This is a genomic window from Paenibacillus sp. 10L310 (assembly GCF_056395745.1).
The window spans coordinates 57,672-100,908 of record NZ_JBFTKC010000019.1; the positions used below are offsets into that span (position 1 = coordinate 57,672).

A 43,237-nucleotide genomic window follows, 5' to 3' on the forward strand; every position below is an offset into this window, starting at 1 on the left:
TGAGTTGTAGCCCATAGGGTAAACTTCATCAAAGCCAAATAACAATGACGATGGTTCAGTACCAAGCTGACCTACATGATACCCGTCTTTTAGCAATTGTTCTCTTAATGTAAGTTGTACAGTGAACTTCCCTTGTTTAGAACTTGTTCCAAAAATCCCTAAAACCGGTTTGCTTATTTCGAACAATTTCCCAAATCGGTTTAATGGAATCATATCTTTATTTATTTGCGGGAAAGTAATAGAAGTTTCGATTTGTTTTGAAAAGTTCAAATGCCTTGATATATCATCAAATGCATATATATTTTTTTTCTTTTCAATACAATGATGTATTAATTCCTTAGAAATATCGTAGCCTAATCTATTTGAAATAGAATCTGTATGGCCTAAGATTAGGGTATCAAAACTGTCCCAATTAATAGATTCTATATTCTTTACAATGTAATCTTTATTGCAACTAGCTTTCAACAAAGCTGAAGTCTTTCGACCTATATTCCCTAAATATTTTGAACAATAAACATCAACTAGTTCAAAGGAAAGTAATTTCGAAAAACAAACAATACTGTGAATCTCTTTATTGAACGGAAAGGTTACAGCAGTTTTTATTTCGGGCATAGTTTGTTTAAAATCTTTAATGTAACTGTTTTCAACTCCATGGTTGACAATTAATTTGGCATGTTCCTTAAGAGTTTCTAGCACTTGGAGCCTATTTTCCGCTCCTGTTTCTATTATTTTTGCAATAAAGCCGGTGACATAAGCCGCTGCGAAACTAGCACCTTGTAAAATTAATTGCGAGGGATCTTTCCAAGCAACTTTCTGATTACAACCTTTGGCTCGAATGTTAACTTCTGAAGATTCAATATATTCATAGTCATAGTCTGCTGTAACATTTGCACTAGTGTCCACACCTATAACATTTTCAAAAGCCGCAGGGTATGAGATTGATCCACTGTTATCAAATGCTGCAACTATAATCGTGCCACTTCGATCTATTTCATCAATTATTTTTTTTAACTCAGGTACGATCTCCGATGAAACAATTCCAAGACTTAAATGTAAAATATCCAGTTGGAAACTTTCTTTTATTTTATAGAGTGTTAACAGCAACTTTTTATAGTCACAGACTAATTCTTGATCAAAAATTTTGAAGAAAAAATACGAAGAGTTCGGAGCAAATCTAGTAATTATTGACGTAACTGCAGTACCATGACCAATTTGATCTTCAATAAAATTATCAAATGAAACCTCCCCCTTCTCTATTACAATTCTTAAACCTTCGCATTCTTTAGTACATCTTACTTTTGGGTGGGATAAAATCACACCACTATCAATTATACCTATTTTTACATTTTCACCTTTAATATGAGAAAAGCCCCTCAATATATTCACCCTTTCCGCATATTCATTGTAGTAAAAAATCAACATGGTTCGGAACAATTCCAAACCATGTCGAAATCTTAACAATGGTTAGTACATGTTGAATTTGAACAACCTGGGTTTGCACATGTGTTGCTACACTCTACGTTATAAGCTTGGACAATCGAATAATATTGATGTTTTATCACTGGTTTTACTAGTTTTCTCTTCAAAATTCTCACCTCCTTTTGTCATGTTGTAAGAAATGTGCTAGTCTGATTAAATATTTTCTTTTTGTGAGCTAATAATATCTGCCAAGTGTTCAATTGAAGAAAATAAATCAATGGTTAAATATTCATCAGGAATTTCGATATTAAATTCTTGTTCGATTTCAAGAATAACCGTAATAAAAAAGAATGAATCTATAATGGATTCACGTAAATCAAACTCTTCATTATGTTCTATATCTATGCCTACTCGGAATAAACAATCTTCTAATTTCTCCTGCAAATTCTCCATCTTATACCTACCTTTTTTTTATTATCTAAATCTTTATAGGCGTCAGGATTCAATATATTCATAGCTGTATTCGCTCTCAGAAATTATTTTCATATAATCTTTTATACTTCTCTTTACATCTGGGCATGGAGTTATATTATTTTTCAAACGTTCTAATGGACAACTAGCGCCCTGACACGATGGTCTAAAGTAACATTTCTGACATGATAAATCTGATGATTCGTGTCCTGAAACCCATAAAGCATACTTGTCATAATCTAACTGCATAACACCATTCTCTGTTAAAACACCGACTTGATTTTCATCTAAATCAAAAGCAACTGTACATTTGTAGATAATACCATCAGATCCAATCACATAACTGTTTCTCTTTGACGCATAACAAACGCTACCACCAGGCTTCATCATATCGCGATACATATTAAATTTTATGCCCAATTTACTAGCATCTTTCAGGGACTGAATATAATCTTTAGAGCTACAAAAGGTTTCTTCAATTTCTCTAACTGAATCCCCCCCCCAGTCACCCGCTGCTTGCCAAAAGGAGCTAAATCTATAATCATCTTCAAAATTATCTTTTAGAAAATTAATAAATTCATCTATATTATCCAATATATTTTTAGTAATATTGCTACGAATCATAATATGAAATGTCTTTGAATTAATATTTTCTTTGATGTTCAATAAATTTTCTAAAATCCTCTTAAAAGAGCCTTTACCATCAACTTGTACTCTTTGTTTGTCATGTGTACACTCAATGCCATCCAGTGTTATTTGATATTTTCTGACTCTGCATTCTAACATTTTCTTAAAAACATCTAGTGTAAGATTATACCCGTTTGTTGTCATACTTGAAGAATAAGGAACTCTTTTTTCTTTACATATTTCAATCATTTTTTTCGACAAACGTTCAATAATGGGAACGGCCGTTAATGGTTCGCCTCCAAACCAGCTGACATGAAGTGAACTATATCTATGTATATTTCTTTCAAGAAATTTAATTATTCCTTGTTGAACAGATTCTGTCATGAAGTTCTTTGCAAAAGATTCATAGCAATATTTACATCTAAAATTACAATCTTCATTTGGCATTAAAATTAATTCTAGCCCCGAGTTAATAGATAGTGTATTTTGATGTAACAATTCAGCTTTTCTAAACTCATCAACGTTAGAATTAATAATATATCCTCGAGTTACTAGCTCTGTGAATAACCCACCCAGTTTTGAATATTCGTCGGGCCTTTTTAGAATATTCCTAACTTCACCGTTCATCGAAAACCCAAATTTGGTGAATGATCCGGCAAATGTATTTACCAAAAGTAAATTTCCGATTCCGTCTTCTGATATGATGTTGTATCTGGAGGCTTTGAATCCCTCTTTCTTTTTGATTTCTTTAGTAAATTTGTTTTCATCTCCTGTGACTTTCATATCTGTGTCCCCTATCTTAAAATAGTTTTTTTCCAGATTTCTACCCCAGTTAAGTGCGTAATCAAAAACCCTTAGAACTTTCTAAATCAATGTAAGAATGAATTGAGAACTTAAATATGTACGTCAAATCTCTTGAAAAGGTATAATATATGACTATTTCAAATATATAAACACCTAAAAGAGATACGTCTTATAAAAACTATTCTAGCGAATAATTAATGAAAGACGACTAAAAAACGTTCTCCTTACTTGTTGAAACATTAACATACAAATCAGTTCTAAAAAACCTGACAATCTATAGATAATTACAATCAAGTTACTTGCTAATTGAACCTTTGTTACTGAAATCTCTCTAATTCAGCCAAAAGTAAATTGAAAATCCTTAAAAAATATGGATGAGTAAAAAAGATAATTTGACTCGAATAAACAACATACAGAGCACAATGAAAACTAAATAAACTGTCTTCGGTATAGTTCCGAAAACAGTCTATTGGTCTGAAATCTTTTTCTATATTTGTTAAACGACGAAAAATCCAAGCTATTGAATCTAAGTTACAGTTGCCCGTAACACATAAGGAAAGCATTGAATCGCTACTCAGCATGTCTATTCGCAAAATAAACCTGCAGTTTTAATTGAATTTCAAAGTATTATAAGCTGATTACTTCCTCATTTCTAATGATGACTCTTGATGCTTCACATTTGAAAAAATTACTATAAATCCGTAAGTTGCCCATTTTGAGAAATACCCGGGAAGATTAATGAGCTTTCGATGAGATTTTTAATTTTTTTCTGCTGTTCTTCAATAACTATTACCTCTTTTGAAAGTTCATTGAAAAAAGAATAATGGCTTTTTACTCCCAACATTATTAAATATGAAGCTCCTTCAGAACGGCTGTTTACATGCCCACTTGTTATTAAATCATCGATAATATTCATAACATCATCTGAAATACGAGCTGAAACGACATTTTTTCTGATTTCTTTATTTTGATAATTTTTTTGAGCAAGTAGACGCTGAGATGCATCTTCAGTAAGTAATTTTTTTTGTATAAGACCTTCAAGAATAGCTTCATCAATCGGAACTCCCATTTGTATTGCACGTTCAAGCTTTTCTTCTGTAGCTTTTTGAATATCCATTTTCTTCACTCCTTTATGGCTATATTACAGTATTACACGTAATTTTTAAACTGATTTCAGTATTTAATAATACATTTCCCCGATACTTTGGAAAATATTTTAATTTAAAACACTTCAATATCTCATCATTTTTAAGCACCATATTCTTACACACGATCAATAAATACAGGGATTATTCTCAGCCAGCTCAACATTTCTCATTTCATTTCGTCTCTCCCCCCTAAAAAGCGAGCGAAGGTTGCTTAACATTTATTTACAAAACACATTACATCACTTCGCTTTATATTCTCTAAAAAGACCAGAAGGTGAAAACATTTGAAGCCTATTGAATTTTTGTATATTTAGTTCAGCAAATAGTTAACGACTTTTACAGTTACTCATGACTTTTGTATTTATCGTTTCAACCCTATGGGTGTTCTCGGAGAGCCAGTATTCTCATTCTTGCTGGCGTGGGTACTGCTGGATGAAGCAATGAGTACACTTCAAATGTTGGCAGGTGTCGTGATCCTGTTCAGGATGCGGATTTTCATTCGATATGGCAAAACCAAACCACAGTCGATTCCTGCTGATGCGCCCATCGCTGCCACAGTTCCAGTTGAACCCAAGACGGTGTAAAGAACTCATTACATAAGAAGGCGGTGTTTGTTTTATGAAAAATATTGTATCCATGCGCTGGCTGATCGCCAGAATGTACGAGCCGGACGTTGTCATCTCAGACTGTCGCTTCCTGCTTGGTCAGCCTGATGCCGGGCGTGAATCTTACGAAGCCGGACATTATTCCAGGTGCAGTCTTCCTTGATCTCGAAAAAAACCTACCCGTTCCCGTCACCAACATGGCGGGCGTCACCCGCTTCCTGATCCGGCTGTTCTCGCAAGTCGCCTATCCAAAGCTGGCATCATCGCCTATGACGATCAAGGCGGTATGAATGCCTCACGATTGTGGTGGTTGCTTCGCTACATCGGTCATGAGCAGGTGTATGTCATGGACGAAGGCTTCTCCGCTTGGCAAAATGCCAAGTTTCCGGTAACAACGGATGTTCCCGTGCATATCCCGTCTTCCTTTGAGGTGAACGTACAGCCGCAGATGCTGGCAAGTGTGTAAGATGTGCAACAAGCTTCGGCAACTGGCAGCGCTGTGTTGATCGATTCTCGCGATGCTCGCCATTATGCGGGTCTGGAGGAACCGATTGATGCCAAGGCCGGACATATTCCGGGTGCGGTGAATTATTTTTGGAAAGACGTGCTTGGTGCAGATGGTCGCTGGTCTGGTGTTGAAGCATTAGAGGAGCGGTTCGTGAAACTCGGAAAGATGATGCAATTATCGTCTACTGCGGCTCCGGTGTCTCCGCCTGCCCGAACGTGATTGCGCTGGAGGAAGCGGGATATTCGAATGTGAAGCTGTATTCCGGGAGCTGGAGCGACTGGATTAGATATGAGGAGAATCCGGTTGCTACCGGTAATGCGGAAGCTGACAAAGACATATAGCAGTGTATCGATGTTGAATACATCGCCAGGTGGCTTATCTGCCCCGGCGATGTATTTTTCTATGTTTTGATTCATGATAACAAAAAAACCGTGATGGATATCTGTCCACCACGGTTGAATAATGAAATCTATTATTGCTTTTTACTTAACGATACATTAGCTGTTAACGTCTTGTCGATCGTCGTCCAGTTGACATAAGCACCTAGTATTTCATTAATAACAGAGACCGGAACTACGGTTTCGCCATTTAAAAGCTTTGGTACGTTACTATTGAACACTAGTTTATCGTTAATTGAATACACATCTGAACCAATTTGAGCACTTATATTTTTCGTACCTAATTTGATTTGAGTTGTACGCGTCTTATGATCCCATACTACTGTACCGCCCAATAGCTCCGAAATTGTTCGAATCGGTATGTAGAACTCATCGTTATGAACAACCGGTTTGATTGTCGTACCACCTCCGTTCATGGCAACGTCAACATATTCAAGGAAATCGGTCTTTCGAATGAGTCCATGAACGCCTTTCGTTCGGTCCACGACCTGAGATACTTCGTAATCCGTTGCGGCCGATAGGTACGCATAAGCTACACTTCTATCCATATCAAGCTTATCAGATAAGAATTGAATCGATTCACGTACTGATTCTTTCATTGCTTCATCCAAATCAGGGTCCAGTCCAATTGGAATCCAATAATCCTCTGTTTCAGCAAAGGGTTGCGTAAATTCTCCACTATGTGGTAGTGATGGATCACCTTTCTTTAACACCGTTAACCGAACCGTCCCCCTTAAGGAAGCTTCCAATGCAGTTAACGCTACTTCCCCATCTCCTTGAGCAAAGTGTGGATCTCCAGTATAGAATAGTCCGCCTTTAACTTGAATCGGATAATAAATAGTTGCACCAACACCCAACTCATTAATATCCATATTCCCTCCTGTTTCAATAGGTGGGATAGAACTCACAACTTCACTGGTATTTGGTGCAACCCCCATAACACCTAGAAACGGGTTAATTAGGAAACGTACATTTTTGCCAGCTTTTGTTGGTAATACTCCATACCAATTGCCGTTGATTTCTTCAATAGGCGTAAATATAGATACATTATTATATAATTCCGGTTTTGTTGCGCTAGCTCCCTCTTGTGGGCCTGTATTTTCTGGAAATTCGTTAGGAAGGGCACCTTTACCATGGCGGTTAGAAATGACACCATATGGAACTCGAGTTTGCAACGAAAGGACTTCTACTTTAAGAACATCTCCTGGCTCTGCTCCCTCAACCGCTACTGGCCCAGTGATAATATGAGGTCCGTCTTTTACATAATCATGCTTAATCTCAGAAGCCGCAATTACCTTCGCATCATCCAACACTCCATCGGGTGAGATACCGAATTTGCCGAAGTACTCCACTGGATTTCTCCCTTGATCCTCTATCATTCCCTCATGCGATACCGTATCAAATGTTACAGCACTTCCTGATGGTACAGTAAGAATCGGAGAGCTGTCTCGATTAGGCAGTGATCCCCAGCGAATGTTCTCAATCGCAGACGTTACATAATAATCACCTTCTACCTTATCAAGGGTTGTTGGTTGCAGTGGCATACTAAAACCCACTGAAGGTAGAGCAAATGTAAACATACTTATAATCCCTACTGAAACCCCAAATTTCCTAATCGTTCGGTTAATAAACATTACGCTCCCCCTCTGTACTATGTAATATTTTCTAACATGAATAAACACTAACATATAAATACATTTACAACAATATCTTTTTTGTCAACAAACTTGACACAATAGAGATAAATATCAAAAATAAACTTATAAACACAAATAATACGTCAACATACTTGTCATACGAAAGACATGTAAAACTAAAATACTTCTAGTAACTTGAGGATTCTCCTTCAGAGATTTGAACAAACGAAATTAAGTTACATGGAAATTATGTATGTCTTTAATGTATCCGATACCGCCGCTGGAATACTACTACACTCCGGTTCAGGCATAATCACCTGTCTGCACGTGATTGCGCTGGAAGAAGCGGGATGCTCAAACGTGAAGTTGTATTCCGGAAGCTGTATTGACTGAATTAGTTATGAGGAAAATCCGGTGGCTACCGGGGGAAGAGTAGGTACGGAGCACCGGTCTACAGTATCTCAAAGACAAATACACCGCCATGCAGGCTGATGCCTGGGGCGGTGTATTTTCTAGTGTCTGAGCGTCACTCGGGAATATGGGAGAGATAGAGGTATGTTTCATGGGAAGACTGATCCAACCAAATCCTTTCTCGCTCAATGAAACAGGATCTGTAAAAGAAAATGAGGAGAAGCATTCATGAGTCCATGTATCAAGATAATCACCCATATTTTACGATAGCGGGCCCATAAATAACCAAGAAACAGACCTGTAACCCCATGATTTGCAATTACTGTTGCCACATCAATATCCCAATGACCATTTCCTTGAATGGCAACATGCCAAATGGACCATAGTATTGAAACTAGTAGTATGGCGGGCCATCTTCCAAGCAACGTCTCCAATCGGGTTTGCAGCCATACCCGATAAAAAACTTCCTCCAATACGCTATTGATCATAAAACCAATCAACACCAAGAAAAGTAATTCTGTCATATCGGTTGCTACGATTTCTCCTTCTGGTTGTGCAATTGGAGAATAAAACTTTAGATAACCCCAGACCAAAATAACGATTAGTGGTACGATGACGTGTCTGCGAGTGCGAGGTTTTACCGAGATAATGTCTTGATGCCCGCCAGCCATTTTGCGATAAATCAGAAATAAAATCAACGGAGTGAACATTAATGTCGTTAACTTGAACGCCAAATAATATAGCTGGAAATGTAATCCTTGCTGGTCTATCGTTATCAGAGAAACCGTAAATAAAACGCCTGACAGCAATAATACAATCGATTGAACGACCAAGTGATGTTTCTCCATTTGTTGGAAAATTGAGGAATCATGACTTTGATAAGGAATCATATGGATTAGAAAAATACCAAGGAATGCCGGTAACATACTATGCCATATTGGAATCACTTCCTCATGATCAGCCGTGTACCTTATATTCAAATTTCCGGTCCACACTAACCACAATACAGCAGCAAATATAATGATCATACATAATAAGCCGATTGCCTTTCCCCATGCTGGAAGCATTACTTTGAATTGCTGATTCATTCCAATTGCACTCCTTTGAGTGGCATGTTGCGTTTGCCCCATTCTTTTTTAATTCAGTTGAGTTAAATAAATTCTAGCACATCCCTTCTTCATCGTCTATTTATTTCAGTTGAGTTAAATAATATGATATTCTGTGTGTATGCCAAAAATCGTGGACCATGAGAAGATGAAGAATATTATCGCTGAAGCTACTTGGAAAATCATTAGTGAGAAAGGCATTCATCATGCAACGTCAAGAACGATTGCGAAGGAGGCCGGATTATCACAAGGCGCTTTAAGACATTACTTTTCAAAACAAGAGAGTCTATTAGCGTTTGCAATTGAGTTAGTTAAGGAAAAGGTACTTACTCGAATAAAAAATCTGAATGCAAGAGAACTGGCGCCTCAAGAAAGAATTGTTGAATACTTGCTCGAACTAGTCCCGACGGATGAACAAACATTATTGGAAATGGAGGTTTGGTTTGCATTTGTAAGCTATGGAAAAACACAAAAAGGGTTCGACGCCAATTATGAGGACCTGCAAAACGCAATCAAGAACTGCATCATGTACTTGAAAAATGAAGGTCTTCTGCGTACAACCGATGAAGAGAAGGAACAAGAAAAACTGTATGCCTTTATGAATGGGATGGCTCTCAATTTGTATCTAGAGCCGGATAAGATAAATAGAACACGAAGCAAAGAAATGATACAAGACTATATCAATTGGATTATACGTTAAAGGAAAACTTGATGCATAGATCAGGGAGCTAAGTCAGCTGACCCGCGCCAAGCAAAATACACAAGAAAGTCCGGTGGCTACTGGGGAAAAATAAAGACTAAGAGCCCACGTTTTGCGTGGGCTTCTTTGTGCTTCCATTATATCCATGTAGCATTTTAGATGCTTACATTTCCGACCTCTGTAACGTTCAGATTCAGCCTATGTTTTCGGCATACTTCGTAAAAATCTTTTGAAACAATGGGTTTGAAGATATTTATATAATCCAGCATAAAAAATTCATGCTCGCCAATTCGCTCTTCATGAAGGCAGATTTGAGATACAACTCTGACGATCTTACGTGGAGGTTGTTGTACAGATGCAGCAATGACCGCTTTGCGCCCATATTCCGAACGTTCATAATCAAAAACATCCAAACGATCAAGCTGATGTGCAGTCCAATAGGTTTTTTCAACCGCACGACCGTCGTGGTAACACACCGTTGTCGGAATAAACTGTGTATTTGTTTTCGTTTCCTCCAACAGCGTTTTAAAACGATCTGATACGTGTCTCGTTCCTGTGATCGTCTCAAAATAATCTACGTTCAGGTTGCGCACCGTAGGCACTAACTCAACCTCTGCCATTGTCCCCTCGGGCAACGGATTCTCTATCGCCAAATAATTCATATCTAATTGGGGAGTGAAAGTTGTTCCGCCACTAATAAACCCTCTACGTGGATATTGAGATTCCAGAAAATAATAGTTCAAAGAATGATGTCCCCTTCCGAATGAAGTGCATTTTAATCAATTATACGGGTCAAATAGCGATAAATAAAACACCATGACAAGTTAGATTCATCTTTTGTTGGTGTACTTTTTCATTTTTATAGACCACATAGAGGCCCACATCGAACGATCCGGACCTTCGTTAGGGTTATATTGTTTTAATGAATCTAGCACACGCTATTTGCTCTCATTAGCACAGGTTTAAATTCTAACGAATCCCAGAGACGTTATTTCGTCAGTTCGGTCCATTTTCAAGGTGTTGACACCGTTTTATGACGGAATAGCGTTACTGAGGTTTGTTAAACCTTGTAGTCTTTCATAATCCACCATTTAAGATGTGCTAGATTCGTTAACGCTTGAAACGAGGGGGAATCGGTAGGAGTGAAGTCCCTCCTTCATTTGCATAGTTATATGGCGAGTATCCATTATTTTAATAGATGCCTTGTTCCATAATAAAAGATGTTCATTGAAATGTAAGATGGCTTTCCAGCTCCTTAAAATCATTGGTCATATATTAGTCAATAGAGAGTCAACTTGCATGCAAAATAGGGGCCGGATCACCCACTAACGTGAGTACCCGACCCCTTTCTTTAATATACATATGAATATACAGACCTTAATCAACACTTTAACAGATCGAAAAGAAACAGTCTATATTTTTGGGAAAATATTCTATATATTTAGGTTGCTGGCCGGCAAAATACAGTTGAAACGGAGCTTAAGTCGATGATGTCCAACAACCATCTTACTCATGAAGAATTACAGGATTATGTGCACAATGTATTTGGTGCCAGTTACCTCATAACGCAGATCGCAAGAATACATGGAGGCGCACAAAAAGTCATTTACAAAATTGACTGCACGAATGGTTTCACTTGTATGCTGTACGTTTGGGATATTTCCAGCAACTATTTTCAGGAAGAGATCTTGAATGAACCCACTTTCCACAGTTCCTATGGCAGCGAACTTTTCTCTTTGAATACTCGCTTTCTCGCTCAACATGGAATTCGAACACCAATCTTGTATGATCTAAATAACGATAGAGACCGGCACTCTTATGATTTTGCTCTTGTTGAGTATGTGGATGGACAGAAAGCCGAAGCGTATTTCCAGCATAAAAATGACAAAGATCGGGATGAGTTGTTTCAACGGATCAGGGATATGTTGTCTAATATGCATAACATCCAAAGAAACGTTTATGGAAACGCCAACGATAACAGTAAAAAGGCTGGGCCTTGCTACCAAGTTCAACGGTTGGATGCCGAAACAGCCTTATCCTATGCATCCAAACACATGACAGATATAAGGAAAAATGACGAAAGGTTGCTTGAGAAACTTTGCGAATTGGAAGCAGCAATTCAACCCAGAGATCTCTATAGTTTCATTCATGGAGAGTTAGGTCCAGATCATATATGGATAGATCATGCTATGCAACCATGCCTTATTGATATTGAGGGCGCAGGATTCTTCGATCTCGAACATGAGCATAGCTTTCTGGAGTTTCGATTTGGAGACTTCTATCATTACTTAAAAAATAACGATCTTGACCCGGAGCGGATGACATTTTATCGATTTTGCCATCACTTGTCCTTGATATCAGGAGGACTGAAACTGCTTCACAGACAATTCCCCGATCAACAATTCGCTAGGGGGCTCGCGGAGTATCATGCCAGATGTGCAGTTCAGATGCTTTCATGAATATGGATATAAGCCTGGAAGGAGATTGGCGCATGGAATTTATTTACGAAGATGAAAAACTTGCAGTGAGCGTTATTCAAGCCATTCACACTGGGGATATTCCAACGTTAGAGCAACTGCTGGCAGAGAATCCGGGATTGGCAAACATAAGAGTATTAGAAAGAAAGCCTGACAACGTAGATGCAGACTCCAGTATCTCTCGAACGCTGCTGCACGTGGTGACGGATTGGCCGGGGCACTTCCCTAATGGAGCGGATGCCGTGCTAGTATTGACCAAGTTTGGTGCGGAAGTGAACGCTCCTTTTGTTGGTCCAAACATCGAGACACCTTTACATTGGGCTGCAAGCTCCAATGATGTTCAAGTGCTTGATGCCCTTCTTGATGCTGGCGCAGACATTGAAACGCCTGGCGCGGTGATCGCCGGTGGCACGCCGCTGGATGATGCTATTGCTTTTGCACAATGGGATGCAGCACGGCGCTTGGTTGAGCGCGGCGCGATCTTTGCCCTTTGGCATGCCGCCGCCCTTGGAGATATTCACGCCATACAAGAACATTTTAAAGGAGCCAAACTCCCGGAACGTTATCCTTGGGGAACAAGCACCTCCCCTTCTCCTCCCGATGCAGTAACCGTTGCCTTCTGGTGTGCTTGCCATGGAGGTCAAAGAGAAACAGCCGAATGCCTGCTTGACCAAGGCGCCGAACTGAACTGGATTGCCAGCTGGGATGGAATGACTCCACTAGACACAGCAAAACGCAATTTTTCATCCGAACTGATCCCGTGGCTTGAAAGTCAAGGTGCCAAATCCGCTAGCGAGATTCACAGGTAGATGAAGCTAGCAAGGAATTGCCAATCGCCAGCAGCTGCGAATACAGTTATGAGGAGAATCCGGTGGCTACTGGGGAAGTGTAGAAGACTCCAACAAATAAACACAACGAAAAGGACATCGCCACTTGAGCGATGTCCTTTTCATTGTGTGGTGATTCTAAAACCGTGAGAGGCGACAAGGGTCTAATTCATTTCTTGATTTGCCATCAATAATTTCACTTGCAGCCAGATTCGCAATCAGCGGCGCCAGCGTAATTGCAGAATGCATTAGCGTCAGATAAAGTCCATTCATGTGATCATGGAAGCCCACAATCGGATAACCGTCTTCAGGCATCGGTCTCCATCCAACCTTTATGCTCTCCAGTTCCAGTTGATTACCGTGCTTGAGACTGCGACGCAATGTGTCGTAAGCTCGCTTACCGACCGCCTGTGGTCCATTTGCCTCCGACTCGTCGATATAGTCTTCCGCAGCCAGTAGCGTATAATCTGTCAGTTGACGCGCTTCAAATTGCGCATTGGAGATTAATGTGTGTATCCGTTTATTAGCAGTTTTCATCCGAATCAGAATCGAAGGTGACGAAGTTACCGGCTCCACCGCACCTTCTTCGCTGACAAACATGGCTTCATCCGGATATTCCTTCAGATTGGGCTCCAATGCCTCAAGCTGCTCCCGGTTTAATTTTTGAAAGTGTTGCTCCCTTAGAGGCGGAGTGTCCCAAGTTAGCGCACCATGCCAATGAATTTTCAGTTCGGACAACTCTTGCTGAAGTGTGTGATATTCTTCCACAGCTGCATCGTACAAATGCCAGTATTCAGGAGCCACTCTATGCGTCGTATGTATCCAGGCAAATGATTTTTCCGTGACTTCACGCGCCGCGGCTGAGTGGCGTTCAATAACAGTTACATCTTGATTTCGTTTGGCTAGATGATAGGCCATACACGCCCCAACAATCCCTGCACCAATAATCACAATTTTTTGTTTATTCAAAACTAACTCTCCCTTGTCACCCTATCACCCCAAGGAATCGATTTTCCGAGGTTCGGATGGGTGTGCTCCTTTTTCGTCTTCTTCGCTGTACAGCTTCTCCATATGCTGCATATGGCCGGCTCCCCAGTCGCTCATTGTCTGGAGCACAGGTTTCATGAGCTGTCCGTACTCCGTAATCGAGTATTCGACCTTAGGGGGAATTTGAGCATATACTTCGCGATGTACAATATCGTGATACTCCAGTTCTTTTAACTGCTGGGTCAGCATTTTTTTCGAAATATCTGGAATGGCTTTTTGTAATTCGCTGAACCGCATTGTACCGTTGCTCAGCAGTCGTAGAAGAATCAAAGATTTCCATTTACCCGTAAGAATATCCAAGGCCGTTCCGAATTTGCAATATACCGTCATTCTTATTCCTCACTTTCTGACCATATCCGGGTATACTTTTGGTTACCTGGTTAGGTTTAAGTGCCTACTTCCAGATTGGGCCTTCTCACTTTAGTATAGAGGCAGATATTAAAATCGAGCAAGTGAGGGGATAAGAAAAGATGAATGTAACGTTATGGATCGTACAAATCATATTGGCGCTAGGTTTCATATATTCAGGATGGATGAAAACCATTCGTATCGAGTCGTCAAAAAAGACCTGGGCCTGGGTCAATGATGTGCCAAAAAGTCTAGTTATTTTGATCGGAATCGCGGAGCTACTCGGAGCGCTGGGCCTTGTTTTGCCTTGGGCGCTGAACATAGCTCCGGTGCTTACGCCGATCGCCGCAATCGCTTTGGCTGTTGTTACACTGCTTGGAATGCTGTTTCATATTCGGCGTAAAGAGTACCGGGAGCTCGGCGTAAATATCTTTTTTATAGTTCTTGCGTTGACCGTAGCCTTTGGAAGACTATAAAGGAAACGGGGAACGTTCTGGAAAGTGACAAAAAGCCACTAATATTATTATATAATAACCTCACCACATAAAAGGCTGGCTTCAACAGCTCATGGAAGGAAGACAACTCTCTATTGAAAGCAACCTTGAATGTACAAGAACACATACTCATCTGGAATTGTGCATCGCTCAAAATCATGGATGTACGACATATTGTCATACAGGCCGACGAGTGCGTACATCCTTACCTGTTCCCTGCCAGCGCCTTTTTGTACGTAACGAATGGTAATGCAACCTTGATCTTAGACGGAAATGAGCATGCTACCAAACCATTTTATATGCTTCATGGGGGCAAAAACACCCGTCTGGACATCATCCTAACGGACGAATCCTTTCATTATTATCTGATTTTCTATAAAGCCTCCTTACCGCTGCCTGGCAAGCAGCATACACTTCAACAACCGGATCAACCATTGCCATTCCATCTCCAGTACGGTTTTATTCCATATCATCCTGCCATCCTCTACGAAATCACTGAGCGAATGCTGGGCGAGTGGAATAAACCGGGACGCTTGGAGCGACTCCATACCAAAACACTATTCTATCAATTTGTATATGAATTGCTCAGACAAATGGATCAACAGCAGGTAAGCATTGTTAGGCCTAACCTTGCTTCTCTGCTTATTCGCTATATGCAGGAGCACTACGCCAAGCCGCTGACGCGGGAAACCCTCGCTCATACATTCCATTACAGCGTCCCTTATCTGTCCAAGTACTTCCGACGTGAAACTGGCGCAAGTCTAATCGATTACTTAATCGGTATTAGGATGAACAAAGCAGTAACGCTGTTGCAAAAGACCGAGTTATCTCTGCAAGAAGTCGCTGCAAGCGTCGGATATGCTGATGTATCCTATTTTATAAGAATGTTCAAAAAACATACGGGAGTCACACCAAAGCAATTCAAGGATGAGTCCGGACAAGTGACAAAAGGTTCTTATCGTCCTATCCTTAGGCTTCGATCATCCATTGCTCCGCGTAAACTCCGTCGTTATATTGATATCAGAGATGATAATCATTATCAACATAGCGAAAAAGGAGATTTACGGATGTATAGAAGCAAACTACCTGTAGGAATTACCCTACTGTTGTGCCTAACTCTATTGGTTAGCGCATGTTCCAGGCCAGCAAACACGAATGGAAGCACTGGCAGTACGCAAAGTCCAACTGTAGGTGCAGAGAGTAATATCAGTAACACCACAAACGGAAGCTCGGAGATGGTAACCTATTCTGCGGTTAACGGTGAAGTACAAATCCCCAAAAAACCTCAAAGGGTAGTAATGGTTGCAGGAGCCTTTACCGGTCATTTGCTAGCTCTTGGCCTTAAGCCTGTTGGAACTGGTGATGAGTCCTTTAACAGTTATACAGAAGGAAAGCTCGATGACGTTGTCAACATCGGTAACGATGTACCCTACGAGAAAATCATGGAGTTGCAACCGGATTTAATTGTCGTTTGGAATGACCCTGAAACGATCGAAAAGCTGTCCAAAATTGCGCCGACCGTCGCTGTTGAATATGGAATACCTCTACGGGAGCAATTGATGGATTTTGGCAAGATGACTGGTAGAGAAGAGCAAGCGAAGGCCTGGATCGCAGAGTGGGATGCTAAGATCGCTGAATATAAACCACTCGTGGAGCAAGCGGTAGGTGATCGCACGGTTTCGATTTTTGATACGGGAAGTGCCAAAGAATTTTATGCCTACGGGAGCTTTGGTAGAGGTGGAGATATTATTTATGGAGAGTTTGGCCTGAAGGCACCACCGATCATTCAGAAGGAAGCCATCTATAGCGGCAAAGGTTGGGCCAAGTTATCACTTGAATTGTTACCACAATATGCAGGAGATTATATCTTTGTAAGTGGATGGACAGGTGATGAGAGTGGAGATTCCGTTTTTGAAGGTCCTATCTGGGATAACCTCCCTGCTGTCCAGAATAATCACGTTTATCGCGAGGAAAGCCGTGGCTTCGTGTTTAGTGACCCAATTTCGTTGGAAGCCCAACTTAAATTTGTCGTAGACAGCCTAACCAAAACAGAGTGAAATTGAGTAGGCCACGGTATGTACGAGGCGAGGAGCAATCCTCGTCTTTTTATGTTTTTGTATAGTCCTTATCTTTCATTTGAAGAGAGTTTGAAAACAAAAGCACACACATAAACAGGGACCTCTCACCATGTTGGCAAGAGTCCCTGTCTTTAAACTTGTTATATAGCCCATTTTCCGTTAAGTGATGGTAAGGCCGCCACTTGCATATCCCGCTACCGTTGTAGCCACATCAATTCCGGCTGTTACTGATGCTGAGAACACCATAAGCAGGCGGTCACCGGCAGATACCGGAATACTCAGTCCTGTAGTCACCCCGCTGGATATTGTGCCCAGTGCCAAAATGCCGGTCAGTGGAGGAGCTAAGGTTACCAATGCACCCGGTACAGCTGTAAAGGAGTTATTAGGTGTAGTGGATCGGAATAATTGTGCAGTTAAGGTTACTGTAGATCCAACCAAACTAAGTCCGGCTGTTGTGCTGAAATAAGCGGCCAGTGAAGTAATCGTTCCTGCACGCGATGCTGAGAAAGCAAAGTTAAGCAATGTGCCTGCAGCGCCTGTGAGATCAATAATTCCTCCGTTAACACTTACTCCGGTAGAACTGTTACCAAAACCAACTAAACTGGAAGTATTCAAAAGTCCACCCAAAACTGTAGTCAACACAACAGGAAGTCCTGATGCATAAGGAATAATTGTTCCAGAACCACTCGCACCCGTAGCCCCGGTTGTACCTGTTGCTCCGGTTACACCTGTTGTACCTGTTGTTCCTGTTGCTCCTGTTACACCCGTTGTACCTGCTGTGCCTGTCGCTCCTGTTACTCCGGTTGTACCTGCTGTGCCTGTCGCTCCTGTTACACCCGTTGTACCTGCTGTGCCTGTCGCTCCGGTTACACCCGTTGTACCTGATGCGCCTGTCGCTCCTGTTACACCCGTTGTACCTGCTGTGCCTGTCGCTCCTGTTACTCCGGTTGTACCTGCTGTGCCTGTCGCTCCTGTTACTCCGGTTGTACCTGCTGTGCCTGTCGCTCCCGTTACTCCGGTTGTACCTGCCGTGCCTGTTGCTCCGGTTACTCCCGTTGTACCTGCTGTGCCTGTTGCTCCGGTTACTCCCGTTGTACCTGCTGTGCCTGTTGCTCCGGTTACTCCCGTTGTACCTGCTGTGCCTGTTGCTCCGGTTACTCCCGTTGTACCTGCTGTGCCTTGTGCTCCTGTTGCACCTGTCACTCCAGCTGTCCCTGGTGTGCCTGTCGCCCCCGTAGCCCCAGTTGCGCCTGTAGCTCCGTTGATGCTTGGGGTTTCACCCAGCAATTCGGAAGAAACCAAACGATGGGCTGTTACCAATGCGCCTGTGTTGCTCTTACCCCATACGGATACTTGAACAGGATCATTAACCGTCGCTGTTGTTGTAAAAGTAAACTCGAAGGCATCCAGATTGGCAAAATAGTTGTTGGTTACTATTTGATTAGGTGCGATGTCAAAAGACTCACTGACATACAGAACCCTCATTCCACCACTCATGTAATACCCTTGTATTTGTATGGTTGAGGTACTCACATCACTACGGTTATCAATTTTAACTGTAACTGTCTGAGTCGGCCTTACACCGCTAACAGCATTATTTTCTATTGGCCCTGTTGATAAAAAGCTCATCGCTACATCTCCTCTTTTAGGGATTTCTGATCTCCTAGATGTCATTAACTGTATTTTCGTGCTCCACCACCCGGTGTGCATCTACCAATTGCCCAGAGGCTTGTTTGCCCCACAATGAAATCCCTACTTCCTCCACACCTTCCACGTCTGTTCCAAAAACAAACTCAAAAGCAGCTAAATCTGCAAAATAAGTTCTGGTCACTGCTTCATTAGGAGCAATACTGATTACTTCACTCACATACAGCGTTCTTGTTGTGCTTAGCACATACCCCTGAATGGATACTGTTACAGAGTCCACCTCAGCCCGACTTACCAATCTAATCGTTACCTGTTGGGTCGGTCTAACCCCGGAAACCGGATTGTTTTCAATCGGCCCAGTCGACAAAATAGCCATTTTTCCCATCCCACCTTTATGAACCTCTGACTCTAGCAGTATTTGGCATAAGCTCACTAGATAGTAATATTCAAACACTCAATCAACGGTGTGGACAAAACACAGGGGGCACCCCACCATTATCACTTAACAACCTTCTACGCTCAGGGCTTTAGCTATACAAAAACTGGAATATGTACAACAAAGAGAAGAAATTATGCAATGTAAAAGTTGGTCAGCAAGTAAGAGTAGATTTTGTTATATAACCAGGATCGATTCCAGAAAAAAACGAAAATAACCGTTCCTCTGGTAGATTCCAGGGAAACGGTCACAGCTTAAGACGTCTTTTTCTCGTATCTAATTGTTGGCCGGGTAAAGCTATGCTTGAAAGTGTAGTTTTATAGAATATGAGATCGTATTTTACCATCAAGCCCAATGTTAAACACACAGAATAATCATTTTCTTCATCCTCTACTAAAAAATAGAAAAAGATTGTATTATCTTAAAATTGTGATATGATATCGTCAAGTTAATAAACATTTAAATGAAAATATGAAAGATAATTACATTTAAATGTGGCCAAACCTCTTTCTTCGCCAAATTTCAGTGTTCTAGCCCATTTTATTGAAAGCGATTACAAAAAGAAACCTGACAGATTATAGTTTTTCTAATCGCACCCACAGATGCAGGCTTACTTCGGGTTATAGCCACTCCCCTTGCTGCCGTGACCACGTACCCGGTGCACAGGTTGTCTGGCTTAAACCATACATGACAACATGAAGACTTATCCTAACAGCCAACCTAACCATTATTTCAAGAAGGGGGTGACATGAGGAAAATCTTTTCGTTTTTTCGGCATTTCATCATCTCAGCTATCCTGAATTTCAGCTCACCAACTAATCCAATCTCATGGAGGCGAAACGTATGATTCGTAAACCGCTAGTTTTGTTGTTGTCGTGTCTGCTAATCTTTGTCACCCTGCCCGTTGAATCGAGCCATGCAGCCAATGCAGCCGTTGCCAAACTTCCTGGAAACTCTAATCCCCTCATCGATCATAAACTGGGAGCCGATCCTTATGTGCTCGTCCATAACAATCGGGTCTATGTCTACATGACAGGTGATGCATATCTGTACAACAGTGACGGCTCTGTCCGAGAGAACCAGTACAGCACGATCGGGAAAATTAACGTCATCTCCTCAGCTGACATGGTGAACTGGACAGACCATGGTTCCATCCCGGTAGCAGGTGCGAATAATGCCAATAATGGACAAGGAATTGCCAAATGGGCTACTCAGTCCTGGGCTCCTGCCATGGCGAAGAAAACCATTGCTGGCAAAGAAAAGTTTTTCCTGTACTTTGCCAACTCGGGTGGAGGTATTGGCGTACTCACGGCTGATTCCCCCATTGGACCGTGGTCCGATCCAATTGGTCGTGCCCTCCTGACTCACGGTACACCGGGTATGTCCGGCGTAACATGGCTCTTTGATCCGGCTGTACTTGTCGATGATGATGGCTCTGCTTACTTGTATGCTGGAGGCGGCATCCCGAACGATACCAATGCTGCTTCCATTGCCAATCCCAAAACAGCTCGGGTCATTCGTCTCGGTGCCGACATGACCAGTGTGGTGGGCAGTGCTGTGACTATTGATTCTCCTTATATGTTCGAAGATTCTGGCATCCACAAGTATAACGGCAAATATTATTACTCCTACTGCATCAACTTCGCGGGAACACACCCCACTGCATATCCAAAAGGTGAGATCGGATACATGGTCAGCGACAGCCCGATGGGGCCTTTCACGTATAAAGGACACTTTCTGAAAAATCCCGGCACGTTCTTCGGTGTAGGCGGCAATAACCACCATGCCGTGTTCCAATTCAACAACGAATGGTATGTGGCGTACCATGCGCAAACGGTAAGCAAGGCATTCCTCGGTGATGGTAAAGGGTACCGTTCCACACATATCAACAAACTGACACATAATGCGGATGGAACAATCCAGGAAGTTCAGGGGAATATGACAGGTGTACCTCAGACCACTAACCTCAACCCGTATGTCCGCGTGGAAGCCGAAACCATTGGCTGGCAAGCAGGAATTAACACTGAACCGAGTCAAGCGAGCGGTGGACCTGTAGCCAATCAGAATGTCACTAATATTCATAACGGGGATTGGATCGCGGTCGGCAATGTTGATTTTGGCTCAGCTGGAGCCTCCAAGTTCAAGGCCAATGTCGCTTCTACCGGAAATGGCAACATCGAGGTTCGACTGGACAGTCCGACAGGCCCACTAGTTGGAACACTTAACGTAAGTTCAACTGGCGGTTCGCAAACTTGGCGCGAGATGGAGACCAATGTTACCAATGCTACAGGGGTACATCGTTTGTATCTGGTGTTTACAGGCTCGGGCAATGGAAATCTGTTCAAACTGGACTACTGGCAGTTCACATCCGGTTCGGGCGGCAACCCTAACCCAAATCCTAATCCCAATCCAAACGTTACCCGTTACGAAGCCGAGAATATGACGCTTGGCGGTCAATACGCTGGCGTAGTCAGTTCCCCTTTTAATGGAGTCGCTCTTTACGGGAACAATGATTATGCAGCATACAATCAATATTTTGGATTCCCAACCCACCAGTTCTCTGTCCGCGGCGCTTCCAACAACAATAATACAGCCCGTGTTGATCTGGTCATCGGGGGTGTAACCGCTGGTTCTTTCTACTTCACGGGAACGGAGCCGACCGTTCAAACCCTCACCGGCATCACTCACGGTACAGGCAATCAGGAAATCAAGCTGGTCGTAACAACGGATAATGGCACTTGGGATGCTTACATTGATTATCTGGAGTACTCGCTTTAATTCATAGGACATGATCAATTGGGAGGATAGAATATGTGGAAAAAAATCAGTGCTCTTCTACTCGCTCTTCCTTTGCTTATAACATCATTCCCTTTGACAAGTCCGGCAGCTTCGGCCGCAACGTTCAGCAATCCGGTTATTTACGCGGATGTTCCTGACAGTGACGTCATTCGGGTAGGCAATGCATTTTATATGACAAGCACAACGATGCATATGAATCCGGGAGTCCCGGTCATGAAGTCTTACGACCTGGTCAACTGGAGCATCGTAAACTATGTATACGATACGCTTGGAAACGGGGATATACAGAATCTGAACAATGGACAAAACGAGTATGGGCGTGGTTCCTGGGCGAGCAGTTTGCGGTACAACAACGGTATATATTATGTGGCCTTTGGATCGCTTTCCACGGGCAAGACGTATATTTACCAAACCAGCAATATTGAAACAGGACCATGGACACCTTACACATTGAACAGTTATTACCATGACCCCTCCCTTTTGTTTGACGGGAATCGAACCTTTCTTGTTCATGGCAGTGATAACATCAGTATCGTTGAGCTGACACCTGATGCCAAAGCCGTTAAATCCGGCGGGCTCAATCAGGTCCTGATTCCAAACGCAAGCAGTGTTGCCGGCTCCAACATGATTGTAAAGGCAGAAGGAGCACACATTCAGAAGATCAATGGTATGTACTATGTATTCCTGATTGCCTGGCCTTCGGGTGATGGTCGCATTCAGCTTGCCTATCGTGCAAACACATTGACAGGTCCATACACAGGTAAAGTTGTACTCAGAGACTCGGGAATCGCCCAAGGAGGCATCGTGGATACCGCATCCGGCGCTTGGTACGGCTTGCTGTTTCGTGATAGCGGGGCCATTGGACGCATCCCCTATCTCGTTCCTGTGACGTGGTCTGATAACTGGCCTGTGTTTGGGGTGAACGGCAAGGTTCCCCTTAACATGAATATGCCCGTTGAAGGTCAGCCTGCTGCCAAAATCTACGGGTCCGATGAGTTCAACGCAACCACATCAGGCACACCCTCAGTAACGCAACTGTTAGTGAACGGCGGCTTTGAGGAAAGCAGCATTCAGCCGTGGACCAGCAACAATACGGCGAACATCACCGTAACAAATGCCGAAGCATTCAGCGGTACAAAAAGCCTGCTCGTCAGCGGCAGACAGCAGACAGCAGGCGGAGCCAAACAGATGGTTACAGGCAAGCTGGTACCGGGAGGAACATACTCTTTTTCGGCAAAGATCAAATACACTACTGGTCCTGCAACCAAAACGTTCAATCTTAGCATCCAGAACGGTGCAAGTTATACCGGAATTACCATTATGGGCAGTGCGACGTTAACCCGTGGACAGTGGGGTACCATTCAAGGTACGTATACCGTTCCGTCGAATGCAGACCTGTCCCAAAGCTTCATTTTTGTGGAAACACCGTATAACTCGAATCCGGACCCGACCAATGATTTGATGGCGTTTTATCTAGATGACGTCTCCCTGACGAGCAATTCATCTTCTGGTACATCCAGTCTCGGTACTTTCTGGCAGTGGAATCATAACCCTGATGCTGCCAACTGGTCCCTGCTCCAGCGGCCCGGTTTCATGCGGTTAACCACAGGCAAAATCAGCAAGAACCTGTTAGAAGCCCGCAACACCCTGACACAACGAACCTTTGGTCCAAAAAGCACAGGGATGACCGCTTTGGATACAGCCGGCATGAAGGATGGTGATTATGCTGGACTTGCTGCTTTTCAGGCCAAATATGGTTTTGTCGGCGTAAAAATGACGGGCAGCACCAAATCCATCGTTATGGCTAATGCCAGTTCCGGCACCATGACTGAAGTAGCAACTGTGCCATTAAACCAGAACAGAATCTATCTACGCGTCATCTGTGATTTTACGAACCAAACCGACAAAGCCTACTTTGCTTATAGCCTGAATGGCAGCAACTGGACAACCATTGGCAATACACTTCAAATGTCTTACACCCTGCCACACTTTATGGGATACCGGTTTGCACTATTCAATTATGCAACGAAGTCTACCGGAGGATATGCAGATTTCGATTATTTCCGCGTAGAATAAATGTAGTTTTATTCGGTTATTAATGTTTCGTTTATTGATCAGGACCTGGACTTCACCATGTGTGGAGTCAGGTCCTTTTCAGTACATTTTCTATGAAGAGCTTCACCTTTTAACTTCAAAAATCCCGGAACTGCTTTATATAACGCATGTATTCTTCAGCACTTCGGTTAATCTCTTCATCCGTAGCCTGGAACGAGGCACCATAGACTGCATAATGCGGCAGCGCCTGAACCCCTACATGATTCATGCTTGCTACGAAGGGTGCAACAAGTTCCTCTACGCTGTAACCGATGGAACCATCTTTCGCATAATTCTCCTGCTTATCCCCTATGGACATGGCCAGACCCATCCGCTTTCCCTTCAATCGATTACCTTTCGATCCGTACGCCCATCCATGGGTAAACACGTCATCAAACCATTTCTTTAGCAGCGGTGGGTAACTGTACCAATATAACGGGAACTGCAACATCATATGATCATGCGTCTCCAGCAACTCTTGTTCTCGGCAAACATCAATCTTCCAATCGGGATAGGCCGAATATAATTCGTGAAGAACAATATCATCTGTATGCTGCAACAACTCCTCCTTCCAGCGACGATTGACTCTTGAACTTTCGATATCGGGATGTGCCAGAATAACAAGTGTTTTCATCATAAGTTCCTTTCTTCCCATCCAGGGTGTTGGTTTCTTTAATTGAATATGGACTTACAGAATATGGCGTTACCGCCAACACCATCGTGGATGTCATGTGTGCTTGGGGGAGGGACAATATTGCTTTCAGGCAACAACGGGGCGAAGATATCGTTTTGTTGGAGAACAACGATTCCGTATCTTGATTTCACAGTTGCACATTCCCCATACATTATGTAGGACATATGTCTCTTTTTCCACGAAAACGATTAAAAAACCTTTATATTCCAGACAAAATGATCGATATACAAAATGGGGCACCTGAATATCCCGTGTTGAGCATTGGATTCACATCTCACAAAAGCAACACGGGAAACAAAATGATACATACGGTAGCGAGTAAGAGAAGAAGAGAAGCTCTGTCTGGTGAGATGGCAAGGGCTAACAAAGGAGTAGTCATATGAAGGTACGAACGAGTCAAAGAGGAAAAACACGCAACATCTACATGAACTTACTGTTATCTGTTCTGTTGTTGATTAGCAGCATCCCGCTGTGGCCGGTCTCAAAAGTGAACGCCGCAGATGAGGAACATCATCTGTTATCCCTGAACCGGCCTGTGTACAGTTCCTCATCTCTGGGTGGCAATACGGCAGATCTTGTAGTTGACGGCAACAAAAACAGCCGCTGGGAAAGCATATGGCAGCAAGATCCGCAGTGGATCTATGTTGACTTAGGCACGGTGGCCTCCATCTCGGGCATCTCCATCCAGTGGGAAAATGCGTATGCTTCCGCCTTTGATCTGGAAGTATCCAACGACGAGGTCAACTGGCAGTCTGTTTACTCGACAACAAAGGGGCAAGGCGGCCTGACAGAAATTGAGGTCACAGCAGAGGCACGATATGTGCGCTTGTTCAGTCATCAAAGAGCACAGCCAGCCTATGGCGTCTCTATATACGAATTCAATGTATATGGGACGGGCGGAGCAAATCCACCTCCCAAACCATTAGCAATGAACCTTGCACTAGGACAACCGGTTACAGCGTCTTCGGAAGAAATTGATGAGCCCAGCCGTTCAGCCGAGGATAAAGCCAAAATGGAAAAAGGGAATTACGAAGCACGGAATGTAACGGATGGCCGTCCGGATACACGTTGGTCTTCCATCTACAAGGATCAGGAATGGATTGTTGTAGACCTTGGACTAATCCGGGAAATCGGGAACGTATCCCTACAATGGGAAAACGCTTTTGGACGTGCATACGATATTCAAGTATCAAATGATGCAGACCAGTGGACTACATTATACCGGGAACTGCACAGCGACGGTGGACGGGATGAGATTCCGGTATACGCCGAAGCACGGTATGTGAAATTAGCCGGACTTGGCAGAGGAACAACCAACGGATACTCCCTGTACGCATTCGACGTCTACGAGTATATCGAAGGCGATGCCAAACCTGTGCATACAATTCCGAATATCCCTGAACCGTCCTCGGTAAAGGTGGGTTCCGGCAGTTACGCTGTAAATGACATCACCATGCTGCAGCCGAAAAACCCGAAAAATCGCACGGCTGACATCACAGCGCCCCTCCCTTCCAATGACTGGTGGCAGTCTATTCTTGTATCCGATCTGGGGGATGGCAACAGTCTGGTCACACTTCCGCTTAAAAGTAGATATACCAAACAAGGACTTCAACTTCTGAATCCCGGAGCTGGTTACGTTTCGGCTGATGGCGGTTCTATGGACGCTGACGGTGAACCGGATCTGATCATGAGCACCAGCAATATGAACCCGGCGGAGGTAAATACCAAGGTGGCGGGATATGGGGATTATTCCGCAACGATCATCATGAGCGATGATGACACAGCCAAAATGAATACCACGTTTGTGAAAGGTTCCCCTTTCCTGTACAACACCTTCGATAACCCGGATACCATTATTGTTCGTTCTCCCAACATCACACGTCTCTTCGATGATCAGAACCGTGAAATTGTTCTGAATGATGGAGAATCGCTGACGGCCGATCATATCGGTGTTGAAGTAACCAATCAGGACAGAGCGCCCACGCCTCAGACCTTTACAAGAAACTACGGGATCTTTGCACCTGAAGGAACCGTATTTATGAAACTTGGCAATACGCTCAAAATCAAGCTGGGCCAGAGCGAAGACTATCTGTCACTGGCTACCCTGCCGTCCGCGGCAGAACTGTCTTATTATTACCGGCATGCCTACGCCTTTGTAACCGATACAACAGTGGACTACAATTATAATGAGAGCACTTCACTGGTAACGACTACCTTCAACTCGGTAACCCGGACGAAGCGGGCAGGCTTTTCATCCGAGACAGTGATGGCCTTGTTGCCGCACCAATGGAAACTAGCGACTACTCCGGTAACGGAGCTTGCTTACCCTTCCATTCGCGGCATGATGAAAGTAAGTGAAGGCAATACGTTTACGACACAGGATCGATTCTATGGCATTATTCCGCAATTTGTGGAGCCAGATGATCCAACCTACTCGCGTGCACAATTAATCAGCTATCTGGATCAGCTTGACGCGGATACGGCAGGCAATCTGATGAGCGAGGATCCTTACTGGCAAGGGAAAAAGCTTCATCCGCTTGCGCTGGGTGTGCTCATCAGCGACCAGATAGGAGATACGGTACGACGAGACAACTATCTGTCCCTGCTTCGAACCATTTTGACAGATTGGTATACCTATTCGCCGGACGAACCTTTGCACTCGTATTATTTTTATTATTCGGATGAATGGGGAACCATCTTCCCTTACGGTAGCGGATTCGGTGTTAATACCGGATTGACAGATCATCATTTCACCTACGGTTATTACGTTTTTGCATCGGCTGTACTGGCCACATATGACAAAACATTCTTGCAAGAATACGGCGATATGGTTGAGCTTCTGATTCGGGACTATGCCAATCCTTCACGAACAGATGATCAGTTTCCATGGCTTCGCAATTTTGATCCGTACGCTGGTCACTCCTGGGCAGGTGGTTACGCCGATAATCGCAGCGGGAATAACCAGGAGGCCGCAGGAGAAGCGCTCTTTAGTTGGGTCGGCCAATATATGTGGGGTGAGGTGACAGGCAACAAAGCCTATCGCGACACCGGGATCTGGGGCTTCATGACCGAAGAGAAAGCTGCCGAGCAATACTGGTTTAACTATGACGGGGATAACTGGCTGGAGGATTACCAACACGCTACGGTAGGTCATGTGTACGGCAGCGCCTACCTGTATGGAACGTACTTCTCTAATGAGGCGGAGCATATTTACGGTATTCACTGGCTGCCGCCAGCGGAATGGATGACCTATTATGGACGTGATCCGCAGAATACTAAGGCTCTCTACAATGGTCTCATTAAGGACCTGGGTGGTCAGCAGGAGCGCACATGGCAGCATATTATCTGGCCATTCCAGTCCATTGGAGACCCGCAAGGTGCTCTAGCCAAATGGAATACGAGTGAGATGCAGCAAAATGAAGTCTTTAACGCGTACTGGTTCATGCACAGCATGGCTTCTACGGGAACACGCACGATGGATATATGGGCAGATGATCCGGCAGCAACCGTGTATGAAAAAGACGGCGTCTATACAGCGCAAATCTGGAATCCGTCCGACACTGTCAAAACAGTTCATTTCTACAATGCCCATGGCGCTTTGGGTTCGGCTACCGTGTATGCCAAAGCGCAAGTAAAGGTTAACCCGCTGGAACATTCCGTCGTTAAACAGCCGGATGCCTCTCAGGGTGTAGTCTATCTCGATCGGAGCCAATGGACCATTACGGCATCCTCCAGTTCGGAGCCGGTAGAGCGCATGGTGGACGGTGATCTGACTACACGCTGGTCATCCGGACAGATTCAGAAACCTGGCGATTGGTTGCATATCGATCTGGGTGGCGAACAGTTTATGGATACGGTATTCATGAACTCCGGCAACAACGGCGGTGATTATGCTCACGGGTACGAAATCTACGTATCCAAAGATAACGAGAACTGGAGCGAGCCTATTGCAGAGGGAGCAGGAACATCTCCAAGTCTGTCCGTTGATTTGGGCATGCAAACCGCCCGTTATGTCAAAATTGTATTGACTTCCTCTGCAGACAGCTGGTGGTCGATCTCTGAACTCAAGCTTGCCCGATTTGGCAAACTTGAAGCAACACCAGAGCTCCCACAGCCCGTACCGCCTCCAGATCGCTCTTCATGGATCGTAACCGCCTCCTCTACTCAAGGAGCAGATGTTACAGCCAATATGCTGGACGGAAGTTCAGATACACTATGGACAAACGGTAGGAAACAAACCAAAGGACAATGGATTACCATTGACCTCGGCCAAAAGAGTTTTTTCGATGCCATAGAATTGGACCCGGGCCATGCGAAAGAAGACTATCCGAGACAGTATCGGATTTATGTCTCGGATGACGGTGAACACTGGGGCACATCCATTGCGGGCGGCGAAGGCACGCACGGACGCATGTCCATCACCTTCCCTGAACAGCAGGCACGTTATGTGAAAATGGTACAGATCGGGGATTCCGATCAATGGTGGTCGATCTCCGAGTTGTTTGTTCATCATAATGGAACGGGCAAACAAAAGAGGCTGCTGCCAGATAGCTGGTCCGTAACAACTTCCTCCGGAGACGATGCAGTGGCTATACTCGACGGCTCGGACCAAACACGCTGGACCTCCGGTCAGACTCAAACAGGCGGCGAATGGATTCAGCTTGATCTGGGAGCCTCGCAGCCAGTGAATCGGATTGTGCTGGACAGCGCGCATAGCCGGGAAGACTTTGCTCGCGGTTATGAAATATATACTTCTCTGGATGGAGAGCATTGGGGAGAAGCCTTGGCTTCGGGTGAAGGATCAGATAGGCTACTTTCTATCGCTTTTACACCGCATGAGGCACGTTATATTAAGGTCGTACAAACGGGTACCGATTCTCATTGGTGGTCCGTGGCTGAATTAAAGGTCTATACCGCTGATCAGACACCTTGGATATCCGGGGAACAGGATCATCTGTTACCTGTTGAACTGGATCGAACATCATGGACAGCGACTGCCTCCACCTCTGAAGATGTTGCGGCAATGCTCGATGACGATCTGAATTCACGCTGGACCTCTTCATCTGGTCAACATGCCAATCAATGGGTCCAGATTGATCTGGGAAGCAAGCAGAGCTTCAGCCGCTTGACAATGGACTCAGGCAGCAGCAGCAACGATTATGCTCGCAGCTTCCAGTTTTTCACTTCTGATGATGGCGAACGTTGGGAAGGGGTTACGGAAGCACTGGGAACAGGACCTGTCATCTCACATACGTTCTCCAGACAAACGGCGCGATACATCAAAATTGCCTTGACCGCGGACACTCCCGAGTGGTGGTGGTCCATCGCCGAGTTAAAACTTTACCATTAATGTCATCATGATCTCTCCAACCATCTCTCTCCATCCTTGCGGGGCAGAGGTGGTTTTTCTTGATAAGGATGAAGCATACCTCATGTAAACTTCATGTTCCATATATCACCTTTATAGTAAGATATAGATTAATGTAAATATTATTAATTTCTAATCGATAAGGAGGGCTTTATTTGAAAAATATAATTGTCTTTGGTGCAAGCAAGGGATTGGGCGATGCATTTGTCAGAGGTGTGCCACAATCCGGTGATAAGGTCTGGGTGGTCTCCCGCAGCAAGCCGGAAAGTCTGTCCGTGGAGGATGGCGTCGAGCGAATATGGATTCAGGCTGATCTTTCCGAGCTTCAGGCCGCAGAGCAAGTTGCCAGCCAACTTCAAGGCGAGACGTTGGATGTGCTTATTTATAACGTGGGGATCTGGGAAAAGGAAGGATTTGAAGAGCACTACACGTTTGATAAGGATGAACCCGCAGATATCAGTCAGCTGATCCATGTGAATGTGACTTCTACAATTGTATGTATACAGGCTTTACTGCCTCAGCTCCGCCAGTCTGAAGCAGGCAAGATCATCCTGATTGGTTCAACAGCCGGTTTGAGCAATGCAGGCAGCAGCCAGGTTTCTTTTGTCGCCTCCAAATTTGCCATACGGGGTATTACGGAAGCTCTAAGAGAACATACGAGAAATGACCGCATCGCGGTGACATGCATCAACCCGGGAGAACTGGCGGCAGAAATTCCGTATGAAGACGGGATGGAACGTGCACTGGCCGAGTATGATGGGACCCGCATTCCCCTGCAAGATATGGTCTCCATCGTTCGATGTATCATCAGCTTGTCCAAAGCGGCCTGCGTGAAAGAGATCAACATGCCCGCATTAACGGATACGAACACCTAGATAGCAATGACATCTACACGCCTCAATCGGTCCGTTCACCGGAGTGCGCTCTGTATACACACGCTGGACAGAAGCCCGTTTACATTAATACATGCGATAAGTGCGCAATACCTGCGGAATTCAGGCGTTCTTGCTCAGGGATATTTTCATATAACAAATGGGATTTTCCGGCCTTGTCCAGGTGATCACGCATAGCTGCAATTCGTCCTTTGTTAACATCAATAAAACGAAAATCGATTTGGCGCAAATGCTCCAGCCCGGTCAGTCCAGCAAACGAATCCGCCTTGAGCGCCGTATTAATCTCTTTCAGTTCAATAGACTCCAAAGCACGGGCTGTCCATAGATGTGTCGTATCCCGCAACGATTTCATATAGTCCAGTTCGAGCTGTCTGAGAGAGGTCATAAGGGAAAAGTCGCATAACTGCTCCAGCTTGGGCAAGGACAGATGCAGATATTCCAGCCCGCGCATCTGTTCGAGTCCCTGAATACTCGTCAGTTTGCGAACAGAGCTGAGCTTCAACATCGAGATGGTCGACTGTGTCAATACATCTAGTCCCCCTTTTAACTCACAGTGATCCAGAGATAGATACTGAAGCATAGGCAGTTCCGCTAACACATCAGCACTTTCGATCGTGCAGTTCAGAATGAGCGTATGTAGTTGGAGACATGCCGCAATGGAAGCAAATCCGTTGAATTTGCCACGCAGTTCAAGAAAGGTCAATCGTTTGTAGTGTTTAATAAAATCGAGCACGGTTGCCTTTGCAGGTGAATTCAATCTTAGAAACTGCAGTTGCTCCATCGCACCCAGTATCGTCAAATCCTGAGCCTGCGAAAGATCAAGTTGCAAGGCAGACACATGTTTCAACTGTGCCAGTCGCCCCAAAAATCCGGATGAATATACCCCTTTAGGGTCCATATGTGATATGTGTAGAATCAGATCCGGCCGGGCAAAGAATACTTTGGCATCGAGCTCGGCAAGGTCCTCGTATGTATCCGCGTCAACGCGAAAATGAACCGTTGCTCTGCGACGCAACAGATGCACCGCCTGGTGCATCTTTTCGGCATTCCATGGAACCCCCTGTATTGAAGCATGCCATAACTCACTCACAGATAATACCCCTTTCCATCCATAGTTCCAATTCATTCCATTATAAACAAGATCGCCTGGATGAACCACTACCGATCCCGTTTTTTCATTCCTTTCCTCTTTTTTCATCCCTCCCCTTTCACCCTGCTCATACTCATACCTTTCCTTTCCGTTGCTTTCAGGATTATTCGACAGAAATCTACATAAAACTATAGATTAAGCCGACATATAACTTAGGCGTTTTGAGCTTTTTATTAATCATCTGGGGAGATGGAATATGTCGAACATGTTGAACAAGTGGGGGAAAACGGGAGCACGGACATCCAGTATGGCAAATACGTTGTCCATTGTGCTGCTGATCATTATCGTAGTTGTCTTTGCCGTGCTGGGAACATTTATGTTTGCAAGCACACGAAACATTCTGGTGAAACAGCAGGAATCCATGCTCCAGACCAAGACACAAGCCATTGTTAGTGAATTTGATGCACTATTCAAGGAAAAAGGTGCACTGGTCAAGCAAATGTCCACCAACACATTATTTCAGCAATACATAGAAACAACAGCATCTGCTGCGGATGCGAAAAGTTCAACCTACGCTGCGGAAACACAGGCGACACTCGCCGCTATCGTTAAGGCAGAGCCTTCGTTTGCCGATGCCTGGGTCGCGGGCCTGGATGGAAAAGGCTTTTGGATTCAAAATGATGGTGTCGTATCTGCACCGGACTTTGATATCCAGTCACGTCCATACTACAAGCCGGTTACCGACGCAGACGGACTTTATTTCTCCGATCCGTACATTGATATTGCAGCAGGCGATGTACTCATGGGTATCTTCTATCCGATCAAAGACGAAAACAACAACACGATCGGCTTTGCCGCAGCGGATATTGCATTCAAGGATATCCCGGCGATTATGGAGAGTTATTCCCTTGGAAGCACAGGTTATTCTATGTTGCTATCCAAGAGCGGGGAAATTCTGTACCATCCGGATCAAGAGAAGGTATTGAAGGAGAACATCCTGAACAGTACGGGGGACATGGGAGACATCGGCAAGAAAATGCTTGCCGGTGAAAACGGCGTACAACTTATGAACGACAATGGGGAACGTCGATATATCGGCTACGCTACCAGCAAAGATACGGGATGGTCCGTTGGTCTGACCATATCCGAAGAAGAAGTTCTTGCGGAATTAAAAACATTCACGTGGATTACGCTTGGCGGTTTTGCTGCAGCCACCCTTCTGCTTGTGATTATCTGTTATATTACCCTTCGCCGTCTGTTACGCTCCATACCACAGCTGCTGGCCAAGATTAAACAGATTGAACAAGGTGACCTGACTGTCAAACTGGATATCAAATCTAATAATGAAATTGGACAGATCGCCACAGGCTTGAATTCCATGGTGCAGAAAATTCAGGGCATGCTGCAAATGGTCGGCAGCTCGGCGCAAATCCTGAACCAGTCGTCGAATGATCTGCAGGCCATCTCCTCACGAACGGCTGTGACCATGAATGACACATCAACAGCCATCAACGAGATTGCCAATGCAACGAATTATCAGTCCATCGAAACGGAAAATATCTTACGCAAAACAGGCTCATTATCCAGCCAAATTGATGAAATTGCTACCGATGCGCAGGCTATGGGAACGGTCGTGCAGACATCTGCTGATCAAAGCAGCCAAGGACTTGCGGTCGTGGAACAATTATCGAAATGGTCCGACGAAAACCACCAGTCCACCCAAGCAATGTCCTCTATTATCCAGGAGATTGACCTGAGTCGGAATGAAATATCCAGTTTTGTGGATACAGTCAAACAGATTGCCTCTCAAACGAACCTGCTCGCCCTGAATGCCTCCATCGAGGCTGCACGTGCTGGCGAACATGGAAGAGGATTTGCCGTCGTTGCCGAAGAGGTCCGCAAACTTGCAGAACAGACGGCTCAGGCAACAGAGGAAATCAACAAAAAGGTGAATGTTATTGAAGAGAAAACAACCCTGTCGGTTGAGCATACCATGCGCGGTATGAAGATTGCGGAGGAGAATGCCAAATCCGTAGAAGATACCAAACATGTTTTCTTCAGTATTAACAAAGACCTGAAAGATCTACAGCAACGTATGATGCAGATTACCACTAATACCGCCAATGTACACAAACACAAAGATGAGATATTCCAGGCACTGGAGATTATCTCATCCACCACAGAGGAGAACTCGGCATCGACGGAAGAAGTAAGCGCCAGCACGCAGGATCAGCTGGATAGTATCGAACAGGTAGCGGATCTGTCGAAACAGTTGAACCAGCTATCTGGCAAACTGCAAGACGAACTAAGTCAGTTTAAAGTAAAGTCATGATCCGCAAGCTTTCCCCTGCTCTTCTCTTTTAGTCGCTGTCCATTTATTATTAATGAATATGCGTACGAAGAGGATTGGAGGCTGAATCATCATCATGAACTTTGCCAAACGAATGGATCATTTCAACGAAGGAATTTTCACCCGGTTGCTGGAGATCAAACGCCGCAGACTGGAGAACGGTCAGCCCGTTATTGATCTCAGTGTGGGTACGCCGAATATCCCACCTGCGCAGCATATTATAACTGCACTATGCGAGGCCGCTGCTGATCCGGCTAATTATATATATGCTGTGAATGATCAGAGTGAGCTGCTGCAAGCTACAAGCGATTGGTACAAGCAACGCTATCAGGTCGAGTTAGACCCGGCAACACAGATCTGTTCCTTGCTCGGTTCACAGGAAGGGCTGGCACATATATCCCTCTCCATTGTCGATGAAGGTGATCTGGTGTTAGTCCCTGACCCCTGCTATCCAGTCTTTGCGGATGGACCGTTACTGGCAGGTGCAGAACTGTATTATATGCCGCAAAAAGAAGAAAACGGGTATGTTATTCAGCTTCAGGATATACCGGAAGATATCGCTCATCGAGCAAAATTCATGCTGGTCTCCTATCCCAACAATCCAACAACCGCGATGGCACCAGATCAGTTCTATCTCGACCTGATTGCCTTTGCCAAGAAGTATGATATTATCGTGCTTCACGATAATGCGTACAGCGAGCTCGTATTTGACGGAAAGTCATGTGGAAGCTTCCTCGCATTCCCTGGCGCCATGGACGTCGGTGTGGAATTCAATTCCCTGTCAAAAACGTACGGACTGGCAGGAGCGCGAATCGGCTTCTGTGTGGGCAATACAACCATGGTCTCCATGCTGAAAAAGCTAAAATCCAATATGGATTACGGGATGTTCCTACCGATCCAAAAAGCAGCAATTGCCGCCATTACCGGAGATCAATCCGAGGTTGAACGGGTCAGAGCTATTTATGAACAGCGCAGAGACATCCTATGTGAAGGCTTCAGCAGTCTGGGTTGGCCAATTGCCAAACCTGAAGCAACGATGTTCGTATGGAGTCGGATTCCGGCTCACTACGACAGCTCGGAGCAATTTGCCATGGATCTGGTTACACATGCAGGAGTCATCGCAACGCCAGGCAGTGCCTTTGGTCCTTTAGGCGAAGGTTACGTTCGCTTCGCGCTTGTTCAGGATAATGAAATATTGCAACAAGCGGTACAATCAGTTGATGACAGCGGGATTCTGAAATCCAGCTAACGGGAGCACAATTCGAATGTGCTCAAGCCAAAATCCCCTCAAGGTCCACAGGGAGTAAGAGTTTCACGTTTGATAAACGTGGTCTCTACTTCTTGTAGACGTGAGGGGATTTTGTCATTTGGTGCGGGAGTAGACATTCATTGGATGATTTAAGATTGCGGCTGAATGGTGCCAAGTTACAGCAAAAAGCCTGCTCGGGGAGCAGGCTTCAGGTTTGAACTTTTTATACAGACTTGCGCCAGTTGGAACGATACATCAGATACAGGAAGTACGGTGTTCCGATGATCGCAATGAGTATGCCTGATGGAATCTCTGTCGGTGCCATGACGGTTCTGCCGATTGTATCGGCGAGCACCAGCATGACTGCACCCGCTAATGCGGATAGGAACATCGAACGTCTTAACTTATTCCCCGTCAGTAACCGAACCATATGTGGTGCAATCAGGCCGATAAAACCAACGGTTCCTACACAAGCAACCGCACCTGCTGCAAGTAATACACCCACTGTCATGGCCAATAATCGTGTACGACGTACTCCTAGACCAAGCCCGGATGCACTGTTGTCGTCAAATACCAGCAGTTCGAATCTGCGTGCCAGCCACCAAGCCACCGGTACCAGAATAACTAAAAATAATCCGATAACCCTCACCTGTTCCCAGGTACGAGCATAGGTGCTTCCTGTCAGCCAGATATATCCGCTGCTACCGTATACCGCACCACGGACAATCAGAATCTGAATACCTGCTCCAGCAATGGCAGACATCGCGATCCCCAGCAACACAACCGCCGAAGGGTTCAGTCCTTTCTTCCAGGCGAGGGAGAACACCACCACTGCAGCAATGGCTGCACCGATGATTGCCGCAATTGGCAGCAAGTATATCGGAAGACCCGGCCATAAGATGATGACCATCATCGCTCCAAGCCCTGCACCTGAGGACACACCAACAATTGAAGCATCTGCCAGCGGGTTACGTACCGCCATCTGAATGAGCACACCACTGATTGCCAGTGCAGCTCCTGCACCTGCGGCAACAAGTGTACGCGGAATCCGAAGCTGAATCAGCGCGGAGAACAGTCCATCGGATTGGAACAGACTTGGTAACCAATCGGCCAGCGGAATTCGCATACCGCCAAACATCGTACTGAGCAAGATAAGCACGACCGTTATGACTGAGAATAATACAGCCATCGGGCCAAATGCAAAGCGACGCGCAGCTCCTCCTGTGCTCATTGAAGTAGACATGCCTGATCCGTTCGCAGCCTTCATGCGTGTAAGAACAAGCCAGATGAGCCACGGCGCACCAATGATCGCCATAACAGCACCCGTTGGCAGTTCCATGCTGGAGTTATGCACCATCTTGGCGAGGACATCTGCTCCAACCAGGAGCGCTGCGCCCCATATGAACACACCGGGTAAAAGTAATCGGTTAGAACGTACACCACTCAATCGAACCAGATGTGGTGCGACCAGTCCCACGAAGCCAATCGGTCCGATTACACTTACAATCACAGCAGCCAGCAATACAGCAAGAATTAACCCTACTGCACGAGCCAATGTAACCTTTTGTCCCAAGGAAGAAGCCGTTGATTCATCCAACTCCAGCATATCCCACTGTCTGGACAGGATTAACGCGAGAAGGGTAATACCAACCACCCAAGGCAAAGCATAAAACACACCACTCCAGTCATTCTGGACAAGTGTTCCGGAGCCCCAAAGGAACAACCCTTGTGTCTCCATGGAGAAAAAAATATGTAATGCACTTGTAAATGAACCAAGCACCATCGATACAATCATACCGGACAACGCAAGTCGAACCGGGCTTGATGTTCGTCCGCCGCCCATGAAATAAGCCGCAAATGCTGCCAGCAAACCACCTAATGCTGCGAAAAGAAAAGGCGACTGACTTAATAGACCTGGAAAAGCGATAGCTCCCAGCACCACCACAAAGTATGCTCCTGCATTAATGCCCAGCGTATCTGAAGCAGCCAATGGATTACGAGTAATCGTTTGCAGCAAAGCGCCCGCAACAGCCAGTGCGCCACCCGCAAGGATACCAATCACTGTACGCGGCATGCGCAAGTCCCAGACCATATTGTGCTCTAATGAATCCTGTCTGCCTGTAAGAGCGTCCCAAACGACATGCAAAGGAATGGAAGCTTCTCCATAACACAGACTTACAAAAAAAAGCACGATGAGAGCGGTTAGACCGCCCCCATATATGCTAATTGTGCGCCAATTCATAGCTGGCTTAGATCCTTGAACCGAACTCATTTGGTAATCGCCTCGACTACCCCATCAACCAATACTTTGGAGGAGATCGGTCCACCAAATGTCCATGTTGTGCTATCGAGTTGATATGTGCGTTTTTCCTTCACAAAGTTCAGTCCGTTCCATACCGAGTTATCTTTCATAGCTGTGCCAAAGACGTCATCGTCTGGTTGTGTAATATAAATGAAGTTACTGTCCTTCACATCGGTTAAGGATTCAATGCCTACTGTAGAGAAGCCATAGTTTTCAACTTTGTCCGGCTGCCAATCGTTAACCAGTCCGATTTTGTCCAATGTACCAATCACAACCGAGTTATCGGTAAACATACGCAGGCTGACTGCATTTTGATATGTGAATGCTTGTGTCAGTGCAAAGTTGAAGTTTTCTTTCCCCGCAGCAGCCAGTTTTTCTTTGGCTTCTACATAGTGCTGATCGAGATCACTCAGAACTTCTTTTGCTTTGTCTTCTTTACCGAGAGCTGTTGCAATGTTATTAAAGATCTCTGTCATTTTGTCATAATCATAGCCGTCACCATCATACGGATCATATTCAATCGTTGGAGCAATAGCGTTAAGCTGATCGTAAACCGCCGTGTTATTATCTGCATTAGCAATGATGAGATCTGGCTTCAATGCAGCAATAGCTTCCAGATTTGGTTCACTGCGTGTTCCGATATCCGTTACACTGTCATCCAGTGCTGCTTCGGATGTTACCCACACTTTATAGTTAGCGTTATCTGCGTTACCTACTGGTTGAACACCCAAGGCAACAACATCCTCCGTATATGTCCATTCAAGCGTAACGACACGTTCTGCTGGCTTGTCCAGCTTAAGCTCTCCACGTTTATGCTTCACGGTAACAGGACCTGCTGTCTCTTCAGCCGGAGCACTACCCGAGTCACTACCTTGACTTGTATCTGTTGTAGTTGTGGTTTTACCACAACCCGCCAAAACCAGCACAAAGGCCAGCATAATCAACAGTCCATTTAACCCTTTTTTCATATCTCTTTTCTCCCCTGTTAATATGTATTTATATGATAACAATTATCATTATCACTATTGGATTATGCCGTAGGAATGGATTTTTGTCAATGGAAAGTACCTTATTCCCATTCTTTTATCAAATAAAAAAGGAAAGGGATAGCTCAATGGCCATCCTTCCCTTCTACTGTTTGCATTAACTCAACTGCATCGTAGTGATGCATGTATTATCATTTTCGTATGTAGACAATTGCGTTTCTGCAACCTTTCCATCTCCAACAATACGAATCAGATAGGTTCTGTCTCTAGGCACCCAAAAATCCATAAATCCGTTTGCACCAGACTTAATCACTGCATCTTTCATAAAAGTGTTGCCTTGAGAATCGTGAATGGTAACGCTAAATTCCTTATTGCTCATTTCCCCCTGACAACCGGTCAAGCTATGAATTGCACAGGGATGGGTCTGGTCCACATAGGGTGCAATGGAAAGGAAAAATTCGTTCTCAGGCAAATCATATGTAATGGTTTTTTCATCTTGATCGGTGACGATTAACTGTTTGGCATTAATGGAGGCAGATTCCGGTGTCTCTTTTCCTGTGCTGATATCTTCCACCAATTTTCGGATGTTGGGCGCATTGGCTGTACCCGCCTCTTCCTTGCCCGTATTGTTTGCAAACAGATAGGTTCCGATTACAATTACAACTGCAACACTTGCAATGATCCACATTTGTTTCTTCATTTGGAGTCCATCTCCTCGTCCGTTTTCATCAAGTATACTGGAGAACAAACCATCATGGACTTAAACATCGAGAAATTCACCAGATATTCACATATATGGTTGGCTCATTTGGGGATATGCATATATGATATCTGGTCGATAAGTCTTACAGTTCATTGCGTGAGCGACAATTAATATGCCATAATCCGGTCTGCCATTTCCTCGGCTTGAAGTACCGCAGACAACGGGTCGGAGAGGAAATATCTATTCCAGTCAAGGCTAATAATCTGGCAGTGATCTGTCTCGATGGACTTCTGCCATGGTTTGCCTGAAGCTTGATCAAGTCCGTGTCTTGGACCATTATCCAACACCAATAGGTAGTCCTCCAGGTACCCACCTACCGCACTCCGCGCAATATCCAGATATTCCAGGCCTGGCTCCAATAGTTCCTGGCGAACCTTGCCTGCTGGCCTCAAGTTCAGTAACCCGTAGGCTGCCTTACCTCCACGAGTTCCCGTATTTCCCACAAGGGTAATATGTTCTCCCCAGTTCGGATCAATGACGGTAAATGTCTTCTCTGCGGAGACCTTGCCCGGGATCGTTTGCTGCAAAGTATGTACTCTCCGCCCGTATTCCTTAATCCATGTTTCGGCTTCAATCTGGCGATTCAGAATACGTCCCATCTCTCGAATCTCCTCCGCGACAGAGCCGTAACCAGTCCCTCCATAGACCACCGTAGGTGCAATTCTGGCATAGGAAGCGTAGGCAGCAGGATTCCAGGTGATAATCAAATCGGGCTCCAGTTCAAGCACTTTTTCGAGCGAGATAAAATTATGATTGCCGATATCCTGTACTTGATCATAGATATAAGGCTCCAGCATTTGGTTACTTTCAATGAGTGAATGCGGCGCTCCGAGAGGCGTCACTCCCAATGCCAGCACTTCTCCCAAATTCCAGTCCACGACAACACGGCTAGGCTTGGTCGGTATCGTAATCTCGCCCATGCTTGTGGCAAGCATCCGAGTTCTGGCTCTTGGTACCGCGGGCGCTGGGGGTTTCCTCACTTGGACTCCTTTCAAATCTACAATCTCCTGTTCTGGCCAGGTCTGGTCGGCTTCAAGTATGGGTACCGTTCGTTCGCTCCATCCCGAATAATGACTTTCCAGAACGGCAAGTGGTTGGAATGTTTGCAGGGCTACATCTGGAGCACTGCACTCTCGACGCTTTCTGTAAAACTCAGGAGATACACCATAATGTTTCTTGAAATAACGACTTAGCGTGTAGCCGTTCTCATAGCCTACTCTCTCCGCGATTTCCTGTAAGGTCCCATTCGTGCTCACCAGTAGTTTTAATGCCTGTTCCATCCGAATCTGTGACAGCACACGGCTGGGACTCGTATTTAATTGAAGCTGAAACAATTGATTCAGATACCTTGGACTACAATTCAGCATTTCAGCTACCTGTTCTATCTTGAGTGGTTCCCCGTAGTGACGTTTCATATAATGCACCGCTTGATCTACCCGATCCAGCTTAGCATCGTTAAACCTTTGCTCCTGCATTTGTTTCAGCATCTCGGCGAGCCATTGGTAGAACAACGCCTTGCTTTGAATTCGGCCTGCTGACTGTAGTTCATTCCATTGTCTGTATATCAACTGCATGATTTCAATTAATGGCAATGGACACGCTGGTTCAAAACCAAAACTGAATTGCAGAGACTCCACCCCAGTATATGTTTGGGATCTTTCAGTATTTGGCTTCTCTGACTCTGGTGACGAATAAGACAACATATGTATTTCCATCGGCTTCTTAGCCAGACAATCCAGGCTCGTTCCTTTGGAGGCGTGCAGAATATATGTCCCTTTAATGTGATGCATCGCCTGATCAAGCCAGATCTTCCCCTTGCCATTCGTAATTAGTAAAAAAGCATTCGAGGGAAGCGTCCACGTATTAGGATCTTCACTGATGTTAACGGTCATGATCCGAATATCCAGTAATCGGATTGTTATATGCTCCCATAATGCCCCGTATTCTTCTATGTTCATCGTCATGGACCTTTCTTTGTGTTTCCTCGTTACCACATCCAAAGCTTCGCCTCATCATATATGATAATCATTCTCAGTTCAACCTGTCGATTGAGTTCTGAAATGGTTATGCTTCCGCTTCCGAATCGGTTATTGTGCAATCGCAAGATTGCCTCTAGAGTTATATTAAATGAAAATCATTATCAATTAGAAAGAGGGTTTGTCATGTTGTTTAAGAAAGCTTGGTATCGTATCGCCCTGCCTGTTTTGCTGATCATGGCCATATTCATTAGTGGTTGCACCCGGCAAGAGACGGTGGAACCCGTCGCGACAGAAACAGGTAACACCACACCACAGACAAGAACACTCTCTACGATGATGGGAGACGTTACAGTCCCCCTCAACCCGGAGCGAGTAGTTGTTGATTGGAATATAGGACATGTTCTGGCTGTCGGCGTAACACCCGTTGGTGTGCCAAGCAGCCTGCTGGATTATGGAATGTTCCTGCGTGACAAACTTGTCGATAGCGCCGATTTGGGTAACCATAGTGAGGTTTCACTTGAGAAAATGGTAGAGCTGGAACCGGATCTGATTATCACATGGGACCAGGAGAAATTTCAGACCTATTCCAAAATCGCTCCGACTGTCGTATTCGTACCCGATCAGTATGATTCCATGGAAGCAGAAGTGACAGCCATGGGCGAGATTCTGAACCGCGAAGCAGAAGCTATAACTTGGAACGAATCATTTAAACAACGGATCGTAGCAGCTCAGGCCAAAATTAAAGGTGTCATTCCGGACGGTGCCACCTTCACCGTTGCGATTTTAACTTTTTGAAGAACCCAGCCATTATCGGCAACAGCGCCAATCGTGGTGGAAGAGCAGCCTATGAATTGCTTGGACTAACTCCGGCACCCAAGGTAAAATCAGATCTTCTGGACCAAGGCAAAGAAAACCTGGAAGCTAGCGCGGAGGTCTTTGGAGAGTATGTAGGTGATTACCTGCTGATGATGGTTACAGAAGGCACGAAAGATCACTCCCTGTTGCCTAACGTCTGGGACAATCTGCCTGCCGTGCAGAACGACCATATCTACAAACTGGATATTCATAAATATTTCACTGCTGATCCCTATACCTCCATTCTACAAGCCGAAGAGATCGCAGATCGACTCGCAAGTGGACAGACTGAGCTGAATTAGCGCGAGTTTTCAATTCTAGTGAGACCCGAAACCGAACCTGAACGTGTTCAGCGTAGGCAAGCGCACTGAATCCTGAATGTATGAGAACGTACCCTTCAAGTGAGAGCAGGCACTGACGAATCTGAGGCGTCTTATTCAACGATTTGAAGCGCGTGCAGAAATCTAAGGAACTTGAGTGGAGCTAGAATAAAAAGTGGACACCCGTTAACGGACGGAAGGATAATAAGACTAACGGAGGTGTCCACATGGGAGAACAGCGGCAACGATATAACGAAGAATTCAAGAAACAAACGGTCAAATTCATTCAAGAGCAGACGAAGACACT

The 43,237-nt window shown here is 44.7% G+C and carries 33 protein-coding genes and 1 pseudogene (1 of these 34 running past the window's edge); 16 read left to right on the forward strand and 18 right to left on the reverse strand.

Annotation, left to right across the window (positions count from 1 at the left end; genetic code table 11):
- The 4 genes from AC1DE7_RS26720 to AC1DE7_RS26735 form a co-directional block, all read right to left on the reverse strand.
- A protein-coding gene (locus tag AC1DE7_RS26720) for a S8 family serine peptidase (RefSeq protein ID WP_477535544.1) crosses the window boundary here: on the reverse strand, window positions 1-1,386 show its 5' portion. 465 nt of this gene lie to the left of the window's left edge; 1,386 of the gene's 1,851 nt are visible here — the first part of the coding sequence; the start codon lies at window positions 1,384-1,386; its stop codon lies off the left edge, out of view.
- Window positions 1,387-1,632: 246 nt separating this feature from the next.
- The gene (locus AC1DE7_RS26725) at window positions 1,633-1,872 is read right to left on the reverse strand and encodes an acyl carrier protein (protein WP_477535545.1); all 240 of its coding nucleotides are present in this window, start codon (window positions 1,870-1,872) and stop codon (window positions 1,633-1,635) included.
- 42 nt (window positions 1,873-1,914) lie between these two features.
- Window positions 1,915-3,300, reverse strand: coding sequence for a radical SAM protein (locus tag AC1DE7_RS26730; protein WP_477535546.1), 1,386 nt, complete (start codon window positions 3,298-3,300; stop codon window positions 1,915-1,917).
- A 712-nt stretch (window positions 3,301-4,012) separates the two neighbouring features.
- The gene (locus AC1DE7_RS26735) at window positions 4,013-4,438 is read right to left on the reverse strand and encodes a hypothetical protein (protein ID WP_477535547.1); all 426 of its coding nucleotides are present in this window, start codon (window positions 4,436-4,438) and stop codon (window positions 4,013-4,015) included.
- Between the two features lie 408 nt (window positions 4,439-4,846).
- Between AC1DE7_RS26735 and AC1DE7_RS26740 the strand changes: the two genes are divergently transcribed.
- Together AC1DE7_RS26740 and AC1DE7_RS26745 are read left to right on the forward strand one after the other, a co-directional pair.
- Window positions 4,847-5,053, forward strand: a complete 207-nt coding sequence (locus AC1DE7_RS26740) for a hypothetical protein (protein ID WP_477535548.1) — start codon at window positions 4,847-4,849, stop codon at window positions 5,051-5,053.
- Window positions 5,054-5,087: 34 nt separating this feature from the next.
- A pseudogene (locus AC1DE7_RS26745) lies at window positions 5,088-5,923 on the forward strand (sulfurtransferase).
- A gap of 131 nt (window positions 5,924-6,054) precedes the next feature.
- On the opposite strand, the gene AC1DE7_RS26750 reads toward AC1DE7_RS26745, so the two are convergent.
- Window positions 6,055-7,614 carry an acetamidase/formamidase family protein gene (locus AC1DE7_RS26750; RefSeq protein WP_477535549.1) on the reverse strand — a complete coding sequence of 520 codons (1,560 nt, stop codon included), beginning with the start codon at window positions 7,612-7,614 and terminating at the stop codon, window positions 6,055-6,057.
- A gap of 599 nt (window positions 7,615-8,213) precedes the next feature.
- Window positions 8,214-9,116, reverse strand: coding sequence for a lysostaphin resistance A-like protein (locus AC1DE7_RS26755; protein WP_477535550.1), 903 nt, complete (start codon window positions 9,114-9,116; stop codon window positions 8,214-8,216).
- Window positions 9,117-9,255: 139 nt separating this feature from the next.
- On the opposite strand from AC1DE7_RS26755, the gene AC1DE7_RS26760 reads away from it, so the two are divergent.
- Window positions 9,256-9,834, forward strand: coding sequence for a TetR/AcrR family transcriptional regulator (locus tag AC1DE7_RS26760; RefSeq protein WP_036615266.1), 579 nt, complete (start codon window positions 9,256-9,258; stop codon window positions 9,832-9,834).
- A 155-nt stretch (window positions 9,835-9,989) separates the two neighbouring features.
- On the opposite strand, the gene AC1DE7_RS26765 is transcribed toward AC1DE7_RS26760, so the two are convergent.
- A complete protein-coding gene (locus AC1DE7_RS26765; RefSeq protein ID WP_477535551.1) occupies window positions 9,990-10,577 on the reverse strand; it encodes an imm11 family protein in 588 nt (195 codons plus the stop codon).
- Window positions 10,578-11,321: 744 nt separating this feature from the next.
- Between AC1DE7_RS26765 and AC1DE7_RS26770 the strand changes: the two genes are divergently transcribed.
- The gene (locus tag AC1DE7_RS26770; RefSeq protein ID WP_477535552.1) at window positions 11,322-12,293 is read left to right on the forward strand and encodes a phosphotransferase; all 972 of its coding nucleotides are present in this window, start codon (window positions 11,322-11,324) and stop codon (window positions 12,291-12,293) included.
- A 65-nt stretch (window positions 12,294-12,358) separates the two neighbouring features.
- Complete coding sequence (locus tag AC1DE7_RS26775) at window positions 12,359-13,120, forward strand: ankyrin repeat domain-containing protein (RefSeq protein WP_477535553.1); 762 nt, start codon at window positions 12,359-12,361, stop codon at window positions 13,118-13,120.
- Between the two features lie 156 nt (window positions 13,121-13,276).
- Here AC1DE7_RS26775 and AC1DE7_RS26780 read toward each other — a convergent pair whose 3' ends face one another.
- Both AC1DE7_RS26780 and AC1DE7_RS26785 read right to left on the reverse strand, forming a co-directional pair.
- Window positions 13,277-14,107 (reverse strand): NAD(P)/FAD-dependent oxidoreductase, encoded by an 831-nt coding sequence (locus tag AC1DE7_RS26780; RefSeq protein ID WP_477535554.1) that lies wholly within the window; start codon window positions 14,105-14,107, stop codon window positions 13,277-13,279.
- A gap of 24 nt (window positions 14,108-14,131) precedes the next feature.
- Window positions 14,132-14,515 (reverse strand): winged helix-turn-helix transcriptional regulator, encoded by a 384-nt coding sequence (locus AC1DE7_RS26785; RefSeq protein ID WP_076254337.1) that lies wholly within the window; start codon window positions 14,513-14,515, stop codon window positions 14,132-14,134.
- Between the two features lie 140 nt (window positions 14,516-14,655).
- On the opposite strand from AC1DE7_RS26785, the gene AC1DE7_RS26790 reads away from it, so the two are divergent.
- Window positions 14,656-15,009, forward strand: a complete 354-nt coding sequence (locus tag AC1DE7_RS26790; protein WP_477535555.1) for a DoxX family protein — start codon at window positions 14,656-14,658, stop codon at window positions 15,007-15,009.
- 125 nt (window positions 15,010-15,134) lie between these two features.
- The gene (locus tag AC1DE7_RS26795; protein ID WP_477535556.1) at window positions 15,135-17,084 is read left to right on the forward strand and encodes an AraC family transcriptional regulator; all 1,950 of its coding nucleotides are present in this window, start codon (window positions 15,135-15,137) and stop codon (window positions 17,082-17,084) included.
- A gap of 180 nt (window positions 17,085-17,264) precedes the next feature.
- On the opposite strand, the gene AC1DE7_RS26800 is transcribed toward AC1DE7_RS26795, so the two are convergent.
- Window positions 17,265-18,734 (reverse strand): exosporium glycoprotein BclB-related protein, encoded by a 1,470-nt coding sequence (locus AC1DE7_RS26800; RefSeq protein ID WP_477535557.1) that lies wholly within the window; start codon window positions 18,732-18,734, stop codon window positions 17,265-17,267.
- Window positions 18,735-18,768: 34 nt separating this feature from the next.
- On the reverse strand, window positions 18,769-19,128 hold the full coding sequence (locus AC1DE7_RS26805) for a hypothetical protein (RefSeq protein WP_076328166.1): 360 nt from the start codon (window positions 19,126-19,128) through the stop codon (window positions 18,769-18,771).
- A 903-nt stretch (window positions 19,129-20,031) separates the two neighbouring features.
- On the opposite strand from AC1DE7_RS26805, the gene AC1DE7_RS26810 reads away from it, so the two are divergent.
- The gene (locus tag AC1DE7_RS26810; protein ID WP_339194876.1) at window positions 20,032-21,966 is read left to right on the forward strand and encodes a carbohydrate-binding protein; all 1,935 of its coding nucleotides are present in this window, start codon (window positions 20,032-20,034) and stop codon (window positions 21,964-21,966) included.
- A gap of 33 nt (window positions 21,967-21,999) precedes the next feature.
- Window positions 22,000-24,063, forward strand: a complete 2,064-nt coding sequence (locus tag AC1DE7_RS26815; protein ID WP_477535558.1) for a beta-xylosidase family glycoside hydrolase — start codon at window positions 22,000-22,002, stop codon at window positions 24,061-24,063.
- Window positions 24,064-24,178: 115 nt separating this feature from the next.
- Here the strand turns inward: AC1DE7_RS26815 and AC1DE7_RS26820 are convergent, their stop codons facing one another.
- Window positions 24,179-24,715 carry an NAD(P)H-dependent oxidoreductase gene (locus tag AC1DE7_RS26820; RefSeq protein ID WP_036617635.1) on the reverse strand — a complete coding sequence of 179 codons (537 nt, stop codon included), beginning with the start codon at window positions 24,713-24,715 and terminating at the stop codon, window positions 24,179-24,181.
- A gap of 26 nt (window positions 24,716-24,741) precedes the next feature.
- Here AC1DE7_RS26820 and AC1DE7_RS26825 point away from each other — a divergent pair, with 26 nt between their 5' ends.
- The 3 genes from AC1DE7_RS26825 (at window position 24,742) to AC1DE7_RS26835 (ending at window position 31,018) form a co-directional block, all read left to right on the forward strand.
- Window positions 24,742-24,900, forward strand: coding sequence for a hypothetical protein (locus tag AC1DE7_RS26825; RefSeq protein ID WP_477535559.1), 159 nt, complete (start codon window positions 24,742-24,744; stop codon window positions 24,898-24,900).
- A gap of 254 nt (window positions 24,901-25,154) precedes the next feature.
- Complete coding sequence (locus AC1DE7_RS26830) at window positions 25,155-30,125, forward strand: discoidin domain-containing protein (RefSeq protein ID WP_477535560.1); 4,971 nt, start codon at window positions 25,155-25,157, stop codon at window positions 30,123-30,125.
- A gap of 173 nt (window positions 30,126-30,298) precedes the next feature.
- Complete coding sequence (locus AC1DE7_RS26835) at window positions 30,299-31,018, forward strand: SDR family oxidoreductase (protein ID WP_036617480.1); 720 nt, start codon at window positions 30,299-30,301, stop codon at window positions 31,016-31,018.
- 79 nt (window positions 31,019-31,097) lie between these two features.
- Here the strand turns inward: AC1DE7_RS26835 and AC1DE7_RS26840 are convergent, their stop codons facing one another.
- Window positions 31,098-32,234, reverse strand: a complete 1,137-nt coding sequence (locus tag AC1DE7_RS26840) for a leucine-rich repeat domain-containing protein (protein ID WP_477535561.1) — start codon at window positions 32,232-32,234, stop codon at window positions 31,098-31,100.
- A 148-nt stretch (window positions 32,235-32,382) separates the two neighbouring features.
- Here AC1DE7_RS26840 and AC1DE7_RS26845 point away from each other — a divergent pair, with 148 nt between their 5' ends.
- Both AC1DE7_RS26845 and AC1DE7_RS26850 read left to right on the forward strand, forming a co-directional pair.
- Window positions 32,383-34,458 (forward strand): methyl-accepting chemotaxis protein, encoded by a 2,076-nt coding sequence (locus tag AC1DE7_RS26845; RefSeq protein WP_207765599.1) that lies wholly within the window; start codon window positions 32,383-32,385, stop codon window positions 34,456-34,458.
- Between the two features lie 94 nt (window positions 34,459-34,552).
- Window positions 34,553-35,725, forward strand: a complete 1,173-nt coding sequence (locus AC1DE7_RS26850) for an aminotransferase class I/II-fold pyridoxal phosphate-dependent enzyme (RefSeq protein WP_477535562.1) — start codon at window positions 34,553-34,555, stop codon at window positions 35,723-35,725.
- Window positions 35,726-35,948: 223 nt separating this feature from the next.
- Here the strand turns inward: AC1DE7_RS26850 and AC1DE7_RS26855 are convergent, their stop codons facing one another.
- From AC1DE7_RS26855 to AC1DE7_RS26870, 4 genes are all read right to left on the reverse strand, one after another.
- Window positions 35,949-37,997 (reverse strand): iron ABC transporter permease, encoded by a 2,049-nt coding sequence (locus tag AC1DE7_RS26855; protein ID WP_036617472.1) that lies wholly within the window; start codon window positions 37,995-37,997, stop codon window positions 35,949-35,951.
- A complete protein-coding gene (locus AC1DE7_RS26860; RefSeq protein WP_237177161.1) occupies window positions 37,994-38,995 on the reverse strand; it encodes an ABC transporter substrate-binding protein in 1,002 nt (333 codons plus the stop codon). Before AC1DE7_RS26860 ends, AC1DE7_RS26855 begins: the two co-directional genes overlap by 4 nt.
- Window positions 38,996-39,170: 175 nt before the next feature.
- Window positions 39,171-39,713 (reverse strand): CueP family metal-binding protein, encoded by a 543-nt coding sequence (locus AC1DE7_RS26865; protein ID WP_477535563.1) that lies wholly within the window; start codon window positions 39,711-39,713, stop codon window positions 39,171-39,173.
- Window positions 39,714-39,883: 170 nt separating this feature from the next.
- A complete protein-coding gene (locus AC1DE7_RS26870) occupies window positions 39,884-41,734 on the reverse strand; it encodes a helix-turn-helix domain-containing protein (protein WP_477535564.1) in 1,851 nt (616 codons plus the stop codon).
- A 204-nt stretch (window positions 41,735-41,938) separates the two neighbouring features.
- Here AC1DE7_RS26870 and AC1DE7_RS26875 point away from each other — a divergent pair, with 204 nt between their 5' ends.
- Together AC1DE7_RS26875 and AC1DE7_RS26880 are read left to right on the forward strand one after the other, a co-directional pair.
- Window positions 41,939-42,550, forward strand: coding sequence for an ABC transporter substrate-binding protein (locus tag AC1DE7_RS26875; protein WP_477535565.1), 612 nt, complete (start codon window positions 41,939-41,941; stop codon window positions 42,548-42,550).
- The gene (locus tag AC1DE7_RS26880; RefSeq protein ID WP_477535566.1) at window positions 42,547-42,912 is read left to right on the forward strand and encodes a TroA family protein; all 366 of its coding nucleotides are present in this window, start codon (window positions 42,547-42,549) and stop codon (window positions 42,910-42,912) included. Before AC1DE7_RS26875 ends, AC1DE7_RS26880 begins: the two co-directional genes overlap by 4 nt.
- Before the next feature lie 131 nt (window positions 42,913-43,043).
- On the opposite strand, the gene AC1DE7_RS26885 is transcribed toward AC1DE7_RS26880, so the two are convergent.
- On the reverse strand, window positions 43,044-43,237 hold a 194-nt coding region (locus AC1DE7_RS26885; RefSeq protein WP_477535567.1), incomplete at its 5' end, for a hypothetical protein.

What these genes read in the sequence shown, in the direction of transcription:
- AC1DE7_RS26725 (WP_477535545.1), bottom strand. Translation starts at nt 1,872, where the DNA reads ATGGAGAATTTGCAGGAGAAATTAGAAGATTGTTTATTCCGAGTAGGC.
- AC1DE7_RS26730 (WP_477535546.1), bottom strand. Translation starts at nt 3,300, where the DNA reads ATGAAAGTCACAGGAGATGAAAACAAATTTACTAAAGAAATCAAAAAG.
- AC1DE7_RS26735 (WP_477535547.1), bottom strand. Translation starts at nt 4,438, where the DNA reads ATGGATATTCAAAAAGCTACAGAAGAAAAGCTTGAACGTGCAATACAA.
- AC1DE7_RS26740 (WP_477535548.1), top strand. Translation starts at nt 4,847, where the DNA reads ATGGGTGTTCTCGGAGAGCCAGTATTCTCATTCTTGCTGGCGTGGGTA.
- AC1DE7_RS26750 (WP_477535549.1), bottom strand. Translation starts at nt 7,614, where the DNA reads ATGTTTATTAACCGAACGATTAGGAAATTTGGGGTTTCAGTAGGGATT.
- AC1DE7_RS26755 (WP_477535550.1), bottom strand. Translation starts at nt 9,116, where the DNA reads ATGAATCAGCAATTCAAAGTAATGCTTCCAGCATGGGGAAAGGCAATC.
- AC1DE7_RS26760 (WP_036615266.1), top strand. Translation starts at nt 9,256, where the DNA reads ATGCCAAAAATCGTGGACCATGAGAAGATGAAGAATATTATCGCTGAA.
- AC1DE7_RS26770 (WP_477535552.1), top strand. Translation starts at nt 11,322, where the DNA reads ATGATGTCCAACAACCATCTTACTCATGAAGAATTACAGGATTATGTG.
- AC1DE7_RS26785 (WP_076254337.1), bottom strand. Translation starts at nt 14,515, where the DNA reads ATGACGGTATATTGCAAATTCGGAACGGCCTTGGATATTCTTACGGGT.
- AC1DE7_RS26790 (WP_477535555.1), top strand. Translation starts at nt 14,656, where the DNA reads ATGAATGTAACGTTATGGATCGTACAAATCATATTGGCGCTAGGTTTC.
- AC1DE7_RS26800 (WP_477535557.1), bottom strand. Translation starts at nt 18,734, where the DNA reads ATGAGCTTTTTATCAACAGGGCCAATAGAAAATAATGCTGTTAGCGGT.
- AC1DE7_RS26805 (WP_076328166.1), bottom strand. Translation starts at nt 19,128, where the DNA reads ATGGCTATTTTGTCGACTGGGCCGATTGAAAACAATCCGGTTTCCGGG.
- AC1DE7_RS26810 (WP_339194876.1), top strand. Translation starts at nt 20,032, where the DNA reads ATGATTCGTAAACCGCTAGTTTTGTTGTTGTCGTGTCTGCTAATCTTT.
- AC1DE7_RS26815 (WP_477535558.1), top strand. Translation starts at nt 22,000, where the DNA reads ATGTGGAAAAAAATCAGTGCTCTTCTACTCGCTCTTCCTTTGCTTATA.
- AC1DE7_RS26820 (WP_036617635.1), bottom strand. Translation starts at nt 24,715, where the DNA reads ATGAAAACACTTGTTATTCTGGCACATCCCGATATCGAAAGTTCAAGA.
- AC1DE7_RS26830 (WP_477535560.1), top strand. Translation starts at nt 25,155, where the DNA reads ATGAAGGTACGAACGAGTCAAAGAGGAAAAACACGCAACATCTACATG.
- AC1DE7_RS26840 (WP_477535561.1), bottom strand. Translation starts at nt 32,234, where the DNA reads ATGAAAAAAGAGGAAAGGAATGAAAAAACGGGATCGGTAGTGGTTCAT.
- AC1DE7_RS26845 (WP_207765599.1), top strand. Translation starts at nt 32,383, where the DNA reads ATGTCGAACATGTTGAACAAGTGGGGGAAAACGGGAGCACGGACATCC.
- AC1DE7_RS26850 (WP_477535562.1), top strand. Translation starts at nt 34,553, where the DNA reads ATGAACTTTGCCAAACGAATGGATCATTTCAACGAAGGAATTTTCACC.
- AC1DE7_RS26855 (WP_036617472.1), bottom strand. Translation starts at nt 37,997, where the DNA reads ATGAGTTCGGTTCAAGGATCTAAGCCAGCTATGAATTGGCGCACAATT.
- AC1DE7_RS26860 (WP_237177161.1), bottom strand. Translation starts at nt 38,995, where the DNA reads ATGAAAAAAGGGTTAAATGGACTGTTGATTATGCTGGCCTTTGTGCTG.
- AC1DE7_RS26865 (WP_477535563.1), bottom strand. Translation starts at nt 39,713, where the DNA reads ATGAAGAAACAAATGTGGATCATTGCAAGTGTTGCAGTTGTAATTGTA.
- AC1DE7_RS26870 (WP_477535564.1), bottom strand. Translation starts at nt 41,734, where the DNA reads ATGAACATAGAAGAATACGGGGCATTATGGGAGCATATAACAATCCGA.
- AC1DE7_RS26875 (WP_477535565.1), top strand. Translation starts at nt 41,939, where the DNA reads ATGTTGTTTAAGAAAGCTTGGTATCGTATCGCCCTGCCTGTTTTGCTG.